The sequence below is a fragment of the Citrobacter sp. VF227 genome (genome assembly GCF_052950715.1).
Map to the genome: position 1 here is coordinate 1 of NZ_JBRFVF010000006.1, position 57671 is coordinate 57671.

The 57671-nt window shown below is 49.6% G+C and carries 40 protein-coding genes and 7 pseudogenes (1 of these 47 running past the window's edge); 19 read left to right on the plus strand and 28 right to left on the minus strand.

Annotation, left to right across the window (positions count from 1 at the left end):
* Positions 1-653: 653 nt before the first annotated feature.
* Positions 654-833: pseudogene (locus ACU8YC_RS17770) on the plus strand (transposase); the annotation flags it as partial.
* Positions 834-922: 89 nt separating this feature from the next.
* Here ACU8YC_RS17770 and ACU8YC_RS17775 read toward each other — a convergent pair.
* From ACU8YC_RS17775 to ACU8YC_RS17800, 6 genes and pseudogenes are all read right to left on the minus strand, one after another.
* On the minus strand, positions 923-1549 hold the full coding sequence (locus ACU8YC_RS17775) for an inovirus Gp2 family protein (protein ID WP_446895601.1): 627 nt from the start codon (positions 1547-1549) through the stop codon (positions 923-925).
* Between the two features lie 316 nt (positions 1550-1865).
* On the minus strand, positions 1866-3278 hold the full coding sequence (locus tag ACU8YC_RS17780; protein ID WP_446895602.1) for a YfjI family protein: 1413 nt from the start codon (positions 3276-3278) through the stop codon (positions 1866-1868).
* Positions 3279-3416: 138 nt separating this feature from the next.
* Entirely contained in the window at positions 3417-3647 is a 231-nt protein-coding gene (locus ACU8YC_RS17785) for a helix-turn-helix transcriptional regulator (RefSeq protein ID WP_080950027.1), read from the minus strand.
* A 330-nt stretch (positions 3648-3977) separates the two neighbouring features.
* The gene (locus ACU8YC_RS17790; RefSeq protein ID WP_446895603.1) at positions 3978-4415 is read right to left on the minus strand and encodes a hypothetical protein; all 438 of its coding nucleotides are present in this window, start codon (positions 4413-4415) and stop codon (positions 3978-3980) included.
* 124 nt (positions 4416-4539) lie between these two features.
* Positions 4540-5571, minus strand: a pseudogene (locus tag ACU8YC_RS17795) (IS630 family transposase).
* Between the two features lie 276 nt (positions 5572-5847).
* Positions 5848-6402 (minus strand): annotated as a pseudogene (locus tag ACU8YC_RS17800) (Fic/DOC family protein).
* A gap of 205 nt (positions 6403-6607) precedes the next feature.
* Here ACU8YC_RS17800 and yjjJ point away from each other — a divergent pair.
* Positions 6608-7912 (plus strand): type II toxin-antitoxin system HipA family toxin YjjJ, encoded by a 1305-nt coding sequence (gene yjjJ / locus ACU8YC_RS17805; protein ID WP_446895604.1) that lies wholly within the window; start codon positions 6608-6610, stop codon positions 7910-7912.
* 312 nt (positions 7913-8224) lie between these two features.
* Here the strand turns inward: yjjJ and ACU8YC_RS17810 are convergent, their stop codons facing one another.
* Entirely contained in the window at positions 8225-9541 is a 1317-nt protein-coding gene (locus ACU8YC_RS17810) for a tyrosine-type recombinase/integrase (protein ID WP_446895605.1), read from the minus strand.
* Positions 9542-9900: 359 nt separating this feature from the next.
* A pseudogene (locus tag ACU8YC_RS17815) lies at positions 9901-10107 on the minus strand (TA system toxin CbtA family protein); the annotation flags it as partial.
* Positions 10108-10866: 759 nt separating this feature from the next.
* On the opposite strand from ACU8YC_RS17815, the gene ACU8YC_RS17820 reads away from it, so the two are divergent.
* Entirely contained in the window at positions 10867-12318 is a 1452-nt protein-coding gene (locus tag ACU8YC_RS17820; RefSeq protein WP_446895606.1) for an amidohydrolase family protein, read from the plus strand.
* A 334-nt stretch (positions 12319-12652) separates the two neighbouring features.
* Here the strand turns inward: ACU8YC_RS17820 and ACU8YC_RS17825 are convergent, their stop codons facing one another.
* The 8 genes from ACU8YC_RS17825 to evgA all read right to left on the minus strand — a co-directional run bounded on the left by ACU8YC_RS17825 (position 12653) and on the right by evgA (position 24058).
* The gene (locus ACU8YC_RS17825; protein ID WP_446895607.1) at positions 12653-14173 is read right to left on the minus strand and encodes an EAL domain-containing protein; all 1521 of its coding nucleotides are present in this window, start codon (positions 14171-14173) and stop codon (positions 12653-12655) included.
* Positions 14174-14377: 204 nt separating this feature from the next.
* The gene (locus ACU8YC_RS17830) at positions 14378-15391 is read right to left on the minus strand and encodes a fimbrial protein (protein WP_210905408.1); all 1014 of its coding nucleotides are present in this window, start codon (positions 15389-15391) and stop codon (positions 14378-14380) included.
* Between the two features lie 17 nt (positions 15392-15408).
* On the minus strand, positions 15409-17823 hold the full coding sequence (locus ACU8YC_RS17835; RefSeq protein ID WP_446895608.1) for a fimbria/pilus outer membrane usher protein: 2415 nt from the start codon (positions 17821-17823) through the stop codon (positions 15409-15411).
* 98 nt (positions 17824-17921) lie between these two features.
* Positions 17922-18599, minus strand: a complete 678-nt coding sequence (locus ACU8YC_RS17840) for a fimbrial biogenesis chaperone (protein WP_446895609.1) — start codon at positions 18597-18599, stop codon at positions 17922-17924.
* A gap of 45 nt (positions 18600-18644) precedes the next feature.
* On the minus strand, positions 18645-19163 hold the full coding sequence (locus tag ACU8YC_RS17845; protein WP_151217786.1) for a fimbrial protein: 519 nt from the start codon (positions 19161-19163) through the stop codon (positions 18645-18647).
* Positions 19164-19267: 104 nt separating this feature from the next.
* Positions 19268-19786 carry a response regulator transcription factor gene (locus tag ACU8YC_RS17850; protein WP_151217787.1) on the minus strand — a complete coding sequence of 173 codons (519 nt, stop codon included), beginning with the start codon at positions 19784-19786 and terminating at the stop codon, positions 19268-19270.
* A 457-nt stretch (positions 19787-20243) separates the two neighbouring features.
* Positions 20244-23426 carry a response regulator gene (locus ACU8YC_RS17855; protein WP_278238298.1) on the minus strand — a complete coding sequence of 1061 codons (3183 nt, stop codon included), beginning with the start codon at positions 23424-23426 and terminating at the stop codon, positions 20244-20246.
* Positions 23427-23428: 2 nt separating this feature from the next.
* Positions 23429-24058, minus strand: a complete 630-nt coding sequence (evgA, locus tag ACU8YC_RS17860) for an acid-sensing system DNA-binding response regulator EvgA (RefSeq protein WP_151217788.1) — start codon at positions 24056-24058, stop codon at positions 23429-23431.
* A gap of 389 nt (positions 24059-24447) precedes the next feature.
* Between evgA and ACU8YC_RS17865 the strand changes: the two are divergent.
* A pseudogene (locus ACU8YC_RS17865) lies at positions 24448-24592 on the plus strand (IS3 family transposase); the annotation flags it as partial.
* 2 nt (positions 24593-24594) lie between these two features.
* On the opposite strand, the pseudogene ACU8YC_RS17870 reads toward ACU8YC_RS17865, so the two are convergent.
* From ACU8YC_RS17870 to ACU8YC_RS17895, 6 genes and pseudogenes are all read right to left on the minus strand, one after another.
* A pseudogene (locus ACU8YC_RS17870) lies at positions 24595-24925 on the minus strand (phage tail sheath subtilisin-like domain-containing protein); the annotation flags it as partial.
* Positions 24926-25034: 109 nt separating this feature from the next.
* Complete coding sequence (locus ACU8YC_RS17875; RefSeq protein WP_001573898.1) at positions 25035-25358, minus strand: DUF1889 family protein; 324 nt, start codon at positions 25356-25358, stop codon at positions 25035-25037.
* Positions 25359-25470: 112 nt separating this feature from the next.
* Entirely contained in the window at positions 25471-27282 is a 1812-nt protein-coding gene (locus ACU8YC_RS17880; protein ID WP_446895610.1) for a diol dehydratase reactivase subunit alpha, read from the minus strand.
* A 10-nt stretch (positions 27283-27292) separates the two neighbouring features.
* Complete coding sequence (locus tag ACU8YC_RS17885) at positions 27293-27721, minus strand: diol dehydratase small subunit (RefSeq protein WP_151217790.1); 429 nt, start codon at positions 27719-27721, stop codon at positions 27293-27295.
* Between the two features lie 2 nt (positions 27722-27723).
* Positions 27724-28308, minus strand: a complete 585-nt coding sequence (locus ACU8YC_RS17890; RefSeq protein WP_151217791.1) for a propanediol/glycerol family dehydratase medium subunit — start codon at positions 28306-28308, stop codon at positions 27724-27726.
* An 11-nt stretch (positions 28309-28319) separates the two neighbouring features.
* Positions 28320-29987 (minus strand): annotated as a pseudogene (locus ACU8YC_RS17895) (propanediol/glycerol family dehydratase large subunit).
* Positions 29988-30379: 392 nt separating this feature from the next.
* Between ACU8YC_RS17895 and ACU8YC_RS17900 the strand changes: the two are divergent.
* From ACU8YC_RS17900 to ACU8YC_RS17915, 4 genes are read left to right on the plus strand one after another with little or no spacing between them, the layout of a single operon-like run.
* A complete protein-coding gene (locus ACU8YC_RS17900) occupies positions 30380-30808 on the plus strand; it encodes a GlcG/HbpS family heme-binding protein (protein WP_446895611.1) in 429 nt (142 codons plus the stop codon).
* A 22-nt stretch (positions 30809-30830) separates the two neighbouring features.
* Positions 30831-31994, plus strand: a complete 1164-nt coding sequence (gene dhaT, locus ACU8YC_RS17905) for a 1,3-propanediol dehydrogenase (RefSeq protein WP_446895612.1) — start codon at positions 30831-30833, stop codon at positions 31992-31994.
* A gap of 16 nt (positions 31995-32010) precedes the next feature.
* The gene (locus ACU8YC_RS17910; protein WP_151217795.1) at positions 32011-32364 is read left to right on the plus strand and encodes a glycerol dehydratase reactivase beta/small subunit family protein; all 354 of its coding nucleotides are present in this window, start codon (positions 32011-32013) and stop codon (positions 32362-32364) included.
* Positions 32365-32895: a cob(I)yrinic acid a,c-diamide adenosyltransferase gene (locus tag ACU8YC_RS17915; protein WP_151217796.1), complete on the plus strand. Its 531-nt coding sequence runs from the start codon at positions 32365-32367 to the stop codon at positions 32893-32895.
* On the opposite strand, the gene dhaR is transcribed toward ACU8YC_RS17915, so the two are convergent.
* Positions 32873-34798, minus strand: a complete 1926-nt coding sequence (gene dhaR / locus ACU8YC_RS17920; protein ID WP_151217797.1) for a dihydroxyacetone kinase operon transcriptional regulator DhaR — start codon at positions 34796-34798, stop codon at positions 32873-32875. The genes ACU8YC_RS17915 and dhaR overlap by 23 nt on opposite strands.
* A gap of 91 nt (positions 34799-34889) precedes the next feature.
* The gene (locus tag ACU8YC_RS17925) at positions 34890-35987 is read right to left on the minus strand and encodes a glycerol dehydrogenase (RefSeq protein WP_032940746.1); all 1098 of its coding nucleotides are present in this window, start codon (positions 35985-35987) and stop codon (positions 34890-34892) included.
* A 562-nt stretch (positions 35988-36549) separates the two neighbouring features.
* Between ACU8YC_RS17925 and ACU8YC_RS17930 the strand changes: the two genes are divergently transcribed.
* Positions 36550-38208: a glycerone kinase gene (locus tag ACU8YC_RS17930; protein WP_446895613.1), complete on the plus strand. Its 1659-nt coding sequence runs from the start codon at positions 36550-36552 to the stop codon at positions 38206-38208.
* Between the two features lie 44 nt (positions 38209-38252).
* Here ACU8YC_RS17930 and cfa read toward each other — a convergent pair whose 3' ends face one another.
* A complete protein-coding gene (gene cfa, locus ACU8YC_RS17935) occupies positions 38253-39407 on the minus strand; it encodes a cyclopropane fatty acyl phospholipid synthase (RefSeq protein ID WP_187259049.1) in 1155 nt (384 codons plus the stop codon).
* Positions 39408-39474: 67 nt separating this feature from the next.
* Between cfa and ACU8YC_RS17940 the strand changes: the two genes are divergently transcribed.
* Positions 39475-40323, plus strand: a complete 849-nt coding sequence (locus ACU8YC_RS17940) for a helix-turn-helix domain-containing protein (protein ID WP_187253288.1) — start codon at positions 39475-39477, stop codon at positions 40321-40323.
* Here the strand turns inward: ACU8YC_RS17940 and ACU8YC_RS17945 are convergent.
* Positions 40320-41102: a siderophore-interacting protein gene (locus ACU8YC_RS17945; protein WP_446895614.1), complete on the minus strand. Its 783-nt coding sequence runs from the start codon at positions 41100-41102 to the stop codon at positions 40320-40322. The two genes, ACU8YC_RS17940 and ACU8YC_RS17945, sit on opposite strands and share 4 nt — an antisense overlap.
* 236 nt (positions 41103-41338) lie before the next feature.
* Here ACU8YC_RS17945 and ACU8YC_RS17950 point away from each other — a divergent pair, with 236 nt between their 5' ends.
* Positions 41339-42013, plus strand: coding sequence for a helix-turn-helix transcriptional regulator (locus tag ACU8YC_RS17950; RefSeq protein WP_446895615.1), 675 nt, complete (start codon positions 41339-41341; stop codon positions 42011-42013).
* Between the two features lie 52 nt (positions 42014-42065).
* Here ACU8YC_RS17950 and ACU8YC_RS17955 read toward each other — a convergent pair whose 3' ends face one another.
* Positions 42066-43586, minus strand: coding sequence for a methyl-accepting chemotaxis protein (locus ACU8YC_RS17955; RefSeq protein ID WP_446895616.1), 1521 nt, complete (start codon positions 43584-43586; stop codon positions 42066-42068).
* 430 nt (positions 43587-44016) lie between these two features.
* Here ACU8YC_RS17955 and ygjG point away from each other — a divergent pair, with 430 nt between their 5' ends.
* Entirely contained in the window at positions 44017-45396 is a 1380-nt protein-coding gene (gene ygjG / locus ACU8YC_RS17960) for a putrescine aminotransferase (protein ID WP_187253292.1), read from the plus strand.
* Between the two features lie 54 nt (positions 45397-45450).
* On the opposite strand, the gene ACU8YC_RS17965 is transcribed toward ygjG, so the two are convergent.
* Positions 45451-45783 carry a tRNA-binding protein gene (locus tag ACU8YC_RS17965; RefSeq protein ID WP_187253293.1) on the minus strand — a complete coding sequence of 111 codons (333 nt, stop codon included), beginning with the start codon at positions 45781-45783 and terminating at the stop codon, positions 45451-45453.
* A gap of 209 nt (positions 45784-45992) precedes the next feature.
* Here ACU8YC_RS17965 and ebgR point away from each other — a divergent pair, with 209 nt between their 5' ends.
* From ebgR to ACU8YC_RS18000, 7 genes are all read left to right on the plus strand, one after another.
* A complete protein-coding gene (gene ebgR / locus ACU8YC_RS17970; RefSeq protein WP_151217803.1) occupies positions 45993-46976 on the plus strand; it encodes a transcriptional regulator EbgR in 984 nt (327 codons plus the stop codon).
* A gap of 207 nt (positions 46977-47183) precedes the next feature.
* The gene (gene ebgA, locus ACU8YC_RS17975) at positions 47184-50276 is read left to right on the plus strand and encodes a beta-galactosidase subunit alpha (RefSeq protein WP_446895617.1); all 3093 of its coding nucleotides are present in this window, start codon (positions 47184-47186) and stop codon (positions 50274-50276) included.
* Positions 50273-50722, plus strand: a complete 450-nt coding sequence (locus ACU8YC_RS17980; RefSeq protein ID WP_151217805.1) for a beta-galactosidase subunit beta — start codon at positions 50273-50275, stop codon at positions 50720-50722. Before ebgA ends, ACU8YC_RS17980 begins: the two co-directional genes overlap by 4 nt.
* A 66-nt stretch (positions 50723-50788) precedes the next feature.
* Positions 50789-52222 carry an amino acid permease gene (locus ACU8YC_RS17985; RefSeq protein WP_187253295.1) on the plus strand — a complete coding sequence of 478 codons (1434 nt, stop codon included), beginning with the start codon at positions 50789-50791 and terminating at the stop codon, positions 52220-52222.
* A gap of 79 nt (positions 52223-52301) precedes the next feature.
* Positions 52302-53363, plus strand: a complete 1062-nt coding sequence (ygjJ, locus tag ACU8YC_RS17990) for a protein YgjJ (RefSeq protein ID WP_446895618.1) — start codon at positions 52302-52304, stop codon at positions 53361-53363.
* A 15-nt stretch (positions 53364-53378) separates the two neighbouring features.
* A complete protein-coding gene (ygjK, locus tag ACU8YC_RS17995; RefSeq protein ID WP_446895619.1) occupies positions 53379-55724 on the plus strand; it encodes an alpha-glucosidase in 2346 nt (781 codons plus the stop codon).
* A 150-nt stretch (positions 55725-55874) separates the two neighbouring features.
* Positions 55875-57671, plus strand: partial view of an oxidoreductase gene (locus ACU8YC_RS18000; RefSeq protein ID WP_446895620.1) — the 5' portion only. 222 nt of this gene lie beyond the right edge of the window; only the first 1797 of its 2019 coding nucleotides appear in the window; its start codon is at positions 55875-55877; its stop codon lies beyond the right edge, outside the window.

Here is a 57671-nt window from a genome sequence, read left to right on the forward strand (position 1 = left end):
ACAAGATCTTGTTTTTAAATTAACAGGCGAATAAAACGGAGATTAATGATGGTTTAATATGAAAATATTAGCAGAACACCCAATTTATAACATTATTGTAATTCATTGCAAATTCATATTGTTAGACTACCCATTTTTCGGTATGTGAAAATGTCGAAAATGTCGTAAAAGCAAATAATTACATTGTGTTACAGCAAGCCCTCCGCCACCGAAGGCAAAAAATCTCACCCCGGACTTACAAAATGAAAGCTCTGAAATAACGAATTTAATGAAATGAAAGAATTATAAATTTTTTGATAAACATCAAAAAACAGTGAATATGGATAAAAAAACATAATTAACGAACAAAACAGAACATGTTAAGAACGGGTCTGGTCCCCGGTCTGAGTCCCCCTGATGCAGCAACCGGTGACCGGGCTTCACTGAAACAGCGACATCTGGCTGATATTTGCCGTTCGCCACTGCCACTGCCGAAACCCATCCTGTTCACGCAAAATCTTTGCCGGATCTTCAGAGCCTTTTGCTGGTCCACGACAACAGACTCCGCAGTCGCTACAAAAATTACAGCACCAACCTGGGTTGATTTACGGTGGAGAGGCAGGACGACAGCTGCAACGGCAGCAGATTTGCGGACCAGCGCGGCTCCCCTGCTTCGGCGCCAGGCGACCGGGATGAAAGCCGGTGCAGCTGCTGTATGTGAAGCAATTACCAGCCGATGGAGTAACGGTGTTGTCGAAGGGCATGTAAATCGCCTGAAAATGCTGAAGCGGCAGATGTATGGCCGGGCCGGGTACGAATTGCTGAGGCGGCGGGTGATAAGTCCTCTGGCATGAAAATTCCCCCCCCAATGTTGCGGAAGACCCACTTTCGCACCTTTGGTAACATAAAAAAGCCTTCTCACACAGAGAAGGCTCAAATCAAATCACAATTCGATTTGGCTACAGCCGAAGTTACGATCTCCTTCACCAAACACTTTGCTTTCAACTTTGGTCAGGTAGTCCAGCCGGGTTAGCAACGCCTGGTAGTTTTGCTGGAAGTCAGTACAATTGGTGTCCAGCACGTACCTACAGTTATCAGGAAAATGGACCAGACCAGGGTGATCGTCTTTCTCCAATCTCAAAGCGCTGTACCATGCCTCTGTAATCATCCCTCTCAGATTATCATCCTGAGCGTAATCCCCGAGGTGGTAGTAAGCGTCTTTGTTGAACAGCAGACAAATATGATAGTGGCATTTACCCGATTCGGAATACTCTTTAGCCCACATAATAAATAATGGACAACGGTAAATACGCTTACCTTCACGCTTCTTTCGGATGCGATCAGCATCCAGTTTAGCTTTAAGGGACTCACGCATTCGGGATATCACTCCTGGATCAAGATTAGGGAAACAGCAAATATTATCTCCGTTATCAACTATTTTAGGATAATGGAGATCGACACGTACCGCCATTAACCTGGGGTAACGGTTAGTCAAATAACATAATAATTTATTAATTTTTATTCTATATTCGAGGACATGTACTCCATGTGTACCTTGATATATTTTCATAATATATTCCTGTAGTTGGTCCTGCGATCTATAGCAGACCGTATAGGGATGCCATACAGGCAGGGCTATTCCTAGTCACTGTTGTAGGTATATATTGGTATCAGATCTTAGTACGTACATACTGATCTGATTACTACTCTTACTGGCTAATACAGGTAGTAATGGTATACAATGCCATTATAATACCTATCCAACATCTAAATTTGAGAAGAAGGTAACCCCAGCCTGCTATGACTGAATAAAAGTTACTCTGTAATTAGTTACAGTAATGGCTCTTTAATAAAGTGATTATTCCATCTTGACTTTTCTCTGTTCGTTATATAAAACCATCGACAGGTTGTATGAAAATGGTTTTCCCTCTTTTCTCTGCCCGTATTTTGTTTTGCGAATAAAGTGTACTGAGCAGTTCATTCACTTTACTCCGGTTCCTGAACCGGTTCGGACCATATTGCAGGATGGTTGTCTTCCTGATATACGGCACCACACACCTGTAGCAATAATCTTTTATCCACGAGTAAAGCTCGTCTGCTTCTGAACTTACCAGCAGTAACGTCTGGGGTTTAGAGAAAATTCTCACATACTCATCCACATACCAGGCGATTATATCTACTGCGGCTTCCACGGCAGTAAGGGATATATCTCCTTCATCGCCGTTAAAGTAATGCAGCAGTGCAGCGATCCTCGCCATATTCTCCGCCATTTTAGAAGCATAATCCTTAAAATCAGACAGGAGGCCAATCAGCCCCATTTCTGACTCGACTTTGTTATAAAATTCGAGCCAGCGTTTTTCTGCTTCGGGAGAGAAACGCATACACTGACGCTCATTTTCCTCATTTCTGGCAATGCTCTCGTTAACAATGTCTATAAGTCGTTGATGAAATACCGGCAGATACTCACTTGAGACAACCGGGCTGGTAATTTGCCTGTAGCCCTGTGTTGAACTAGGTTGACATATCAGACATCGGGCGAAGAATCCGATCCCTTTCGCAGCATCACCTTTTCGTTCCAAATACCCTTTTTTAAACACATCAGGCTGAATCATCAGCCCCAGCGTCATTCTGGCATCTTTGATTAATTTATCTGGCTCGCTTTTTCTTTCCACGGGAAACATTGCACCATCCCACATTTTATTGATGAAAGGCAGTTCATTTAGCGCGTAGCCGTTAAAAATGATGCCAGCTTCATCAGACATAAGCCCGATGGACCGCCAGTGTCCACAGAGAGAGTCTTTCATCGCCGCAGGTGTGGCATCGTTGTATATCTGCCTGAACCTGACCGGTGCTTTCGGGGACGCCGCCAGTAGCGCTTTCAGACGTTCGTTCGTTGCAGAGTGATCTTTATTACGACGAATATCTGATTTCAGTTTCGACATCAGGGCTTTCTTTTCAACATTAAAAGCCATCTCCTCATTCCGCCAGATAATCAGGTCTTGTGTATATTTTTCAAACCATTCTTCTTCCAGTTGATATAATGGTTTCATCAGCAGTTTGTCCACCGTGCTTTTGCGTTCTCCAGATTCCGCCAGTGTCAGTAAAAAAAGTGATACCGGGCTGCGAAGATTATTCAGTCGGCACACATCAATCCGGTTCTGGCAGGCTAGCGAAATAACCCCCAATACCGATGCAGCAATCAAAGCCTGGGGAGCCTGCGTATGCTGTTCCACTTCATAAACCGCATTTCTGATGATCTGCGGGAACACATGTACAGGGAAAGGACGACCACACAGCATAGATACCTCTTATTCAGTTAACATTTAAAATGATTCCCCTCACATCGCTATGTCGCTATTAATGGCAGAAATAGCAGGATGAACACGGGGCACTCAAAAAAAAACACAAAAAAAATAAATGTAAAAAACACATCGATACTAACGCTCATTGATCCAATAGAGCAGGTCACTTAGCAACCACCCACAGGATTTCAGACCAATGGACTTACGCGGTGGAAACTTACCAGACTGTTCTAACTTCCACGCTGTTGAGCGAGAAATAGAGGTAATATATTGCCGCTCTTTTTCTCGTACTAATCGATCGCAAGTTTCACCATAATCTCTTAAAACTTTGATACGTTGTTCATTAGTTAACTTAAAAGGCATCATTTGAGTTTCCTTGTTGATAGCGTGAAATTATCATGCTCGTACCAAAAAGCATGCGCAATATCCACGGTACTCATTAAGGCTTATGTTCAAAAAACAATAATTATCATACACTTAACAAACAACTTCTTTTCCCTTATTAAGGGATATCTCGCTATGACTGAGCAATGTGTACTCAGAAAGCCATATATTACAGAAGGGATATTTGGAGGATTTATGCTGGAGAAGAGTTGAATGATGATTACAAAAACGACTCTCCATAAATTTAAATCTTTTGTATTATCTGAGAATTACAAACGTATTAATAAGTAACTCTCATATTTAAAGAGGTTATTATTTAGCATCCATTTTTTTGAATTCTGTACACCAGGACTCAACAGTCCTTAACTCGAAGGTGTAGTCAATTTTATATAACACTACGAGGGCATCTAATTTTTTAAGTAAATCTTTTGCAACAAACTTATCCATCTGATAATGGGCTTTGCTGAGAAGATAAATTGCATTTACTGCTGGCGGTCTTATTTTTGTATTACCACGATTAACTTTTGATTTTTTTCCATCGCTTGATAATTCTTTTTTTAGTTGGTTATTTTCGGTTCTAAACATTTCAATATCTTTGATAAAATTTTCTTTATCAACAAGGAAATTTTCCTTATCTTTATGATGATTTTTTATCTCACCTAAAAGATTATTATTTTCCCTTCTTAAAGCATTATTTATTCTCAGTAGATTTTCAAAATTTTCTCTTGTAAAATCAGGCTTATCACACATTTTTTATCCTTATAAAATCAATAAATAGCTTGCTACCAAAATAAATTACGATACACATTGTGAAATTAACTGGACTAACCTATCCCTAAACACCTACAATCCTAAATAACTGATCCTAATACCGCTACACTTTAGCCAGCCCATGTTTGCCACCGGGGAATAGGCTGACGGTATCCATAAAGTGACGAACCTTTTTCATCAGTTGCCGCATTGAGCGACACTGGTGATTTCGGGTTATTGTCTCATGAAGCGCTTGCCACAACCGTTCGACATGATTGACCCACTGCGAGTAAACCGGCTGATAAATCCCCCTGAACTTCAGGTTTGCTTTCAGCCACCGCAACGTTTCGCGGCTTTTGTGGATGATGTAGTTATTAACAATGAGTGTGATCGTTTTTGCCCGCCGGTACGTCGCCTTCAGATGGTTTAAAAGGCTGATAAATAATGATGAACATTTACTATTTCCACCCACATAGCTCACTTTTCCCGTACCACTGTGCAGCGCACCGGCAAGAGAGTACTTTTCATTCTGGCCCGGTGTGACAATGCGCTTTTGCTGTCTGCGTAACTGCCAGTCAGCACCGATTTTGGGATTGAGGTGGATATCCACTTCATCTTCGTAAAACACCGGGTGTTCTGCGCTAAAACTGGCTAACGCCCCATTAATAGCTGCCATTTTATCTTCCTTATTCGGCTCCCGGATATGCAGTGTTGGTGCTGCCCTGCGCCATACCAGTCCGGCAGCAGGTAATCATCGCCGGATGGTTGAAGCATGTAGCGGACAACCGGTGACATCACGGATTTTTATCGCCAGCAGTTCGGTACTCCAGCGGGAACGCTGATAACCAAAATCGCCGGGAGAATGCTTAACAAGCTCACGTAGCAATGCGCAAATATGTTCGAACGGCCAGCGCCTCCCGCGTCCTGACGGTAATGACTTCAGGCCTTCAGCACCAGACAGCGTGAACCAGTTAATCCAGCGACCAACCGATGAGCGGGCACAGCAGAGCGTTCTGGCAACATAACTGACTGTGTCACCACGATACAGCATCAGCATGGCGGTGAGCCGCCGGGCGTGGTTTTTGTCCTTTGTTTTATGGATTGTTTTCTGCATCAGGCGTCGTTCTGTTCTGGATATTGGTGCTATGCTCGGCATTGCTCAGTCCGGCTGGTGATTTGGGATATTCAGCGATTAATCAGGTCGCATAAATCGGACTGAGTTCCCCGAAGTGGTCCACTATTCCGAGCAGTTATTTAGCAGCAGCTATAAGGAAATTTTTCATGAGAAAATATACATCATCTCAAGTGACCAAAGCAAAAATCTTCCGCGCCGTTGCCAGCTCGACCGCGATAGAAACCGGTGTTTCTGTACAAAAAATTGAGCAGCAACTCAAAAAAATCAGGCACAGGCGAAAGCCGTTGGCCTCGCCTGCTAGTCTGGTAAGATATCGCTCACCAGCTGCATCATAGGGCTGTAGTTCCCTGAGACACCTGCCTGTATTGCCTTGAAGTAAAATGCCTTGTGTTCATCCCACAGGCTGTAATCCAGTAAGCCCTTCCCCGCCAGAACCGACAACACATCGCAAAGCAATCTCGACAGACGCCCGTTACCTTCTCTGAATGGGTGGGTCAAAATAAACTCCACGTGGCATTCAGCCAGATAACTAACCAGCTACGGACGAGAAAGATCCTTTAACTCACCGGACCGAGCGAGAAACTGTTTCTCGAAACCATCAAGAAGAAGCGGAATCCTGTCGGCAGCTGCAAACTGAAAGCCGTCTTTAGTCAGGTTAGCGTTACGCAGCCTCCCTGCCCAGTCATACACATTCCCCAACCATTGGCGATGCCACGTGCTGATGAGATCAAAAGCTAGCACCTCAGGCGGCTGGCCCTCGATAAATAGCTGCTCATACAGCATCAGCAGCAAGCCAGACTCCAGCGCCTCCATTTCCTGCTCATCAATGATCCCCAGCTTATTGGCAAGCACTAGGTCGTTAGAGCCTGGCTGATACGACTCTGCTGCTGTAATTGATATAGCTGAATTTAACTATCCGGTTTGCACTAATAACATCACGACAAACTCCGACCAAGGTGTTAGGGCTATTCCCTCCGGGGTGACTAGTTGTAAATTAAGTGATAGGGTATGCATTCACTATCTATTCACAAATCTATTCAAAAAGAGATTCAACATTATGCCTACTCGCTCTGACAGGATACGTCGGTTGCTCAGCCAAGGCCCGATGCAAGCTCGGCAACTCATTGAGATAATGGGCATTAGCCAGCCAACGCTGTCCCGCGCATTGAGAGATATTGGCGATGACATTGTTCGAATAGGAGCTGGTCCATCTATTCAATACGCTCTACGTGATGTTTATCGCGGATTCAGGTCTGCCCCCATCTACCGCATCACTGATGAAGGACGCGTTAGCCCCCTTGGCGAGCTCATCCCGGTTCATCCTGAGGGATTTGTCATGGTGCAGACCAATAACGTAAGCCTCCATAGCGACGGACTACCGTGGTGGCTGTTTGACATGCGACCACAAGGGTATCTCGGGCGAGCCTACGCATCAACGTATGCGGCCGATCTCGGCTTGCCAGCGAATCCAGAGCAATGGGCTGACTCGGATGTCGTCAGGGCATTGCTTGCACATGGCCATGATGCTATCGGCAACCTGCTGATAGGGGAACAAGCACGAGAGCGTTTCCTTGAGATGCCTGAACCCACCCCAGTTGAGCGCGCCACAGCCTACCCCGCGTTGGCGTTGGCGGCTGGGGCCGGTGAAGCACCGGGATCATCTGCAGGAGGTGAACAGCCGAAATTTTGCACCTATACAGAGCGCGGTCACGTCTTAGTAAAATTCTCGGCCCCAGACGATAATCCGGTTAGCGAACGTTGGCGCGACCTTCTGTTGGCCGAGCACTTGGCGTTAAGGGTGCTTGGTGTGGAAACTGAGGTATATGATTTTGGTAGTCAGCGCTTCCTCGAGATTCCCCGATTCGACCGCGTTGGCCAACTGGGTCGTATTGGCGTCTTCTCGCTGAGGGCACTTGATGCAGAGTTTGTCGGAAATGCCAGAGCTCCCTGGCCTGTTCTGGTTAACAGCCTTGTTACGGAAGGGCATGTCCATCCGGATGCTGCAACAGGTACCGCCCGGCTTTGGGCATTTGGGATGCTAATTGGCAATACCGACATGCATCACGGGAACTTGTCGTTCATCAGCAGCCACGGTCGCCCGTATCACCTTGCACCGGCCTACGACATTCTGCCTATGGGGTTCGCTCCCAGAACGGGAGGCGCAATCGTGAACGAGCTTCGACCTGCATCACTACCCGAAGTAATTAGCCGGGATATCTGGCAGGAAGCGCTAGGCTTGGCTGAGGACTTCTTTGTTATAGCTAGCAGTTGCGAGCGTTTCTCCGCCAATTTCGTCCCATGCCTTGAGACATTACGCCATCATCTTGATGAGGCCAGATCACGTATCGCCCGTCTAGGATAAAAAGCTAGCTCAACTTTACTGATCCACTCATTTTCTAGCTCAATATAATCCAAAGGGTGCGGGTATATAAACAGTATAGCTACAGGTGATACGTAAACTTCGTCATCAGGAGGATCGCACATCTAAGCTGATGGACTTAGTGATGATGTGCCCGAACTTCACTTTAATGCACTGTTTGCTACTTTGTATTAGTTAACTAACGAGCAAATAGTGAAGTTCTACGTGTTCGTCCGCACATCTTGATTTCGCTATCTTTCATGTCGATGGCACTGGCACTAGAAGCCATATCGATGCTGAATTAAACCAAAACAATTACCTCCGACCAAAAAAGTTCACAACGTTGTTTTCCTGCTGTCGCTGATAGTTGTTGACCCGATCTTCCCAGATCTCAAGCGCCCTACGCTTTTCAGTCAGGTAATCATAACGGTCATAGTGTTTCGAGCTGACGTCATTCAAAGCATGATTCTGAATACGATCCCGGATCTCTTTGCTGATCCCCGCCTCCCCCATCAGAGTCTTACAGGTGCGACGTAAATCTCGCGCTGTGAAAACTTTAAACTCAGGATTAAAAGCCCGGAAATACATGATGGAACGCGCCAGGCTATCAGTGCGTACCGGTCGCTCTCCATTGGTCGAGAGTGGGAAGATATAGGGACTGTTGCTTTCCTTAGTCAGTTCTTTCACTGAGGCTAATTCCTGTAGCGCCGATTCAGTGAGGGGAATCAAGTGTTCACGCTTGTTTTTCGATACACCGGCTATGACCAGCAATGTCTTTTGCTGCCAGTCAATTGCACTCCATTGGCTGGCAATCATTTCAAATGGACGCTGCCCGCCAACATAAACGCAAAAGCGGATTAAATGCTGCATCAGCGGCCCAACATTAGTGGCCTCTGCGAACTGCTCCATGACAACACGCAGCTCTTCCAACGTTAACCATGTATCTCCTACCTTTTCCGCCGAAGACTGCTTCGGTATGGCCGATACCGGGTTAACCTCAAGGCCGAACGTAATACCCACACTGGTATTCATCGGATCGTTATCAGCTTTCAGACCGTAGTTAAATGCCGCCATCAGATAAGAACGAATTCGGTTCGCATGGACCACTGCATCACGCTGGATAATACCCGAGAGGATGGTTTTGATCTGCAGAGGCGTCACGTCCTTAGCTTTAGTATCACGAGGAATAACGGTGTAGCACTCTCGCTCCATGCGCTTCAATACATCAGCCCACGTCCTCTTGTTGTCGAGCTTCATCTTATTGACGTAACCATGCACCAGTTCTTCAAACGATCCTTGAGAACGATGGATCTGCATAATGTGCTGCTCGGCCAGGCGCTGTTGCTCAAGCTCTTGCTGGGGCTCTTTTCCTTCAACAAGCCAGGCACCATATTTTTTCGCTAGCTCATTGGCCGTCACCAGTTTCATCTCAGGCCAGATGCCCAACTGGATGAACTTCTCTTTCTTCCCTTTCTCAACGTAATAACGGAAATAAAAAACTTTGCTGCCTGAAGGCTGAACCTTAACGCCAAGCCTGCCAGTACCACGTTGAGCGCTGTTGCTCCACACGTAGTACGCCGTGCTTTTTGTCTTCAATCCACGTATAGCAGTCTCGGTAAGATTAGCGGCCATGAGTTTACCTTTCTAAGGATAAGCGTTACCTGACCCGATGCCCATTTCGGGTCAGGTAACGGGTCAGGTAAGGATAGTACAATGGGGAAATGAGAGAACCAATCAGAAACAAAAATAACTTCATAACAAATTGATTATAAACAATTAAAAATACAAATAGAGACAATCACGAACAATTAAAAACATGCCAATTTTATGACTCATAATCGCTTGGTCGCTGGTTCAAGTCCAGCAGGGGCCACCAAATATCAAGGACTTAGATAAGTGATTATCTAAGTCCTTTTTCTTTGGGTCGAATTTTGGTCAGGTAATGAATTAGCGTCCCTGCCGTCTTCATCTCTCTGCAACATCCCCAGATATTAATGTAAGCCATTAATTCCGGTCGCAATATTACAATGCAGCGTATCGCGACTTCGTCGCAGCAAGCCCGTTGCTTGTCGTGCCCACAGGATATCGACCGTGCGAAGATAAGGTGATTGCTCCTGCCAACCAGACCCTCTGTGAGCGAAACGAACCAGTTAGTACTTATCGGCCTGGGTAATCCCGGCATCAATATGTGAACTAACTCCGTCCCGCCAGGCGATTCTGGCCATTCGCCACGTCAACAAATGCATGCAGATTAGCGTTAACCTCTGTCACAACAGTATGATATACAAAAACGATGATCTCGTTTATTGCTCTCACCTGCGACAGGTGTACAGAAATACCCAACAACAGGGAACGTATTCTTTTCAACGATGCAGCAAAAAAGACCGACACATAAATATCATCATTTTCACTACTCCCATCAGACGGAACTTTACTGGATATAACCCCTGTCATAAATGGTAATATATTTCCACCATAGCGAAAAAAACATAATTATCAACAATAATATCTAATCTCAAAAATAACAATACAGATATCACAATCATCCACTGAAAAATGTATGGGCATACAAGAAATGTGTCTCCACCTTTAACAATCACCACAAAACCAGGAATAAAGATGCAATTAAAACGCCAGTAATAAAGCACTCATCGACATCTCGCTTTCTTAATACGACAATCATTCTCCCTCATAAGAATTGTCAATGTCATCTTTTAATAACATAGACGCAGCTCAAATAAATCGCATAAAAATTCCATTCAGAATATCCAGCCTGCCGATTAATTAGCAATTAAACCATTTTAATTGTAAAAGCATTATTTTTTTTAAATTTTAAAAGCAAATAAAACACCTTCGTTAGATTTTTATATTGTATTCAATTACACCTACTTGACTGTTTTTTTTAACACGAAGATTATAAAACCATATTCCCCTACCTTTACCGAGAGATTCAGTTCATGGCACTCAAACGCTTGCTTAAGACAGAGCCTATGCATTATGAAGCCTGTCTGTGTCACAGCCCGGCATTCATCCGAATAAATACCATCCTGACACGTGAGGCTCGCCAGGCCCCACCGGTTTCAGCGCAGACAGTTAAAGAAGCACTTTCTATAAACGATGGTTACCTTCATGATGCAGAACCCACCTCACCCGGAGTTGTCGCGTTTACGAACATACGCCTGTTTGATGGTATTTCTGATTCACTGCGTACCGGGCTTAATATCATCGTTGAAGGAAATAAAATCAAAGCGGTCGTCCCGGCAAGATTACCTCTCCCTCCAGGCATAGAAACCATCAACGGAAATAATGGCGTGTTAATGCCAGGCCTTATTGATGCACACTGGCACGCTATTATGGCTCGCCCTTCAATGATGACTGCCATGACGGCAGATTTTAACTATATCCAGGCCCTGGCTATCGCTGAAGCAAAAGCCACGCTGCTACGCGGGTTTACCACAGTGCGCGACATGGGCGGCCCGGTATTTGGACTCAAACGAGCAATTGACGAACAGATTGCAATTGGGCCCCGTATTTATCCTTCTGGGGCATTTATTAGCCAGAGTGGTGGGCATGGTGATTTTCGAATGTTGAGCGATATTCCTCGAGCACCAAATGAAGCATTAAGTTACAGCGAGCGCGTCGGGATTACTGCTATTGCTGATGGTCAGGATCAGGTCCTGCTACGTGCCAGAGAGCAGCTTATGCGCGGCGCCTCGCAGGTAAAATTAATGGCGGGTGGTGGGGTTGCATCACAGTACGATGGTATTGATGTGACTGAAGGGTCTGTCCCGGAAATAGCGGCTGCCGTTACCGCTGCAGAAAACTGGGGTACCTACGTAACCGTTCATGCTTATACGTCCCGGGCAGTCACAATGGCGATAAGTGGTGGAGTGAAATGTATTGAACACGGGCAAATGGTTGATGAAGATACGGTAAAACTGATGGCAGAGAAGCACATCTGGTGGTGTCTGCAACCCTTTCTTGATGATGAAGATGCGGTCACTATGGCGACGCCCTCGTCGCGAGCTAAACAACTGGTTATGTGTGCAGGTACCGACACAGCCTATCAACTGGCAAAGCAATATAAGATAAAAACCGCATGGGGAACTGATACTCTCTTTGATGCTCATCTGGCTACACGTCAGGGGGCGCAACTCGCCAAACTTACACGCTGGTATAAACCCGTTGAAATCCTGAAGATGGCCACCAGTACCAATGCCGAACTGTGCGCAATGTCGGGACCAAGAAATCCATACCCACACAAACTAGGTGTAATTGAAGAAGATGCTCTGGCGGACCTGATCCTTGTTGATGGTGACCCGCTGACCGATATTCAGCTAATTGCCAACCCAGGGGAGGCTTTCAGACTTATTATGAAGGATGGCGTTATTTACAAGAACACCTTGTAAAAAGGTACAAACTACAAAAGATGGCTCTTTTAGTGTTGTCGGCGTTCCCTTCAGGTTGTGTTTCTGTTTGTACGCCGACATTCTTTAATATTGCAACGCGAAATTTTTACGAATCATCTGAATGTGGTTGAGCATTAATTCAAAAAGCAAAGTGGTTTACTATTATCAATATAACTACCATGGTGAAGTGGCATTTCGACTCCAATATCATTTATTGTATCGTTAAGTTCACTTTCATCTATATTTTGATGAATACAGGATATATCATGAAAATGTACAGATAACAATTATAATATCGATTATTGCGAGCACGTATGTTCACACGGAATCTTATTTATTCAACAAAAGCGGTGGAACGCTGCAACCTCTCAAAGAAAACTGCAGCCTCAATAGGCCTCGAAAAGAAGTAACCTTGTAAAAAGCTGACCCCCATCGCGACCAATTTCTCACGCTGCGAGGCGCTTTCCACACCTTCCGCAATGGTCAGGCACCCCCTGTCTTTAGCAATAGCGATAATATTACGGACGATGGCTTCTTTGCCCTCGTCAGTTTCAATTTCTTGGGTAAAATGTTTATCGATTTTGATGTAGCGCGGACGAAGTTGCATCAACAGCTTATAATTGCAGTGGCCAGTACCAAAATCATCTGCTGAGAGTGTAACCCCCAGCATATCAAGTTGCTGACAAACCTCTCTGACAAACGCGGAATCCTCAACGGCGACTCTTTCGGTAATCTCCAACCCAATATGTAATGCCGTGTTCGCCGTTTTATCCCTGAACGACTGACAGGCATTTAACAAGCTATTGTCCCCAAAATCCGCAGCCGAGACGTTGAAAAATAGCGTCGTTAATGGAAGCGATTTCAAATCCAACAATTCAAAGCTTCGGATTACTGATTGGATGCCCAATTCGGTGATGCGGCTTACCAAACCATTTTTCTCAGCCAGAGGAATAAACCGATCCGGCGAAATATTGCCCCATTTCGGGTGCTGCCACCTCATCAAAATCTCACCTGCAACAATATTGCCGCTACGAGCCTCTACAATCGGTTGGATGAAAGGCTCTAGCTGGTTATTATCGATCGCTTCTCGTAACATAAAGAACATCGATTGACGATGAATAAGGTATTTTAAAAATAATATCGAGAGCCCCCCGGAAATTATAAAAATAAGTAAAATCCTGTCATGTTCACTCTGCCAGAAAGTTAGTAAACCAAGCGGTGCCAAAGGTAACGCACTGACACTATATTTAAATTGCGTCGAGGAATACGTGTCCTGTCCATCAGACAACTGATTTTTGAAAATATTCCCAGTGGCATCAAGCGAAATACCATCCACCGTCATGATGTAAGAATAACTCCCGTGATATTTTTTTAATTCATTTTGAATGTAATAATTATCTACGCCTACCATAACACTATTTTCTCCACGAGACACATGATAGACCAGCAGTGATTTAGAAGGATTGACGGAGCTATCGCTCATTAAAAATAATGATTTAGCGGGGAAGAAATGTGCATCTGATGTAAAACTCACACCGCCAAAAACTGAAGAACAATAAAGGTTTTTCCCCTGTAGTAAATTGATAGTTGTTACATCTGGCAGTGTAGCCACCAGCTTACGTATTTCAGTCTGTACTTTATTGCCACATTGACCATTAAGCAGGTCTGTCGCACGATGACCCGCAATGCTTGCATTGCCTATAATACTGTCCAGTTTACTAATAATAGCCTGGAGATAGTTCTGGGTCAGTTTTTTTTGATTTGTTATTAATTGGTGAAAAAGAAAACTTGTGCCTCCGGCACAGAGGAGAAAAAAAAGAGTTATACTAATAATAATGCTATTGCGGTAACGCATATGGCTCCAGATGATTTCATTCAAAATGGAAGTCGTAAATAAATTTATTTAATAAGTAATGAACAACATCCAGCTATCTGTAATTGTCATAGGACAATTAAATCTGTAGGCAAAGACGTAAGTAATAATAAGCCACTGCTTATCTTATGCGAATTTTCGACAGGGTTAGCATGAGGTACCAACTTTCCTCTGGCGTTAATATCGCTATTGATACGTCATGGTAAATGACAGCACGCCGTTAGCGGTGCCTGTAGTGATCGTATCCCCGGTCTGATAATAGCGCGCCTTGAGCGGCACGCTGAAACTGCCGCCAGTTGAGGAAGTTCCAACGGAGATATCGGAACCCAACGCCATCGGCAAATTGTTATAAAGCAGCTGAATCCCCACGCCAGTCGCTGCGTTATTGCCACCGGCAGTATTGATTACTCCTCTGCTAGCATCAAAAATACTCCCTTCCATTTTCACGCTAACTTTTGTTCCGGCATTGCAGGTCATCGGCAGGATGAACGATTGTGTGTAGGTATCGCCGGGCGTGGATCCTTTGCCGCTAAATGCCTTTTTATCTACCTCTTTCATATCAACAGGTATTGATGTCGTGGTTAAATTACAGGCAGGGGTAGTCACCGTGAACGCATTGATACTGACATTCGCTTGAGGTGATTGCCACAGCAACGCGTTATTCAGCAAAACCAGTGCACCTACCGTTCTTGCGGTTATCGTTCCGGACCCCGTTTCCGTTGCCGTTTTATAAAACGTTACTGTCACGGCGCCACTCAATGTCGGGTTGACCATTCCACTGGTGTTCTCACAGAGCTTAGCGGTATTGACATCGCCCCGAATAGTATTACTTCCGGTGACTGAGGCGCTGCCGCCAGCACATATTGTCGTGGAACCCGAGATGGAATAACCAATACCGTCGACATTGGTTTTATACACTCGCCGGCCGTTCACCATCGAATCAAATGTGCCGTTCGCCATGACGCCGAAAACCTGACTAGAGATCAAACCCTGATCCGAATTGAAACAACTAAACGAGTTGATCGTCGGTGTCACAAGCTGTGTCCCGATAACCGCACCTACGGGAAGATTGCGCGAAATCGTAATATTCTGTGGTGAGACAGTAGTTGACGGTGTTGTTGTTGTGCAATCCCAAGCAAGGACCGTACGAGAAAACATCCCCAGCGCAGCGCAAATCAGGATATTTAATATAAGTTTCATTTTTCTTTCACTCCGGTTCAATGACATAGCGCAGTAACGTTGTGCGTTTTGTCAGAGAGCTGTGTTATCTGATAAGTCGCACGGCAGCTTTCGCCAGCCCAGCGAACCTCAACGGTACCTTTTTCTGGTGCGCCGTTTAGCCAGACCCGTTTATGATCATCCACAATGCCGTTCGCCACGTTATTGCGATTTTTAATAATGGCCGTCGCCCCGAACGGGATTTCACTTCCAGTCAATTGCAGCAAAACTTTGTAACCCGTTACAGTAGGATAATCTGCCAGGGCCAAAGCACCTTTTGTTGGTACTACCGTTCGCGTATCATTGAGCACATCGGTATTGTTATTCAGCGTGGCGGTATCAAGCGACAGGCTGTTCTGTCGATATGGTGTAACGTACGGCACCACCGCAAAACCTTTACTGTCGGTGTAAATACCACTATTGTTTGCCACTTTCACTCCGGCAGCGTTATCTGCTTTCACCAGTGCCAGGGTCTCGCCAAGAGGCTGAGTCGCGGCGATGCCGTATGGATGAGCCACTAGCCCGCCCATCGCGCCAACGGAAAACTGGCGGTTATCACGGGAATAGCTGTAGCCCAGCTGATATTCCCCGTGGTTGCCTTTATAATTGGCGGAAGCGCTACCCATCGTGTCGGAACCTTTACTGTTATAGCCTTGCTGCACGTTCCAGCTCAGTTTGTTATCTTCCAGCGCAGTACCGGATAATCCCATCTGTGAAACGCTATCGCCTTTTTTATTGCCGTTAGCAGTAACGGTCATCCAGCTGTTTGGCAAAAAACGTGATAGTGGGATCTGCATCGTAAAAGCGATGATATGATCATTGTCGTTGCGCCATGGCCCCTTTGAGTAGCTGTAGTTCAGGCCGTAATTAATATTGTTAACGCTGGTGTTGTATCCCACGTTAACGCTACGCTCGCTATCGCCTCCCCAGTAATCCTGCTGCCAGGCTGAGAGATTCAGGTTGCCCCAGTCGCTAAGCCGTTGATTCAGTGTTATCTGGGCCTTACTGCGTTTATTTCGCTGATAGCGCCAATTGTCATCAAGCTGCATCTCATCGCTTGTAATACGAAACGGATTCACATCGCCGTTTGCTTCCTGAAAATCGCGAAAGCCCGATGAAGAATAACGATATCCGGTCAAATTCAAAGACGTTCCCGTCGTGGCGAAATCTTTGGCATACTGCGCGCGTAACGACACACCATTTTGTGTCTTTTCAGGTAGCTGCGAACGAGAAAATGTGGTGTCAAAAGAGAACGAACCAATATCCCCAAACCCCTTACCTATACCTAATGCGCCGGACCAGTAATCTTCAGAAACGATCATCCCGCCATACACCGTTGTATCCCAAGGCAAGCCATAGCCTAAGGTGCTTTGCAGGAATATCGGTTCCTTATCCTGGTAGCTTGCCGCGCGATATTTCCCCGCTGCCAGCGCATACTTGAATTGACCTTCGCGCTGCATCACCGGTACCGCAGAAAATGGCTGGATAAACTGATGCACTGAGCCGTCCGCTTCACGAATCGAGACGTCGAGGTCGCCGCTGGCGGCGGTGGGATAAAGATCGTCGATCATAAAAGGTCCCGGGGGAACATATGACTGCCAGATAATATTCCCGCCCTGACGTATGGTCACCTGAGCGTTGCTCTGCGCGATACCGCGAACCACAGGTGCAAAACCGCGGACGCTTTCCGGCAGCATAGAGTCATCTGAATAAAGCTGCACACCACGGAAATTCACGCTGTCGAAGACCCCTGCCTGGGTATAACCATCGCCAGCGCTAAATTGGCTTTTCAGCACCTTAATATCCCGCTCAAGCGAGGTGCTAATTGTGTTCCAGCGGCTTATTCCATTGCTGTTGTTATAAGTTGAATAATTTCGCAGCCGCCAGGGACCTGCATTGATACCGCTACGCAGATTTAAATAACTGTCGTTGTGCGATTCGGCATCGCCACGGTTATTCGCAGCTGAAAAGTTGTAATTTACAAACAGCATATTCAACCCGTCATCCCATTGCTCCGGCGATACGGAACCCTGAGGATCTCGCCGCAGATATTCCTGCGGAACCGAGATTTCAAGCCGCATGCCATCGAACTGAAAATGGATTAGACTCCCCGGCAGGAGCTCGCTGATATTGTTGATCGTCGCCAGTTCATCCATATCCATCCAGCCGGGCTGTGCGTTGGGTTTAACCCCCCAGCGCGAAAAATCCTCCCGTTTCAGAGTCGGTGATAAGGCACTTTCATTCCAGATGAATGAGATATCGCGTGTTTCCACATAGCTACCATTAAGATAAATTTCTACATGGTAGACTCCGGGAACCTGCCCGTTGGTTTTGCTAAAACGGGAGATATCAATGTCTCGTGGGATATTCCCGTGAGTTTCAATAAAGTCTGGTGAAAAATAATCCTCAGCCAACCCTGTTTGAACGCGTAAACATAAAAAAACAAGTAAAGATAACTTGGTTAATTTCGCAAAACCTGACACCACATTGACCTGAGACATGGATGATAAACCTAAAAATTAAATGTATGCTCAGCCGTGATGCCTCCGAAATCATTGATCGCACGCCATGATATTTCACCACCAGTTAACGCCGACTGAGATAGCGATAAGGTTTGAAATGGTAAAACCATTGGAGGTTTAGATAATTCTTTTCCATTCACTTTTACATCATAAAGCGACACACTATAAGGTGACGGATTATGCACATTCAGTTTCCCATCAGCGACTGAAAAAATTAGCTGTTGATATGCCAGTGAAGGATCTCCTTTTAGGCCCGCAGGGCGATAAAAAACCTTCATTTTGCTTTTTACTGCTATCAGCAACTCGTTTTTAGCATCCGCCGATGATGACGGTATTGATTTAATATTTAGCCAATATATGCTTTCCCGATCCTGAGGCACAGAATTACCAATTAACATGACGCGAACCGACTTCTGGGTATTGGGATTTAGTTTAAATAAAGGCGGCGTGGTAATAAATGGACTGTCACCATCGTCACTATTTTCATTGTTACTTACCCATGACTGAATTAGATATGGTGTATTGTCCGGGTTTCTCACGCTGATTGCTGATTGACTATCGCCACTATTATAAACAAGTCGCGTGCCACCTATTTCCACACCACTAATTGCCGCCGTAGAGATAAGTAATAAACTCACGGCGATTTTTTTAAATATTTCCTGTAACATGAAGAAATCCTGAGAGAATAACAAGGGCCACAAATGGCCCTACTTTTACTGGTAAGTCACGGTAAATGATGTCGAAGAGTTTGCGGTTCCAGCACCAACAACTCCCGTTGCCATATATTTAGCAAAGTAAGTCAGTGTGTTATTAACATCTTCCAACAGATTCACCCTTGCTGAGGGAGAACCAACCGGAATCAGCGTCGTACTGTCCTGCTCATAGATGGCTACCCCAACGTTAGTTGCAGTTTGCCCGTTGGTCAGCGCCAGAATGGAAGGATTAGCGGTGTTGGTCGTGCCATCAAAGCGAATGCTGGCGCTCGAAATACTGGCCGGGCAGGATTTCAGCACAATGTTAAAACGTTTCGCCGCTGCCGTAGTGCTATTACCTCCGGCAAAGGCTGCGGTTGAAATTGTGCCGAGCTCAACTGGTTGAGCGATAGATGTTGCATCAACCACGCATGCCGTACCCGTGATATTACCGGTAAAGTTAATTACCCCATCAGCAGCATTTGCAACCTGAGAAATGGATAGAGACACAAGAGCAGAAATCAGTGCAATCTTTTTCATATATAAATTCCATATGGTTAGTTAAATTGAAAAAATAAATGTGAAGCTTTAAAAATTAATGTTAACCTTACATTCATAAAACAACAGTTAATAAAATATACTAGTCACTCATATTCATGAGTATTCTGCGTATAGAGCTCAGTGCGCGCGATATTCTGATACAGCACAACACGATTACCTTGCTGTAGTTTAAAAATCAGACTGCGGCGATGTGCATAAAATGTTTTTCTTGTCATTCCTAGTCGCTGGCTAATCTCTTTAACATCCAGCCCTTTTTGCATACAATAGAGCACTTCTTCCTCACGCTGAGAAAGTGAGTATTTCATTCTGTAATTATATTGTGAACTCTTTACCAACAAACAGGAGAGAATTTCATTCAGCCGGCACTTTTTATCAATAAAAACAAAGTCTGACATATGCTTTAAAGCATAGTAGTCAAGAACGTTACTGATAAAAATAATAACTTTTTTCCCCGGAGTTATGTTCTTACGCACCTCTGATATGCATATTGTTTCAATGTCTATGATACAATAATTTTCATCAATTAACTCTGGAGTTAACAATTCACTCATGCCGACAATAAAAAAATAATCATCAGAAAAAATGGAACCTGACAAATCCATAAATTTACCTTCCAGGCATAATCCTCTTTATTATTTAGCGTCAGTAATCCCTCTCATGTTTCATTGTGAGATTTACAGAAATTATATGTTTATAGCAGCACAAAAGTAATGGATTTCGAGCTGGGAATAAAAAACGATCGTTTCTACTATTTTTTCACCTTTCAAAGATAATTAATCCATTAGAAACCATAGATTACAAATAAAAACACCAGTTAAAAATTAAGTTATAGCATTTAAAACTACCATGAAACATAGGCGCAACTTAATGATCTATAGTTGTTTGATAGCCAGAACTTGTAATAACCATCGAATTGGATTTTTCTTAGGGAATATTCTATTGTCACTTAACAAAAGATACTTCACCGGAACAGGGCTAATTTTACCTGGTTAACAGTGGAGCAACATTGGCGAGAGCTTATTATTCTGTCAGCAAGCGCCTACATACGTAGGAAAAGGGCTATTGTTGAAATTTTTCTATGGATTGTTCCAGATTATTGAGCGAGCTTTCGATTCGGTTCAAAGAGTCGAACAGTTCCGCCGCAGTAATAGCATCAGGCAATCGTTCTTCCAGCATTTGAGCAACAGTGATGACTTCATTAATGCCCAGCAATTGGGCAGTACCGTTAAGGCGATGAATATGATATTTCACCGATGGATAGTCCTCGTCAAATGCGGCTGTTCTGGCTGCTTCTAAATCGTGTCGATTTTCCCGTTGCGCATCATGCAGCGCAGCGAGCATAAGCACCCGATTGTTTTGTGCTAGTACCGCCAACCGCTTCTCATCGAACATTAATTCGTTCGTCTGGCTTACTCCGGCTAACAGACGAGTGAGCTGCGCGAGGGTAATTGGCTTAAATAGACAATCGGTCATTCCTGCCGCAATACAGCGTTCACGCTCATGCTGCTGCGCTGTAGCGGTCAGACCCCAGATAGGAAGATCACTATCAAATCGTCTCACCTCGCGAGTAAGTGCAATACCATCCATCACGGGCATGTTAAGGTCGGTAATCAATAAATCGTAACGATCCTGCTGAAGATAACGTAATGCCTCTTCGCCGTTTTCCGCTTCATCCGCAGCAATTTCCAGGGAGGCTAGCTGACGTTTTAACAGTAGACGACTGGAAGGGTGATCGTCGGCAATTAATACCCGCAGTGTCTTGCCAATAACAGGAGGTGGTGGTGACTCGGTTTCAACGACGTCAGTGAGTGCATCATACGAAATTTGTACTGGCAAATTCAGCGTCACTCTGGTCCCCTGATTAACTTCACTTTGCAAATCTATCGTGCCCCCCATCTGGTTCATCAATGCCTTTGCAATAGCCAATCCTAGCCCTGACCCGTGATGAATCTCCCCCATTTTCCCCTGACTGAACGGCATAAAAAGCGACTTTTGTTCTTCGCTACTGATACCGGGCCCCGTGTCATTCACGGAAATTACCAGCGCGTGATTCAGTCTCTTCGCTGAGACCTGAACTTCTCCATGACGTGTAAATTTCACCGCATTGCCGATAAGATTCATCAGCACCTGTTCCAACATCTGTGGATCTAGCTGCATGGCTTCTTTTGGCTCCAGATGCGAGTCATAGCCCAGTGCTATCCCTTTCTGCGCGGCAAGCGCGGTAAAAAGTAATACTTTTTCTTTGATCATCGCATCAACATGCACCCACTTCGGCATCACCTCCTGCAAACCGGATTCTATCTTCTCCAGATCGAGGATCTCGCCAATCAGTTTCAACAGCGATCGCGAAGCTGTAACTGCATGATCGATAGAAGTTTTATCTTCATGACTGAAGTTTGTCGTTGAGTTTTGTAACAGTTCCAGAAATCCCACAATGGCACTTACTGGGGTGCGAATCTCATGGCTCATATGAGAGAGGAAGGCTCGTTTCTCTTCATTAGCTTTCTGTGCTTTGGTCTTTTCCTTCTCCAGTAAACGCTGCGACTCTTTTCTTCTACGCACCTGCCGTGCCAGGTAGAGCACCCAGAGGAAGGTACTCACGACAAGAAGGGTCGCGAGAGTTGCTACCAGATAGAAGGGTCGGTTATACAACTCCCAGGTATCTATTTGGACGTCCGGCAGACGTATCCATTTACCGACAATCTGTAAAATTTCCTTCTGGGGGATATCATCCAAGGCCTTATCAAGGATCTGCCTTAATTCAGGTTCTGAGCGCGGTACAGCAAAACTGATTGCTGCCGGTTGCACCTCTGGCAACGGGAGCCATGTCAGCCGATCGGGATAATAATGTTCAGTGAGATAACGAGCGGTCAGCTGATTAGAAATCGCCGCGTCAACTTTTCCCGTTGCAACAAGATTTAATGCTACACTGGAGTTTTCTACTTCTTGCCAATAGATATCCGGATGACGGGCTTTCATCTGCATCAGTAACGGATGATCGATGCTTATCGCCACGTGCGCTCCTGCCTTTAGCGCTATCGCCTGGGCATCCTCTTTTCTGACAACGGTAACAAACTGGGTGGTAATAAAGGGATGAGTGAAAGAGAGGGTGTTTTGGAGGCTCAAATCAAAGGTGGCTGCCTGTACAATATGCCAGTTGCCCTTTTTCATCTCTGAAAGCATATCTTCACGCGAGTTTACGACAACCGTTTCGTACTGCAGGCCAGTTTGCAAACTAATCAGATTAAGAATATCCCCTACAATCCCCCGAACTTCCTGATTATTGTCGGCCATGGTGTAAGGCGCAAACCACGGATTAATAATTACCCGTAGCGTTTTGTTTGTTTTTAGCCACTGTTTTTCACGAGGCGTCAGATTGAGTGGTTGAAGTAAAAAAGAGAGGTTACCTTTGTCAATCATCGACTGCGCTATTTGTCCATGCTGATTTTCATCGATTGCATTGATGGTGCTATTAATGATGCTCAGTAAACGCTCTTGTCCCGGTAAGAATAAAAAATGGCTCATTTTTTGTGGTGAAGGCCAATATTTAACCGCGCTCAAAGCCAGGCTGAACTCTTGGGAAAGCCAAGTGCTAGTAGTTAGCGAATCACCCATAAACCATCGATTCTGCCCGGTAATAATGGAGTTCAGCGCCTCCTGATAGCTGGCGTAATTGGCTATTTCGGCATTCGGAAATACCTCATGAATGAAATCAGCGCCAGGATAGCCCTCAACAACCGCAATACGAGCACTCTGCGGACTATGCAAGGGACCCATAACGTTAGAGAGCGAAGTCACCAGCACGGGCCAGGAATGTACTAGTGTCTCCGAGAGCTGAATGCCCTCCTCAGCGAAAGGAAACGTATCAAGACCAGTCAATACCGTATCAATCTCGCCCGCACGTAGCGCGCGAATTGCATCAGCGCGATTTTTATAGCTCAGTACAGCGATACGGACATTTAGCGAATTATGGATTAGCGTCAGATAGTCAGCGTTCATTCCCCTGTAGCGCCCACTGAGCGTGGTTTGCACCAACGGAGCCTGCTCAGGTTGATAAACTCCAATGCGTAGCGCTCTTTTTTGCAACAGCCAGCGCTTGTTATCCTCACTCAAGTACACAGGCACCGGAGTAATGTAACTATATCCCGACAGCTCTAGCTCAGTGGGGGAGCCATCCTGAGCATAAGCAGCACATCCGCTGAAAACCCAGAGGAGCAGGAGAAGTACAAGACGCAGTTCCATCTTCAGGTCAGCTTATTCTGATGAGCAAAAGAGAGTAGTTCGACTAGTGATTTACAGCCTAATTTTTCCATTAATCTAGTTTTATAGGTACTTACCGTTTTGCTGCTTATATACATCGCTTCGCCAATCTGCGTATTATCAAGGCCGCTTAGCATATAGCTCATTACTTTCATCTCCTGCGCGGAGAGAGATTCAAGACGCTGATTATCCGTTAGTTCTACCGACGGTTCCTCCATGAAAAAGGGAAAGTAGATATAACCATTTTTCGCCGCATTAATCGCTGCGAGAATATTTTCCATATCTTGCTTTTTACTAATAAAAGCATTCGCGCCAGCCTGCGCGCAGCGTTTACTGTAATAGCGATCATTTTTTGCTGATACTACGATTAACACACCAGTAAAACATTGTGCCCTGAGTTTCTCCACCAGCTCAACGCCATTTATGCCAGGAATTTCGACATCCACAACGACGATATCGACAGCTGTTTTCGTCAACTCCTTTAGGGCTTCCGCTCCGTTCTCAAATTCTTTGATAATGGTAATGTGCTGTTTTTCCAACATGCCGCGTATGGCCATGCGAGCCAAGGGATGGTCATCCACAATAACGGCGGTAGGGGACCGAGACTCATTCATAGGCTACCTGAAAGCTGTAATTCGTGGAAGGAAACATACTCAGGATGATAACCTAACAATACTTCAGACTGATTTAAAAATTAAAAGTTTTTTTGTACCAGCTCACATTATAGTGATCAACTAAAACACGTTATTGTTCGAGCATTTTTCCCGTTTTGATTTCTGATTTATTTAGTTGTATCCGACCATTATCATCGTGCGACCTGAGTTTTACGATTTGCCAGAAGATAGTTCTTTATGGCAACCTTTAATCAGGTTTCTGTACCAGTTTAGAGGTATGAATAGCTTCGGATTTAACAAAGATCTTAGCGTCATTTCTGAGGACTTAAAGAGGGTTACCCAGCGGTAAGGGGTATCCCGAAGAGTGTAAAGTTGAAACAGCCAAACAGATTGTTTAGCGTGGCGATTCCGTTTTTAGCGTGAGCAAAACGTCTCAATATTGCCACACAGTCTGTACGCGAGGATAAAGGAGTACGGCCGGACTCATCCACCAATAAAGAACTGTCAGATGCTCAGGCCGAGATCCGCCGACTCTAGAAGAAGTTGAAGCCATCCTTGCTCACCAGTGTCGTGACCCCGACCAGGTAGATCAGGTCGGCATCAGTGCCGGATGCCTGCAAGTCCCGAAAGACTGAGACATTGATGCCGGTGACGCCCTGTACACCGACGTTAGATTGGTTTTGTGCCAACTGGCAGTCTGGTCGATGTAAGCACGCAGCCCTGGTGCAAACGCGGTAGCGTGGCCGTCGAAATAGCGTTCACAGTGGTATCCAATGAAAGTAAATCAGGCCAGATGACCATCTGCTCACACTGACTGAAATTCTCGCGATAAGCCATCGCTTCGGAAATGATCTTACAGCCCCATGCGGGGAATAAGGTTATATCATACGCTGCGCCAGCCTATATCGCTGGCACGCCATTAGGACGCTGCCATCAGAGATGGAAACGTCCGTTAGAGTTTGATCCTATAGTCAGCTCACACCAGTTCTTTGAGCTGCTCCTGCATATAGGTTGAAAAATACTCTGGGTTCTTGATAAGGATGCGGTTACCGGAGGCGACTTTTTCTGCCCATCCGGCTACTTTTTTCGTGAACTCGGGATTCCATCCCTCCTGCTCACCCCGTGCCATCACTACTTCCGGACTCGCTGGCACACCTAAGTCATGCAAATACTTTAAGATTCCCTTAGCGGTACTTTCATCCATTGAATGGGGTACTGACGCCGAAGTGTTCATACCACCAATAAAATCCAATGCTTTCTCAATTGCTGTTGGCATGCTCTTATCCTTAAAATTAACCACGTGAGAGACACATTCATACTATGTACCCAACTCCGCCGGGATATCAAAGAGAACATCACCTTTATTTGATTTACCCCGCAGCTAAACGCTTGCGCGACTGTTTTCTGCGCGATTAATTCGCCATTCCAGCCAAAACCAGCCCGGTCGCCACCGCATTACGCGGCCCTTCAGTACCACGGATGTTGCCCTGTCCGGCGACAACCCCGTAATGCGCCAGCGCGTCGGTTATCATCTGTGGGATTTCGAAATCCAACGAGGAACCGCCTACCAGCACCACGAAAGAGATATCGCGAATGGTTCCACCGGGAGATACCTGGCGTAACGCACGCAGGCAGTTGGTCACAAAAACCTTCTCTTTAGCCTGTCGGCGCACCAGCCGAATTTTTTCCAGCGAGATTTGGTTATCTATCGGGCTCAGCTCCCCGTCTTTCAGATACACCACTTTGGCAAACACCGACGGGCTGAGCGGCTCGCGAAAAAACTCCACCACGCCGTTCTCATGGCGAATGCTGAACAGACTCTCCACTTTTGCCAGCGGGTATTTTTTAATTTCCTCTGCCAAAAACGGATCGCTTAAGCCCAGCTCTGTTTGAATCAACAGGCTAACCATATTTCCCGCACCGGCCAGATGAACCGCTTTCACTGCACCGTCGCTATTGATAATGGCGGCATCGGTAGATCCTGCGCCCAGATCGAGGATCGCCAGCGGTGCAGCACAACCGGGCGTGGTTAACGCTCCGGCTATGGCCATGTTGGCCTCTACGCCACCGACTTCAACCGGGGTATTTAGCCGGGCGCTGAGCTCACTGGCGATGGCCTGCATCTGTAAGCGATCGGATTTCACCATCGCCGCAATGCCAACGGCGTTCTCCATTGAACACTCCCCGGCAATACCGCCCTGAACCTTGCGCGGAATGAATGTATCTACCGCCAACAGATCCTGAATGTGCACCGTGTTCATGTCATGACCGGTCAGTGAGGCCATCACCTTACGCACCCGCTCCAGCATGCCACCTGCGTGCGTACCAGCTTCACCGCGAATATCACACACGGGCGCACAGGCGCTTACCACCTGCATAATGGCCCGCGCGCCATGCGCAACGTCGGCTTCACCGCCGCGCTTTTCGCCACGGATAACGATCTTGCCCGCCGGGATCACTCTTGAACACACATCGCCCTGCGGCGTTTTCAGCACCACGGCAGAACGGTTGCCAATCAGCGCTCTGGCGATGGGGACGATAGCTTGCGTTTCCTCGGGCGTTAGGGCAAAGAAAGTCGCAATGCCGTAAGGGTTCGACAGCACCCGCACCACCTGTCCCGGGGCCGCCACTTCCACCGCCGCCAACACGCCTTCCGGCACCTTCTCAATCAGGGTAACTTCATCTACCACTGGCATGGTCCGGCGCAGACGATTGTTCACCAGTACACCATCATCTTTTTTCAGGATTGCCGCCACCACATTGACACCGCGATCCAGTGCCTCATTGATAAGCCAAACCGCCTCGAGAAAATCCATCTCCTCGCCTACCAGCGGGATCCAACCTTGAGCAAAATGATCTTCACTCACCGCCGCCAGCTTCTCCACTGTGATGGTGGTTCCTATTCCCACACCAATACCGCCGGGCGTTTGCGGGTTATGCCCAATCATCGTTGATTCGGTAATAATGGTTTCAGTGATGGTTTCCATCGCCACATCGCCGATTACCGGTGCCGCCTCGTTGATACAGATTTTCGCCACGTCCTGAAGCGACCACGGCGTGTTATTCAGCGCCTGCTGCAGGGAGGCCACCACCCCTGCAATATTATCCCGCGTCCCTTTCATGCCGGTAGTCGCGACAATCCCGCTGGCGATAAACCGGCCATGCTGCGCCAGCGCCACTTCAGTGGTGGCGTTGCCGATATCAATCCCTGCAATTAGCGGCATACACCCTCCGTCATTGGCTGCCTTTACGCAGCTTATTTCTCTGCTGATACACCTCTGCCGACTCGCGAACAAACCCGGCGTTCACCGTGGCATGCCAGGTATATTCCAGTTCATCGGCAATGGCCTGCAGCTCAGCAAACGAAGAACGAAACGGGCGCAGCGCGTTGTAGATCTCCAGAATGCGGGCATCTGGGATGGTAATCAGCTCTGCCGCACGACGGAAATTACGCGCCACGGCGTGACGCTGCATCTGTTCGGCAATCTGTGCCTGGTACTCCAGCGTTTGCTGAGAAATACGCACATCCTGCGGTCCTACGCGGCCCGCCAGCACATTCTCAAGGGTAATCTCGGTTAGCGGTTTCCCGGTGGGGGTCTGAATTTTCTCCGGGCAGCGGGTCGCTAATGGGTAATCCTGCGCGGTCATGATGTTGTCGTTCATGGTCATTCCCTTACCAGTGCAATATGCAGCGTGACGGGCGCAGCATCCTGCACCACGTGTTTGGTTTCTTTGATATGAAACAGTGCGGCCTTAGCCATAAATTTAGGGCGCACCATCTGGTCATTCACCACCGGCACCGGCGAGGGCGACTCTTTACGTGCATAGCGCGCGGCGTTTTTACCAATCTGGCGATACGTTTCCAGCGTCAGTAGCGGAGCCTGAGAGAACAGCTCCAGGTTGCTCAACGGCAGCAGATCGCGCTGATGAATCACCGTGGTTCCTTTCGACTGGATACCAATCCCGATACCAGAACCACTAAGATTTGCCGCATCCCACGCCATAAAAGAAACATCCGAGGTGCGCAGGATCCTCACTACCCGCGCATGTAACCCCTCTTCTTCGATGCCAGCAACCAGCTCTTTCAAAATCGCTTTGTGCGGCATCTCAATAAGGGTTTTATGCTGATACTTATCAAAGGCCGGGCCGACGCCAATCACTACTTCATCCACGCGTTCGTCCGCTTTAGCCGCCTCGCCTTCGCTCACCTGCAAGGTAAAAACCGGCTTACGCTCAGTTGTGCATTCCACTGTCTACCGCCTTATTCGATCGCGCTGGGCTGAACCACACCCGCTATATTTTTAATTTCCGCCCAGCGTTCGGCAGAAATACGATAGCCGGTGCCGGGTCCCTGATAATCATTGATGTCATTGACGGCACTGACGACGTCGAACTGGCGATCCAGAATGGCCGACGTTTGCAGGTAATCACCGGTGACGCGCTGCCTCAGCATGTTGAGGATATTGCTGGCGATGTCTTCGAAACCGCTACAACTTAACGCGCTGACGATATCCAGTCCGGTGATATTGCGCTTCATCATCTCTTCCACAGCAGCCAGATCCTCCACCACATTGCGTGCGGGCATATCTTTGCTGCCGTGAGCGTAAGTGGCTGCCTCCACCTCTTCATCACTAATTAGCGGCAGGCCCAGTTCGCGGAACACCGCCTGAATGGCACGGGCGGCCTTATTGCGAATAGCGATGGTTTACTCTTCCGTGACCGGTCGCAGGCCCCCGTCAACCATCAGATCGCGTTGCAGAATGTTGTAATCATCGAAGTCTTCAGCGTCGAAGTTCGATCCGGCAAACATGTTGTCGTAGTTGGGTACCGCGCTATAACCGGAGAAGATAAAGTCGGTGCCCGGCAGCATCTGCATCAGGGTACGGGCAGTACGGCGAATATCGGAATGGGAAAAGGTCTGGTCATTGGCGGAGGCCACTTCAAGGTCGAGCATTGAGGCTATCAGGTTTTCCGCCAGCACCGCGCGGATCCCTGACGGTACTGCACCAGTCATGCCGATACAGCTGACCGCGCCGTTTTGCAGCCCCTGTACGCCTGCGCCTTTGGTGATAAAAATGCAGCGCGACTCCAGGTACAGCATCGATTTACTTTCGGAATAGCCCATCAGCGCTTCCGAACCGGTGCCGGAGGTGTAGCGCATCTTCAGGCCACGCGATGCATACGCTGAGGCGAGAAACGCTTTTGACCACGGCGTGTCATCACCATCGGTAAATACCGACTCCGTACCATAGACCGACACCGTTTCGGCGTAGCTGGTCAGCCCGCGCATGCCCAGCTCCAGCTCCGTAGCCTCTTCAACGGAACATTGCGTCAGCACGCCGGGGCGACCGCACTGAGACCCCACCAGCAGCGCCAGGGCGTTAAACGGCGCATAACGGGCGATCCCGACCGTCGTTTCCTGCTCGGAAAAACCACGGATCCCCGCTTCGGCGGCGTCGGCGGCAATCTGTACCGGGTTATCTTTCAGGTTGGTCACGTGACACTGATTGGAGGGGGTGCGTCTGGCGCGCATTTTTTGCAGCGCCATCATCATCTCCACCACGTTCATTTGCGCCATCACTTCCACCGCTTTCGCCGGGGTGATGGCGGTGGTAATGGCAATAATCTCTTCCCGACTGACGTGGATATCCACCAGCATTCTGGCGATCTCCAGCGCGTCGAGCTGCATGGCGCGCTCGGCCTCAGCCACGTTAATGGCGTAGTCGGCAATGAAACGGTCGATCATGTCGAACTCGGCGCGGCTCTTACCGTCCAGCTCAACAATACGACCACATTCTACCTTCACCGATGAAGCAGGATCGTAGGGGCTTTCCATGGCGATCAGCCCCTCTTCAGGCCATTCGCCAATCAGCCCATCCTGATTTACAGGCCGTTTCGCAAGCACTTCGAATCGTTTTGATCTTCTCATGATTTATTGACTCAAAAGATAAAAAATAGGGACGCCGGGCCGCATTGCCGGGGACACAACACCCGGCATTCGCCTTTCATCAGCAATGGTCGAACTCTAAATGAGCAGAACAATAAAAAAATAAAATTAATTTCGTTCCAATTTGGCACCTGATAAAAACGCATCGTTTCATATTGAAACGCAATTCAGGAATATCCACATCAAATTGTGACGAGGTTAAATGATCATTATCAATAAACGCAAATCCGGGAAGTTTAATTTAATATTTTTGGAATTTTCGCCCTATTGACTTAATAACGTGCGGCGAGAAAATAAGGTAAAGCCAATGATAAAAATAGCTGTTGCGCGATATGTTTCGTGACCTCAGCCCTACAACATTTTCAGGAGAGACTGTGAATAAGAGCCAACAAATCGCCACCATTACGCTGGCGGCGGCAAAAAAAATGGCGCAGGCCGTCGAGGCTAAAGCGCTTGAAATTAACGTTCCGGTGGTTTTTTCCGTGGTTGATCGTGGCGGAAACACACTGCTGATGCAACGCATGGACGATGCGTTTATCACCAGCTGTGATATCTCTCTTAATAAAGCGTATACCGCCTGCTGCCTGCGCCAGGGTACCCATGAAATTACCGATGCGGTACAACCTGGTGCTTCGCTATATGGTTTGCAGCTTACCAACCAACAGCGCATTGTTATTTTCGGCGGCGGCTTACCCGTCATATTAAACGGTAAATTAATCGGTGCCGTAGGCGTAAGCGGTGGTACCGTCGAACAAGACAGATTATTAGCAGAAACCGCACTGAACTGTTTCTCTGAATTATAATTTAAATCTAAGAAGGTATATTATGAGCTATCGTATGTTTGATTACCTGGTGCCAAATGTGAACTTTTTTGGCCCGAATGCTATTTCCGTTGTCGGCGAGCGCTGCAAATTGTTGGGTGGTAAAAAAGCGCTGCTGGTTACTGATAAAGGTCTGCGAGCGATTAAAGACGGCGCGGTAGATAAAACTCTCGCCCATCTGCGTGAAGCCGGTATTGAGGTGGTGGTTTTTGACGGCGTTGAACCTAACCCCAAAGATACCAACGTGCGCGACGGTCTGGAAGTCTTTCGCAAAGAGCATTGCGATATCATCGTTACCGTCGGCGGCGGTAGCCCACATGACTGCGGTAAAGGTATCGGTATCGCGGCGACCCACGAAGGCGATCTATACAGCTATGCCGGGATTGAAACCCTGACCAATCCACTGCCGCCGATTGTCGCGGTGAATACCACTGCCGGTACCGCCAGCGAAGTTACCCGCCACTGCGTGCTGACCAATACCAAAACCAAAGTGAAGTTTGTGATTGTCAGCTGGCGCAACCTGCCGTCAGTCTCCATTAACGATCCGTTGCTGATGCTCGGCAAACCCGCACCACTGACCGCGGCGACCGGGATGGACGCCCTGACCCACGCCGTAGAAGCCTATATTTCCAAAGATGCCAACCCGGTCACCGACGCCGCCGCTATCCAGGCGATCCGCCTGATCGCCCGTAATTTACGGCAGGCCGTGGCGCTGGGCAGCAATCTGAAAGCACGTGAGAATATGGCCTACGCTTCGCTGCTGGCGGGCATGGCCTTCAACAACGCCAACCTCGGCTACGTTCATGCGATGGCGCATCAACTTGGCGGTCTGTACGACATGCCGCACGGCGTAGCGAATGCCGTACTGCTGCCGCACGTGGCACGCTATAACCTGATCGCTAACCCGGAAAAATTTGCCGACATCGCAGAGTTTATGGGCGAAAACACTAACGGACTCTCAACCATGGATGCGGCCGAACTGGCGATTCACGCCATCGCTCGCCTCTCTGCTGACATCGGCATTCCGCAGCATCTGCGCGATCTGGACGTCAAAGAAGCCGATTTCCCCTATATGGCGGAAATGGCGCTGAAGGACGGCAATGCCTTCTCCAACCCACGCAAAGGGAACGAGAAAGAAATTGCCGGTATCTTCCGTCAGGCATTCTGATAACGCAGGGGACGCCATGTCACTTTCATCACCGGCCGTACATCTGTTTTATCACTCTCGCTGGCAGGATACTCACGTGCTTGATGAGCTGTGTTGGGGACTGGAAGAGCAAGGCGTTCCTTACCGGGCAATCTGTTGCGACGATCATGACTGCGCGCTGGCGCTGGGCCAACTGGCGGCCAAAAGTTCGACGCTACGCGTGGGGCTCGGCCTCAATAACGCGGGTGATATTGCCTTAACCCATGCCCAGTTGCCCGAGGATCGGGCGCTGGTCTGCGGGCATATCTGCGCCGGGGCTGTCCGGATCCGCGTGCTCGGCGCCAATGCCGGTCAACTGGTTAAAGTGCTTCCTTTCAGCGAGATAACATAAATGTACCGCATCTACACCCGAACCGGCGATAAAGGCACCACTGCGCTATATGGCGGCAGCCGCATCGACAAAGACGACATCCGCGTTGACGCCTACGGCACCGTGGATGAACTGATTTCCCAGCTTGGCGTCTGCTATGCCAGCACGCGCCAGGCCGAGCTACGCCAGGAACTGCACGCCATACAGAAGATGCTGTTTGTACTTGGAGCAGAGCTCGCCAGTGATGAGCAAGGACTTACCCGCTTAAAGCAGCGTATTGGTGAAGAGGATACTCAGGCGCTGGAGCAGCTTATTGACCGTAATATGGCGCAAAGCGGCCCGCTCAAAGCGTTTGTTATTCCGGGGAAAAATCTGGCCTCGGCACAGCTACACGTTGCGCGAACCCTGGTGCGTCGGCTGGAGCGGATCCTGATCGCGATGGACAGAACCCTGACGTTACGCGATGAGGCCAAACGTTACATCAACCGACTGTCGGATGTGTTGTTTTCGATGGCCAGAATCGAAGAAACTACTCCAGATGTTTGCGCTTAAACTGACTGGCATCGATGTCGTACTGCTTCATCTTGCGCCACAGGGTGGTGCGACCAATATTCAGCAGCTGCGACATCTCCTGCACGCGCCCGCTAGTGACGCGGGCGGCGTGGATAATCGCCTCTTTTTCGATGGCGGTAAATGTCAGGCTGGCTGGCAGCAGTGAAGATGCCGTCTCCAGACCAGGGCGTTCGGCAAACAGATAATCCGGTAGATTGCTCAGCCGAATATGACCGTTTTCACTGCTAATGGCGATATTTTCGATAATACTGTTCAGCTCAAAGTCATTACCCGGCCACGAGTAGGACACCAGTTGCGCCAGCGCATCGTCGTCAATCTTCAGGCTGGTTGAAAAGCGTTTTTTCAGGCTATTCAGCCGCGTAAAAATCAGCGAGGGAATACTACTGCGCCGCGCCCGCAGCGGTGGGATGACTATCTCAAAAGAGTGCAGCGCATAATACAGCTGACGGCTAAAGCGGTTTTGTTCCACCAGATTAGCGAGATCGACCGTGGTGGTGGCAATCACTTTCACATCCACCGGAATCAGCCGCCGGGCATCCAGGCGGGTTAAAACCCCCTGCTTAATCACCTGTAGCAGCGCGGATTGCAGCTCCGGCGCTAAATACTCAATTTTTTCCAGAAACAGGGTGCCGCCATTGGCCAGTTCAAGACGACTCAACCGACCGTTCTCATCATCGGTAGGCGCGCTGCCCATAAAATCCTGACCCAGCACGCTGTTGGCATACAGCTGGCAGTTCACGGCGATATACGGCCCGCTGGCGCGTTCGCTTTCATTGTGAATAGCCTGGCTCAACAACTCTTTACCGACCCCCTCTTCCCCACACAGCAGAATCGGGAAGCTCCCCCGCGCCGCCTGACGACCGAAATGGATCAAGCGCCGGGTTTCCGGATCGTCTGTCGACATCTGCTCAAAGGTATGGCTCACCTTGCCGAGCTGGCTGGTCATCAGTTGACGCATTTGTTCAACCGGATGCAGCAACAGAATAAAGCTGTTGCCCTGCTCTTCAACAATCGGCTTCAGGGTAATGACGGCATCAACAAACTGATGCTGACTTTCAAAGGTAACTTCGACGTGATTCAGGCCGCGGGCATGTTTGATCGCCCGGCGCAGCAGCATGGGCAGATTGAGCAGGTCGTTAATATTTTTCCCCTGACTGGCCTGCGCGTCGAGATGCAAAAGCAGCGCCGCGCGCGCATTAAGGAACTGCAACACACCCTGCTCGTTCCACGCCATCACGCCATCATCCATGCTTTCCAGCAGTCCGTACATTTGGTTCAGATGACGATTGGATTCAGCCAGCAGACTGTCGGTCAGTAAAGAGTTACCGACTTCTCTGGCAATCGCCAGCGTCAGGGATAAATCAGAAACGCACTCATGCTCTACCAGACAGCACAGCGAGATGGAGCCAAACAGTCGACCATGGTTATCGAATACCGGCGTCGAGCAGAACGACCACGGATGCAACGCCTGCTTAAAGTGCTGATCGCCAGAGGTTTTTGTCGGCTGCCCCGGCATCGTCGCCAGCGACAGCGCACAGCTGCCAATAATGCTTTCCGCACAGTAACTGCCGTCGCGAAACCCGAGCTCCGCCAGTTGTTCCACCGTCTGCGGATCGCCGCAACGGCTGAGAATACAGGCCGACTCATCCAGAATCAGCAGCGCGCACGGACGGCCGTCCATAAATTCCCAGGCATCTTCCAGCGCGGCCTGGGCAATCGTCAGCAGCGCCGTCTTGCGACGACAAATCGACTCAAAGGTCAGCCCCTGCGCCTGATGCGGTGCCTGCCAGGTTTCCCGCTGCATAAACTTGCTGCAACGATGCCATGACTGGGCAAGAACCGAAGAGACTTCCTTCCCGATGCTATGCGTGTGCGCCGTCATATCCCTTTCCGCTGTTTTACCATAGACACCCCCTCCGGCAGAGACTGTCAGAGGGGGAGAAGATGTCGGATAAAAACTTACCGACGACTGATTAACGCGCCAGCCACTGCTGTCCCAGCAGGTCTGCCGTCAGAATAGCGGCATGAACGCTTTCAGGCGTCACCGGGAACGGCATATTGTGTATGGTTTCACCTTCTGCGCAGGTCGCTTTGGCCACGGCCATAATCTTGCCGTCGATGTCATCTTTCACGCCCATTTCCGCTAACGTTACCGGCAGACCGACTTTCTGACAGAAATTCAGTACGGTTTCGATCTCTTCCATCGGGCTGTTTTGCAGCACCAACTGCGCCAGCGTACCAAAGGCGACTTTCTCACCGTGATACAAATGGTGGCACTCTTCCAGAATTGTAAATCCGTTATGAATAGCATGCGCTCCCGCAAGACCGCTGCTTTCAAAGCCGATGCCGCTGAGGTAAGTGTTCGCTTCGACAATACGTTCCAGCGCGTCGGTCACCACGCCAGCCTGCGCGGCAAAGCGTGCCTTTTCGCCTTCCGCCAGCAGAGTATCATAGCACAGGCGCGCCAGGCTCAGCGCCGCCACAGTGGACTGTCCGCCCGCCATGCTGGTCGCTCTGGCGTCATAACAGGCTTTCGCTTCAAACCAGGTCGACAGCGCATCACCCATCCCGGCCACCAGCAGACGGACCGGCGCTTTGGCAATGATTGCGGTATCCATCACCACCATATCCGGATTTTTCGGGTAGATCAGATACTCTTCAAACTCACCAGCTTCGGTGTAGATAACGGACAGCGCGCTGGTTGGCGCATCGGTAGACGCAATAGTCGGGATCACCACCACCGGCAGCTTCTGGTAGTAACCAATCGCTTTAGCGGTATCCAGCGTTTTTCCACCGCCAATCCCAACCACGCCACGGCAACCGTGCTGTTTCAGAATGGCAATCAGGCGATTAATTTCGACATGGCTGCATTCCCCGTTGAAGCGTTCCGCATGACAGCTAATATCGTGGCTGTGCAGACCGTTGAGTACTTTCTCTCCCGCCAGCTTCATCACGAAGTCATCCGCAATCACGAAAAAGCTGTCCGCCAGATTTTTAGCATATTGACCAAATAAGGTGGAAGCGTCAGGACCCTGGAGATATTTGGCTGGAGATTGAATAACTTTTAGCATTCCTTTCATCCTCAAATAAGTACATGTTTTTACATGGTGAGCCCTGGCGTTAACCTGTTAGGCCGAATGCTGACGGCGAAAACGGGAGGTACCGGAGCGATGCAATAACTGTATGGCGAGGCGTACACAAAAAAATCTTTCGTCTTTTTGTTCTGATATGAAACAGATAAAAACCACGAACGTTCCAGATTGGAACGCTTATCCACAAAAATGATAAGGTTTGCGATCCCGATCCGTTCATTTCCCGCCAAATCTCCGGCAATCACCAATCCCACTTTCCCTTTTACTCACTTCGCTGCATTTAAAACCGACAAAAAAAGGCCGACTACACCGTATGACCTGTACTTTTGGCAGGAAAAAAAAGTCGAGCAAGCTCGCATTGCGATGATTCCCTAACTTTTTAAGTTTCATTTCGAAACAAAAAATAACGATGACGTTCCGTAATGAAACTCATTTTAGCGTTGTTTTTTTCCACGCTGAGTTCGCCAGAATCTCTCCATCGCCTCCGCACCATGGTTACACATTCGGGGGTTTGTCTTTCACTCAACCTCGAGGAGTCGTTATGTCTCAATTCTTTTTTAACCACCGTACCCATCTCGTAAGCGACGTCATCGACGGCACGATTATCGCCAGCCCGTGGAATAACCTTGCGCGTCTGGAAAGCGATCCAGCCATCCGTATCGTGATCCGTCGTGACCTCAACAAAAATAATGTGGCGGTCATTTCTGGTGGCGGTTCAGGACACGAACCCGCGCACGTTGGTTTTATCGGTAAAGGGATGCTCACCGCTGCGGTCTGCGGAGATGTGTTCGCCTCTCCGAGCGTAGATGCGGTACTGACCGCTATTCAGGCGGTGACCGGTGAGGCTGGCTGTCTGTTGATCGTGAAAAACTACACCGGTGACCGCCTTAATTTCGGTCTCGCCGCCGAGAAAGCACGTCGCCTTGGCTATAACGTTGAAATGCTGATTGTCGGCGACGACATCTCTCTGCCGGATAACAAACACCCGCGTGGCATTGCGGGAACCATCCTGGTGCATAAAATCGCAGGCTATTTCGCCGAACGCGGCTACAACCTCGCCACCGTCCTGCGTGAAGCGCAGTACGCAGCCAACAACACTTTCAGCCTGGGCGTCGCCCTTTCCAGCTGCCATCTGCCGCAAGAAACAGACGCTGCACCGCGTCATCATCCTGGTCATGCGGAGCTGGGGATGGGCATTCACGGCGAACCGGGTGCTTCGGTTATCGACACGCAAAACAGTGCGCAAGTGGTGAATTTGATGGTGGATAAACTGCTGGCGGTCCTGCCTGAAACCGGTCGTCTGGCAGTGATGATTAACAATCTTGGCGGCGTGTCCGTGGCCGAAATGGCCATCATTACCCGCGAACTGATCAGCAGCCCACTGCATCCGCGTATCGACTGGTTGATTGGCCCAGCTTCGCTGGTCACCGCGCTGGATATGAAAGGCTTTTCACTTACGGCCATCGTGCTCGAAGAGAGCATCGAAAAAGCGCTACTCACAGAGGTGGAAACCAGTAACTGGCCAACCCCGATCCCACCACGAGAAATCAGTTGCGTACCGTCATCTCAGCGCAGTGCGCGCGTGGAGTTTCAGCCTTCGGAAAACACCCTTGTAGCCGGGATTGTGGAACTTGTCACCGCAACTCTTTCCGGTCTGGAGACACATCTGAATGCGCTGGATGCAAAAGTTGGCGATGGCGATACCGGTTCGACCTTTGCCGCCGGCGCGCGTGAGATTGCCAGCCTGTTGCATCGCCAGCAGCTACCGCTGGATAACCTTGCCACGTTGTTCGCGCTGATTGGCGAACGTCTGACCGTGGTGATGGGCGGTTCCAGCGGTGTGCTGATGTCGATCTTCTTTACCGCCGCCGGACAGAAACTCGAACAGGGTGCTAACGTTGCCGAGGCGCTGAATACGGGTCTGGCGCAGATGAAGTTCTACGGCGGCGCTGATGAAGGCGATCGCACCATGATTGATGCACTGCAGCCGGCCCTGACGTCGCTGCTCGCACAGCCACAAAATATGCAGGCCGCATTCGACGCTGCGCAAGCGGGTGCCGAACGAACCTGTCTGTCGAATAAAGCCAATGCGGGGCGCGCATCTTATCTGAACAGCGAAAGCCTGCTCGGCAATATGGACCCCGGCGCGCACGCCGTAGCGATGGTGTTTAAAGCCCTGGCGGAGGAGATGGTGAGCTAAGTTTTAATCAATGCCTGATGACACAAGCGTCATCAGGCAAAACGTTAACGGTAAACGCGAATCCCACCTTCCACGCCGCGGCTAAACAGCACCTGCCAAAGTTCGATATCTCTGGCGCGAAAAGCACCGGCGCAGGCGCATAAATAGTAATTAAACATTCTTCTGAAGGTGGCGGAATAACGTGCTGACAGCTCCGGCCATGCCTGATTAAAACGCTCGTGCCATGCCATCAGCGTTTTATCATAATCGCTGCCAAAATTATGCCAGTCTTCCATCACAAACCGTGATTCGCTGGCCTCAGCAATATGGGAGATCGCCGGTAAGCAGCCGTTCGGGAAAATGTATTTATTGATCCACGGATCGACGCTCATCCCCTTTTTATTGCTACCAATGGTATGTAACAGGAACAGCCCATCCGGTTTTAAACAACGGTCGGCGATGCTGAAATAGGTGTCGTAATTTTTCGGCCCTACATGTTCAAACATCCCCACGGAAACAATGCGATCGTAGTGTTTATCAAGGTCGCGATAGTCCTGCAGCAGAATATTAACGTCCAGCCCTTCACAGCGCTGCTGGGCCATTTTCTGCTGCTCTTTGGAGATAGTAACGCCTTCTACCACCACACCGTAATGACGCGCCGCATATTCCGCCAGCCCGCCCCAGCCACAACCGATGTCGAGTAAACGCATACCCGGTTTAAGTTGCAACTTCTCACAGATCATTTTTAATTTGGCATTTTGCGCATCGTCTAATGTGGTCGCGTCTTTCCAGTAACCGCAGGAATATTGCATATGCGGATCAAGCATCAACGCAAAGAGATCGTTACCAATATCGTAGTGCTCTTTGCCGACAATCCACGCGCGGCTGCGCGACTGCAAATTAAACAGGCGCGCACTGGCAATACGTAAAATATCTTTCAGATTACCCGGCATCTGCTGGTCAAGTTTTGCTTTGAGGATTTTGCAGAACAGAATATCGAGCCGCTCGCAGTCCCACCAGCCTTCCATATAGCTTTCACCAAGCCCTAACGAGCCTTGCTGCAATACTCGTTTAAAAAAACCAGCATGATGAAGTTGAATGTCCCAGGGACGGGAGCCATTAATCCTGATATCTGCTTGCGAAAGCAGCTCTTTTCCCATTCGGGTCCAGTTATCATTTGTTTCATTGACGATGACAGCATCTGAACAAAGCGAGTTCATGGTATTTACCAAAAGTGGGCTAAAAATTCTTACGCAAGATTATTATGGAAAACAGGGTGTATGTATTATGATCTGCGGACAAGATCTATCGAGCAGCGGCCACACCACCGGGAGCATTGACGATTTATTTATGGAAACTCTCGCGCAAAAACAGTGGAACTTCTTCCCGGATAACTCCATGGCGGAACTGCCGCAGGACGTGTATTTTCGCTCCTATGTATTAGAAGCCAACCACCATGTTCCGCCGCATTCACACTCTTTTATGCAATTCCATTTCGCCCGCAAAGGCAGTATGCGTATTGATGTTGCCGGCAAGTGCTGGATAATCCCGGCGCACTATGGCATCTGGATCCCCAATAATACGGAGCATGCAGTTTGGGCTCTGGATGATGTGTATTTAGAGAACCTGGATATTAAACCGGGCTTTCTTGAAGCGCGCATTAATGAATGTAAAGTGGTCGCTATCAGTGATTTCGCCAGAGAGTTTATTCATTACGCCACGAATTTAGTTTCGGGGCATTATGATAGCCACTCCAAAGAGGGCAGACTGGTGAGCGTGCTGGTCGACATTATTCTGCAACTCCCGGAAGTCGCTTTTGTATTACCCTGGCCGCAGGATCGCGAATTAACCAAAATATGCCGAACCATACAAGAATCCCCCGCTCTGGAGCATTCGGTTGAATACTGGGCACATCATCTGGGTATGTCTGCCCGAACCTTTTCACGCCATTTCAAAAAAGAAACTGGATTGCCTTTCAGCGTCTGGAAACAAAAAATGCGTATTCTGGAATCCGTATTAATGCTGAAAAAAAATAAAAGCGTGACCGCCGTGGCGCTCGACGTAGGGTATTCAAGCACCGCGGCATTTAGTTATGCCTTCCGCCAGGCATTTGGCGTGCCGCCGTCTAGTTATTAATCTGCCGCTTTACGCTGATGCCAGTAGGCTGCCGCACGCACCCGTTGAGGGTCAAACGCCTCGGTTTCAAAGCGAGCACTCAGGTTTTTTACCACCTTGCCTTCACCAGTGATCCAGATGTAATAATCATCTGTGGACACGGCTAGTCGCGATAAGCGTTCATTCACTACCTGCGCGTCATGGCCGATAAACCACTCAATAGTAAATCCGTCGAGATGGGCAAGATAATCCTGGTACGCTGCATCCTGCACGCTGACCAGCGCCGTGACGTTTGGACGTACCGCTAAGCGGCTGAGCGACTCCAGCCGTCGGCGCAGCGCAGGCATTCCCGATTCATCACAGACGTAAACCTGATACGCATAATCTTCTGGCACCACCAACGAACCGCGCGGTCCGCCGATCGTCAGCTTGTCACCCACGCGGGCATTCATCGCCCATGTGCTCGCCACTCCACCGTCATGAATATAAAAATCCAGTGCCAGCTCATGGCGCGCTTCGTCATACAACGGCGTGTAGTCACGGGAGAGCGGACGCACCCCGTCGGCCCAGACGATGCCCTCATCAGTGACTACTGGCGGCACGAAATGGCAGCCCGGTTCCGGGAAAAAGACCTTGGTGTGGTCATCAAAGCCGTGCGAGCTAAAACCGTCCAGAGCGTCACCGCCCAGTACGATGCGCTGAAAGCCCGCGCTAACACGTTCAACGCGCAGGACGGTAAGTTCACGGAAGCGCAATTCATTGCGAACGCGCTGCGGGTAGCGTGAGATATTTTTTGTCATTTTTTCGCCTTCGTGAAGATAATACGATATATCTAAATTAATCTTTAAATGATAATGATTGCTAGTCAACAATATTGCAAGCACTTTTTTGATATAGTCAGCTTGTGATTAAACAGCTATCAGAAATCCATAAAAACCATTAATAATCATAAAATTAAAAAAAAACCATTTTATAGACTTGCAAGAAGATAAATTTTAGATATAAATTAGATATATCTAAACAACATCAGGAGACGATGATGCAAAACCATCATGAAGGTTGCTGCAAACATACAGAGCACCAACACGAAGGCTGCTGCAAGGGTGAAGGACATCACCATGAAGGCCGCCACAACGAGCACCACGCAGGCTGCTGCAAAGGTGAAGAACATCGCCATGAAGGTTGTAACAAAGAACACCACCCTGAACAGGGTTGCGGACACCGCCACGGTCGCGGCGGCGGTCGTCGCCAGCGCTTCTTCGGTCACGGAGAATTACGCCTGGTGATTCTGGATATCCTGACCCGCGACGCCAGCCACGGCTATGAGCTGATAAAAGCGATTGAAACCCTGACTCAAGGTAACTACACCCCGAGCCCGGGCGTTATTTATCCGACGCTGGACTTCTTGCAGGATCAGGAGCTGATCACTATCAGCGATGAGGAAGGTGGGCGTAAACAGATTGCGATCACCGCCCAGGGCCAGCAGTGGCTGGAAGAAAACCGTGAGCATCTGGACCATATCCACGAACGGATTAAAGCCCGCTGCGTGGGTTTTGAATTGCGCAAGAACCCGCAGATGAAACGCGCGCTGGAGAACTTCAAAGCCGTGCTGGACCTACGGGTCAATCATGGTGATACCAGCGATGCGCAAATCAAAAAAATCATCGGTATTATCGATCGCGCAGCGCTGGATATTACCCAACTGGATTAATCTGCTCAGCAGGCGAAACCCATTCCCCTGGATTTCGCCTGCATTGTGATTCTTAGTGCAGAACCGTGACCGCGTCTTCCAGACGCCCCGCGCGATGTTTCACCATCGCAGAAATTTGGGCGCTCTCTTCAACCAGTTCGGCGTTTTTCTGCGTAATGTTGCTCAGTTCATTCACCGCGCGGGTCAGACTGGAAAGACCATCCGACTGTTCCAGCGTTGAGTGGCTGATTTGGGCGATCAGTTGAGTCACGTTTTGCACCTGCGCCACAATATCGTCCATCGTGCGCCCTGCGGCGTGAACCTGGTCGGATCCGGACTGCACCTTATCGGCGCTGGCATCAATCAGCTTGCGGATATCATTGGCTGCACTGGCGCTGCGGCTGGCAAGATGACGCACTTCTCCCGCCACCACGGCGAATCCTTTCCCCTGCTCACCCGCCCGTGCGGCTTCAACGGCGGCGTTCAGGGCCAGAATGTTAGTCTGGAAGGCAATATCGTTAATCAGCGTGGTAATGGTACCAATCCGCTGGGTGCTGTTGGCGATGTCGTCCATGGTTTTGATGACGGTATCCATCGCCTCACCACCGTGTGTCGCCGCGCTGCTGGCGGCGATGGAGAGCTTATCTGCCGCGGCGGCGGTCTGCGAGTTTTGTTTCACCGATGCCGCCATCTGGTTCATGGTCGCCACCGTTTCCTGCACGTTCTCAACGGTCTGCTGCGTATGTTTGTTTAAATCATCGCTACCTTTCGCCAGCGTTTCGCTGTCGCTGCGCACACAACTCACCTGGCTGGAGACATCATGGATGAGCCAGCGGCACATTAGCCCCAGTTGCCCGACCGCTCTAAGCATCAGACCCAGTTCATCACTGCGGTTAAGATGCAACACGCTGTTTCGCTCACCGGTCGCCACTTTCAACGCCTGACGAGCGACATTCTCAATGGGGCGCACAATCTGCCATTCGAAAATCGCCGTTCCCAGCATCATTACCAGCGCACTCATCAGCAGTAACGGCCATTCCGCGCCCATTTGTTGCAACGCAGCCGCCAGTACAATAAACATGAACGCCATTACACTGCGCACCCGCCAGCGAATCGGCAGTGCCGGGAGCTTCCCCAGCCAGCCTTTACGTACCACCAGTCCTTTATGGATACGTCGGTTGCAACGCCCTTCATTCAGCGCCTTATATAAAGGCTCTACCGTCGCAATTTCCTCGTCAGTTGCCCGGGTACGAATCGACATATACCCGGTTACATGTCCTTCCCTCACCATCGGCACCGCATTGGCTCTCACCCAGTAGTGATCGCCATTCTTACGCCGGTTTTTCACAATCCCGCTCCATGGCTCGCCCTGTTTCAGGGTGTACCACATATCCGCAAACGCCGCTTTTGGCATGTCCGGATGACGAACCAGATTGTGCGGCTTATTGAGCAACTCATTCAGTTGATAGCCGCTGACCTGAACGAAAGTGTCGTTCGCATGGGTAATATAGCTTTGTAAATCGGTGGTCGACATGAGGGTGATATCATCATCCAGCGGTGTATTTTGCTGACTAACGTAGGGATGAGAAGACATGATTGCGTCCTGTGCAGGTTATCTGGTTGTTAACTCTTTCGGCTTATGTTATTTCGGCGATAATTTTTTTATCTTTAGTTGTTAAATTTGATTTAGATCGCAATTTGCGATTAAACCTCAAAATCTATACGCATTCTAATCCATTGATTTAAAATACTTTCAATCAGAAACTATTCCATTGCACTTCTACCAATGCACCGTCACAGTGCGAAACTTGCTCATTTTTAGCGCAGAAAAGGGAGTTTCCGATCTGTTTTCGCAGTCTGAACTTGGGCAAAATGCCAGCAAATGTTAAAAAATGGCATTAAATGTTGCACAAATAAGATGTTTCCTGGTGTTTATCCCGATTTTTGCTAAGCGCGCCGGAATGGCGCAATCCCTGCAATACTTAATTCAGTATCATGTGATACGCCAGCTCCGGGAGCATATTTTGAACAGGTTACCTTCCAGCGCATCGGCCCTGGCCTGCAGCGCACACGCACTGAATCTCATCGAAAAGCGCACGCTTGATCATGAGGAAATGAAATCATTAAACCGAGAGGTGATTGAATACTTCAAGGAGCATGTCAATCCGGGGTTCTTAGAGTATCGAAAATCTGTAACTGCAGGCGGGGATTACGGAGCCGTAGAGTGGCAAGCGGGAAGCCTGAATACGCTTGTCGACACCCAGGGACAGGAGTTCGTTGATTGCCTGGGTGGTTTTGGAATTTTCAACGTGGGGCACCGTAATCCAGTCGTGGTTTCCGCCGTACAGAATCAACTCGCGAAACAACCTCTGCATAGCCAGGAGTTACTTGACCCTCTGCGGGCCATGCTGGCAAAGACCCTTGCCGCACTGGCACCCGGTAAACTGAAATACAGTTTTTTCTGTAACAGCGGGACCGAGTCGGTTGAAGCCGCTCTGAAGCTGGCGAAAGCGTATCAATCGCCGCGCGGTAAATTTACGTTTATTGCCACCAGCGGCGCATTTCACGGCAAATCTCTGGGCGCGCTCTCTGCCACAGCGAAATCAACTTTCCGCAAACCCTTTATGCCGCTGCTGCCAGGTTTTCGTCATGTGCCGTTTGGCGATGTTAACGCGCTGCGCACTATGCTCAGTGAGTGTAAAAAAACCGGTGATGACGTTGCAGCTGTGATCCTTGAACCTATCCAGGGTGAAGGAGGCGTGATCCTGCCGCCGCAAGGGTATTTGACCACCGTTCGTAAACTTTGCGATGAGTATGGCGCGCTGATGATCCTTGACGAAGTACAAACCGGCATGGGGCGTACTGGCAAAATGTTCGCCTGCGAGCACGAAAACGTGCAGCCCGACATTATGTGCCTGGCTAAAGCGCTGGGCGGGGGCGTGATGCCGATTGGCGCAACTATTGCCACCGAAGAGGTGTTCTCGGTTCTGTTCGACAATCCTTTCTTGCATACCACCACCTTTGGCGGCAATCCGCTCGCGTGTGCGGCTGCGCTGGCCACCATTAACGTCCTGCTGGAGCAAAATTTACCGGCCCAGGCGGAGCAGAAAGGCGATATGTTGCTGGATGGTTTCCGCCAGCTTGCGCGGGAATATCCGGACCTGGTGCATGATGTACGCGGCAAGGGCATGCTGATGGCAATCGAGTTTGTCGATAATGAAATCGGCTACAACTTTGCCAGTGAGATGTTCCGCCAGCGGGTGCTGGTTGCCGGCACGCTGAATAATGCCAAGACGATCCGCATCGAACCGCCGTTAACGTTAACGATCGAACAATGCGATCTGGTATTACGATCGACGCGCAAAGCCCTGGCAGCATTACGGGTGAGCGTGGAGCAGGTGTAAAAGATGTCTGTCCGGCCTGCGTTTACAAACGTAGGCCGGATAAGGCAGCACAATTTAAACAATCCGTACGCCTGCAGGCATGAGGCGTTCTGGCGTTAACAGCACGCTTTCGCTGCCATCGTCCGTCTCAGCGCACAGCAGCATACACTCTGATGTCTCACCGCGCATTTTGGCCTTTTGCAGATTACACAGTACCACCACCGTTTTCCCCATCAGCTCCTCTTCGCTGTAATAAGGTACCAGGCTGGTCACGGTTTGCAGCGTACGTTCTCCCACATCAACCTGCACGATATACAGCTTATCGGCATTGTCATGGCGCTTTACCTGTGCGATTTTTCCAACACGTATTTCCAAGCGGGCAAAATCAGCAAATGCGACGGTATCCATTGTTTTCTCCTTTGGTAAAATTTTACTAAATACTAGCAAACTATTTTCCGGGCATTGTTCTTAAAAGCGGGAAAATGACGCACTCATCACACTCTGCAAGCCCAGTTTTACCCCGAGCATGTCAATTAAACGTGCTTTTTTTACTGAAAACAGATGAATAGATAAGCGCTTCATTTACAATGCGCAGGTAACTCAGGGAAAAGGCAAACATGGCAACACTTAAAGACATCGCAATCGAAGCTGGCGTGTCCCTGGCGACAGTGTCCCGGGTTTTAAACGATGACCCCACGCTGAATGTAAAAGAAGAGACCAAGCATCGCATTCTGGAGATCGCGGAAAAGCTGGAGTACAAAACCAGCAGCGCCCGTAAGAACCAGACCAGCGCGCTCGGCCTCCAGCATATTCTGGCGCTCTACAGCTATCAGCAGGATTTGGAAATCAACGATCCTTACTATCTCGCGATCCGCCATGGGATTGAAACCCAGTGCGAGAAGCTGGGGATTGAACTGACCAACTGCTATGAGCACAGTGGGCTGCCGGAGAACAAAAACATTACCGGCATTCTTATTGTTGGCAAGCCTTCTCCTGCGCTGCGCGAGGCGGCAACAGCGCTTACCGACAACATCTGCTTTATCGATTTTCATGAACCCGGCAGCGAATATGACGCTGTCGATATCGATCTGGCCCGCATCAGTAAAGAGAGCATCGACTACTTCATCGCCCAGGGCGTCACCCGCATTGGCTTCATCGGTGGCGAAGATCAGCCTGGCAAGGCTGATATCCGCGAAGCCGCGTTTGTCGAATACGGTCGCCTGCAGCAGGTCGTTTCTGAACAGGATATCTATCGCGGCGGCTTCTCCAGTTCATCAGGCTATGAGCTGGCCAAAAAAATGCTAGCGAAAGCCGACTATCCCAGCGCCCTGTTTGTGGCTTCTGACTCGATTGCTATTGGCGTTCTCCGCGCCATTCACGAGCGTGGTCTGAACATTCCGCAGGACATTTCGCTGATTAGCGTTAATGATATCCCGACGGCGCGCTTCACCTTTCCTCCGCTTTCCACCGTGCGCATCCATTCAGAAATGATGGGCAGTCAGGGCGTCAACCTGCTGTTTGAGAAAGCCCGCGATGGACGTGCGCTTCCTCTGCTGGTTTTTGTTCCCAGCAAGCTGAAACTGCGCGGTACTACCCGCTAAAATCCCCCATTTATCCGCCCGGTTTCAGCTGAAGCCGGGCGCGCATTGTCATGCATTCTTTTCTGCGCCCGAATTATTTTCGTGATCCAGTTAAAGTAAATCATCTCACCCGCTATATTTTAGTAAAACTTTTACTAAAATCATCATCAATTATCCTTACTCACCATTACAATGAATGGTTCCGATTTTTCTCCACCGGGAGGCCTTATGAATCGCTGGGAAAACATTCAGCTCACCCACGAAAATCGATTGGCGCCACGCGCATATTTTTTCTCTTACGACTCCGTTGCGCAGGCCCGCTCGTTTGCCCGCGAAACCAGCAGCCTCTTTCAGTTGCTGAGCGGTCAGTGGAATTTCCAGTTCTTTGAGCATCCGCTGCAGGTGCCGGAAGCCTTTACGTCGCAGTTTATGAGCGACTGGGGCAGCATCACCGTCCCCGGCATGTGGCAGATGGAAGGACACGGCAAGCTGCAGTATACCGACGAAGGTTTTCCTTTCCCGATTGATGTCCCCTACGTGCCGACCAATAACCCTACCGGCGCCTACCAGCGTATTTTCTCCCTCAGTGAAGGCTGGCAGGGCAAACAAACGCTGATTAAATTTGATGGCGTAGAAACCTACTTCGAAGTTTACGTGAATGGTCAGTACGTTGGCTTCAGCAAAGGCAGTCGCCTGACGGCCGAGTTTGATATCAGCGCAGTGGTGAAGACCGGTGACAACCTGCTGTGCGTTCGCGTTATGCAATGGGCTGATTCCACTTACATTGAAGACCAGGATATGTGGTGGTCGGCGGGAATTTTCCGCGACGTCTATCTGGTCGGTAAACAGGCGACCCATATCCAGGATTTTACCGTTCGTACCGATTTCGATGATGACTATCGCGATGCCACCCTCTCCTGCGACATCGTGCTGGAAAATATCGCCTCCACGCCAACGATGGCATCGCTCGAATACACTTTGTTTGACGGTGAGCAGACGCTGCATAACGGCGTGATTAACGCTCTGACGGTGGATAAGCTCACCCGCACCGCGTTCAATTTCAAGGTCAGCAAGCCGCACCAGTGGTCTGCGGAATCACCGTATCTCTATCATCTGGTAATGACCCTGAAAGATGCCAGCGGCAACATCCTTGAGGTTGTGCCGCAGCGCGTAGGATTCCGTGATATCAACGTTCGCGACGGTCTGTTTTACATCAATAACCGCTATGTCATGCTGCATGGTGTCAACCGTCATGACAACGATCATCTTAAGGGCCGCGCGGTTGGTATGGATCGCGTGGAAAAAGATCTGTTGTTAATGAAGCAGCACAACATCAACTCCGTACGCACCGCCCATTACCCGAACGATCCACGTTTCTATGAATTGTGCGATATCTACGGTTTGTTCGTCATGGCCGAAACCGACGTTGAATCTCACGGCTTCGCTAATATCGGCGATATCAGCCGGATCACCGACGATCCGCTGTGGGAAAATGTCTATGTTGAGCGCATCGTACGCCACGTCCACGCGCAGAAAAACCACCCGTCGATCGTCATCTGGTCGCTCGGCAATGAATCCGGCTACGGCTGTAATATTCGCGCCATGTACCACGCGGCAAAAGCACTGGATGACACGCGTCTGCTCCATTACGAAGAAGATCGTGACGCCGAAGTGGTGGATATCATTTCCACCATGTACACCCGCGTACCGCTGATGAATGAGTTTGGTGAATACCCACATCCTAAACCGCGCATCATCTGCGAATATGCTCACGCAATGGGCAACGGCCCCGGCGGGCTAACGGAATATCAGAACGTCTTCTATCAGCATGATTGCATTCAGGGACACTATGTCTGGGAGTGGTGCGATCACGGGATTCAGGCCAAAGATGACGACGGTAACCTCTGGTACAAATATGGCGGTGACTACGGCGACTACCCGAACAACTACAACTTCTGCCTTGATGGCCTGATTTATTCCGATCAAACCCCAGGCCCGGGTCTGCAAGAGTACAAGCAGGTCATTGCGCCAGTAAAAGTGCGCGCGCAGGATCTGGCTCGCGGCGAGCTGCGGGTAGAAAACAAACTGTGGTTTACCACGCTTGACGACTACACCCTGCATATTGAGGTCCGCGCTGAAGGCGACACGCTTTCCAGCCAACAAATGAAACTGCGCGAGGTCGCACCCAACAGCGATACGCTGCTGCAATGCGCGCTGCCGGAGCTGGATGCGCGCGAGACGTTCCTCAACGTCACCGTGACGAAAGATTCCCGCACGTTATACAGCGAAGCCGGGCATCACATCGCGACTTATCAGTTCCCGCTGAAGGCCAGAACGGCGACTGCCGTACCGTTCAGTCTGCAAAACGCCACCCCTTTGACGCTGGAAGAGAACCGCCAGAGCTGCACCGTTCGCGGTTATAACTTCCATCTGATCTTCTCAAAGCTGACCGGTAAACCCATTAGCTGGAACGTCAATGGTGAAGAGCTGATTACCCGCGAGCCGAAGATTAATTTCTTCAAACCAACCATAGATAACCACAAGCAAGAGTTCGAAGGCCTCTGGCAGCCAAATCATATACAGATAATGCAGGAGCATTTGCGCGACTTTACTTTTGAGCAAACCGAAGATGCGCTGCTGATAACCAGCCAGACGATTATCGCCCCGCCGGTATTTGATTTCGGTATGCGCTGCACCTACCGCTGGCGGATTGCCGCAGACGGTCAGCTGAACGTGGAGCTTTCCGGCCAGCCTTACGGCGAATACCGGGACATTATTCCGTGCATTGGCTTCACGATGGGCATCAGCGGTGATTTGGGACAGGTGGCCTGGTACGGACGTGGTCCTGGTGAAAACTATGGCGACAGTCAACAAGCCAACATCATCGATATCTGGCGCAGCAGTGTGGATGAGATGTTCGAGAATTATCCGTTCCCGCAAAACAACGGCAATCGTCAGGACGTGCGTTGGGCAACGCTAACCGATCGTCACGGCAACGGTCTGCTGGTGATTCCGCAGTGCCCTGTCAACCTGAGCGCCTGGCGCTATACGCCAGAAAATATCTTTGCTGCACAGCACTGCAATGAGCTGCAGCGCAGCGATGACATCACCCTCAATCTGGACCATCAGCTACTGGGCTTAGGGTCTAACTCGTGGGGAAGTGAGGTACTTGATTCCTGGCGAGTCTGGTTTACGTCATTCAGCTACAGCTTCACGTTGTTGCCGGTTTCCGGCAGTGAGTCTGGCGCTCAAGCCACCGCCAACCGCGCCTTTGGCACCGGGTTCTTTTCCACGAATTTGCACAGCGAGAATACAAAATGAGGATCATCGACAACTTAGAGCAGTTCCAGCAACGCTTTGCTTCGGGTCGGAAATGGCAACGTTGCGTTGAGGCCATTGAAAATATTGACAATATTCAACCTGGTGTCGCTCACTCTATCGGTGATTCTCTGAGCTACCGCGTAGAGACAGACTCTGCAACTGATGCGCTGTTTACCGGTCATCGTCGTTATTTTGAGATCCATTACTACCTGCAAGGACAGCAAAAAATAGAGTATGCCGCCAAAGAAGATCTCCAGGTGGTTGAATATTATCGCGATGAAACCGATCGCGAATATCTGAAAGGCTGCGGAAAAACCGTAGAAGTGCACGAAGGACAAATGGTTATTTGTGACAACCATGAAGCCTATCGTTTTATCTGTAATAGCGTAGTGAAGAAAGTCGTACTCAAAGTCACCATCGAAGATGGTTATTTTCATAATAAATAAAAAACACAGGCGGCGCCGACGTTGCGCCGCCAGTACCCTATAATAATCAGGAATCGGAGATGTGCTATGTCTGATACCAAACGTAATACCATCGGCAAGTTCGGCTTACTTTCACTCACCTTTGCCGCGGTTTATAGTTTTAATAACGTTATCAACAATAATATTGAGCTTGGTCTGGCATCCGCACCGATGTTTTTCCTTGCGACAATTTTCTACTTTATTCCATTCTGCTTAATCATCGCCGAATTTGTTTCGCTGAATAAAAACTCCGAAGCCGGTGTCTACGCATGGGTGAAAAGCTCGCTGGGCGGGCGCTGGGCCTTTATTACCGCCTACACCTACTGGTTCGTTAACCTATTCTTTTTCACCTCGCTTTTGCCCCGCGTTATCGCCTATGCCTCCTACGCATTTTTAGGCTACGAATACATTCTGACACCGTTCGCCACCACCGTGTTAAGTATGGTGCTGTTTGCCTTCTCGACCTGGGTTTCGACCAACGGCGCAAAAATGCTGGGGCCGATTACCTCCGTCACCTCCACGCTGATGCTGCTGCTGACGCTGTCCTACATTTTACTGGCGGGTACTGCGTTGGTGGGCGGCGTGCAGCCTGCTGACCCCATCACCGTTGATGCAATGATCCCGAATTTTAACTGGGCGTTCCTCGGTATTACCACCTGGATATTCATGGCGGCAGGCGGCGCGGAGTCCGTGGCGGTGTATGTCAACGACGTTAAGGGCGGGTCAAAATCGTTCGTGAAGGTCATTATCATTGCCGGGATTTTTATCGGCGTGCTTTATTCCATCTCCTCGGTGCTGATCAACGTCTTCGTCAGCAGCAAAGAACTGAAGTTCACTGGTGGATCGGTGCAGGTATTCCACGGTCTGGCGGCATACTTTGGCCTGCCGGAACTCATCGTTAACCGCTTTGTCGGCCTGGTCTCCTTTACCGCGATGTTCGGCTCTCTGCTGATGTGGACCGCTACGCCGGTGAAGATCTTCTTCTCTGAAATTCCGGCGGGTATTTTCGGTAAAAAAACCGTCGAACTGAATGAAAACGGCGTACCGGCCCGAGCAGCGTGGATCCAGTTTCTGATCGTTATCCCACTGATGATTATACCAACGCTCGGCTCTAATACCGTGCAGGACCTGATGAACACCATCATCAACATGACCGCCGCCGCATCGATGCTGCCGCCGCTGTTTATTATGCTGGCCTACCTGAATCTACGCGCAAAACTGGACCACTTGCCGCGCGACTTCCGTATGGGTTCGCAAAAAACCGGCATTATTGTGGTATCAATGCTGATCGTCCTGTTCACCATCGGCTTTATTGCCTCTACCTTCCCGACCGGCGGGAATATCATAACCATTATTTTTTATAACGTCGGTGGAATTGTTATTTTCCTCGGTTTTGCCTGGTGGAAATACAGTAAATACATTAAAGGGTTAACCAAAGAAGAAAAAGCTATTGAGGCTGCTCCCGCTTCAAATATCAATTAATGATTAAAGCATAATAATAAACAATATTCGCTAAGGCTATAACAATAAAAATTATATTTTATTTGCTTAGGATCGGAGCATGAATAACATTAGCCATTATTGCAGGGCAATTATTGCCCTGCCCTTTTTCTGCGTCTCCTCTCTGGGTGCAGAAGAAGTTCGCCCTGCTGAACACTATGATACGAAAACACCTGCCATAACCTCCCCTTCATTTCGTTTTTATGGTGAATTGGGCATGGGGGGATATATGGATTTAGAAGGAAAAGATAAGCATAAATACAGCGACGGTACCTACATTGAAGGTGGTCTGGAGATAAAACACGGTTCATGGTTTGGTCTGATCTACGGCGAGGGCTGGACCGTGCAGGCCGACCATCAAGGCAATGCCTGGGTTCCTGACCATAGCTGGGGCGGATTCGAAGGCGGGATCAACCGCTTTTACGGTGGTTACCGTACCGATGCTGGAACAGAGATGATGCTCAGTCTGCGCCAGGACTCCTCGCTGGATGACCTGCAATGGTGGGGTGATTTCACGCCAGACCTGGGCTACGTTATTCCGAATACCCGAGACATTATGACCGCCATTAAGGTGCAAAACCTGACCGGCCCTTTGCGCTATAGCGTGACCGCCACCCCCGCCGGACACCACGATGAAAGCAAAGCCTGGCTGCACTTTGGTAAATACGATCGCTACGACGATAAATATACCTATCCGGCCATGATGAACGGTTACATCCAGTACGACCTGACTGAAGGCGTAACCTGGATGAACGGTCTGGAGATAACGGACGGTACCGGACAGCTGTTCCTGACCGGTATCCTCACCCCCAACTTCGCCGCCCGCGCGTGGCACCACACGGGTCGCGCCGACGGGCTGGATGTATCCGGCACCGAGACCGGCTATATGATCAGCGCGATGTATGAAGCGCTAAAAGGGGTTTATCTCTCCACCGCATATAGCTACGCCAAACACCGACCGGATCGCGCCGAGGAAGAAACTACGTCCTTTATGCAGTTCGGTATCTGGTATGAATACGGCGGCGGACGTTTCGCTACCGCCTTCGACAGCCGGTTCTATATGCAGAATGCCTCTGGTGACCCGAGCGACCAAATCTTCCTGATGCAATATTTCTATTGGTAACAAGGATCGGAACCCATGAACATCAAACTTCTTCTTACGCCGCTGGCCTGTCTCCTGCTGATGAGCGTCTCTGAGCATGCCGCCAGCGCTAACGAGTTTAAAAACATCATTAATCGCACCGGTGCACCGGACTACATGCATGACTACGATCACGACGACCACCAGCGCTTTAATCCCTTTTTCGATCTTGGCTCCTGGCACGGTCATTTGTTGCCGGATGGCCCGGATACCATGGGCGGTTTTCCGGGCGTGGCGCTGCTGACGGAAGAGTACATCAATTTTATGGCGACGAACTTCGATCGTCTGACGGTGTACCAGCAGGGTAAAAAGGTCAATTTCACCCTCGAGGCTTACAGCATTCCAGGGGCGCTGGTACAGAAATTGTCATCAAAAGATGTACAGATAGAGATGACGCTACGCTTCGCCAGTCCGCGCACCTCGCTGCTGGAAACCAAAATCATCAGCAACTCGCCGCTGGATCTGGTGTGGGATGGCGAGCTTCTGGAAAAAGTGGAGGCAAAAGACGGGCAGCCGACATCAACCAAAACCGTCGATGAAGAGTATCCTGATTATCAGCGCAAAATCACCGCCACCTACGACGGTCTGAAAGTCACGTTCGGCAAAGTGCGTTCAACCTGGGATTTGCTCACCTCCGGCGAATCAGAATATCAGGTGCATAAGTCGCTGCCGATGAAAACAGCCGTCGACGGTCTTCGCTTCACCAGCAAAGCGCATATCAACAGCTCTACCACGTTCTACACCACCTATTCACACTTATTGACCGCGCGGGAAGTCAGCAAAGAGCAGCCGCAGATCCGCGATATTTTGGCACGTCCTTCTTCCTACATGCTCGCTTCGCAGCAGCGCTGGGACGACTATCTCAAGAAAGGCTTAAATAACCCGGATGCCACGCCAGAACAAACCCGAGTGGCGGTGAAGGCGATCGAGACGCTGAATGGTAACTGGCGCTCGCCGGGCGGCGCGGTAAAACACAATACTGTGACGCCGTCCGTTACCGGCCGCTGGTTCTCCGGCAACCAGACCTGGCCGTGGGACACCTGGAAACAAGCCTTCGCCATGGCGCACTTTAACCCGGAGATCGCTAAAGAGAACATTCGTGCCGTCTTTTCATGGCAGATAAAACCCGGCGATCCCGTTCGCGCGCAGGACGCCGGATTCATTCCCGACCTGATTGCCTGGAACCTCAGCCCCGAGCGCGGCGGCGACGGCGGCAACTGGAACGAACGCAACACCAAGCCAAGCCTGGCGGCCTGGTCGGTGATGGAGGTCTACAACGTCACCAAGGACAAGGCCTGGCTCGAAGAGATGTATCCGAAGCTGGTTGCATATCACGACTGGTGGCTACGAAACCGCGATCATAACGGCAACGGCGTACCTGAATATGGCGCAACGCGCGATAAAGCTCACAATACCGACAGCGGTGAAATGCTGTTCACGGTGAAAAAAGGCGACAAAGAAGAGACCCTCTCCGGGCTGAAAAACTACGCCAATATCATCAGTAAAGGCCAGTATGACAGCCTCGAGATCCCAGCACAGGTTGCCGCCTCCTGGGAATCCGGGCGTGACGATGCGGCAGTCTTCGGTTTTATCGACAAAGAGCAACTGGATAAATACGTCGCTAAGGGTGGGAAACGCAGCGACTGGGTGGTGAAATTTGCCGATAATCGCAGTAACGACGGGAGGTTACTGGGTTACTCGCTGCTGCAGGAATCGGTCGATCAGGCCAGCTACATGTATAGCGATAATCACTATCTGGCAGAAATGGCGACAATTCTCGGCAAAGCCGACGATGCCAAACGCTACCAGGCGCTGGCGAAAAAACTCGCCGATTACATCAATACCTGTATGTTCGACCCGGTAACACACTTCTATTACGACATTCGTATTGAAGATAAACCGCTGGCTAATGGCTGTGCGGGCCAACCAATCGTCGAACGCGGCAAAGGGCCGGAAGGCTGGTCGCCGCTGTTTAACGGGGCGGCAACGCAGCCCCATGCGGACGCGGTGGTTAAGGTGATGCTCGATCCCAAAGAGTTCAACACCTTTGTCCCGCTTGGTACGGCAGCGCTGACCAACCCGGCCTTCGGTGCAGACATTTACTGGCGTGGGCGTGTGTGGGTGGATCAGTTCTGGTTCGGGCTAAAAGGGATGGAGCGTTATGGCTATCGCGATGAAGCGTTAAAACTGGCAGATACCTTCTTCAGCCACGCCAAAGGCCTTACCGCAGACGGTCCGATTCAGGAGAACTATAACCCGCTAACCGGTGCGCAACAGGGCGCGCCGAACTTCTCCTGGAGCGCAGCGCATCTTTATATGCTGTATAACGATTTTCTAAAATAGCAGTAACGTCAATTGGCTCTCCTGTAAAGGAGAGCCTCTTTTTTGAATCCCATCACAATCACGGCATTCCCCTTTTCCCTTTTACGCCACGACGGCTAAATTAGAACTCATCCGACCACATAACAATAATTTTACATACTGGACACCTTTATGAGCTATCCGTCGCTGTTCGCCCCGCTCGGTTTAGGCTTCACTACGCTTAAAAACCGCGTGCTGATGGGGTCAATGCATACCGGGTTGGAAGAGTACCCTGATGGCGCTGAACGGCTGGCCGCGTTCTACGCCGAACGTGCCCGTCACGGGGTCGCGTTAATTGTGAGCGGAGGTATTGCGCCTGCGCTTTCCGGCGTGGGGATGGAAGGCGGCGCGATGTTGAACGACAGCAGCCAGCTCGCACACCATCGCGTCATTACCGATGCCGTGCATGACGAAGGTGGCAAAATCGCCCTGCAAATCCTGCATACCGGGCGTTACAGCTATCAGCCGCATCTGGTGGCGCCTTCCGCTATTCAGGCGCCAATCAACCGTTTTACGCCACATGAACTGACGCATGATGAAGTGCTGCAACTGATTGAAGATTTTGCCCATTGCGCCCAACTGGCGCGGGAAGCAGGCTACGATGGCGTTGAAGTGATGGGATCCGAAGGGTATCTCATCAACGAATTCCTGACTCTGCGCACCAATCAGCGCAATGATCAATGGGGCGGCGAGTATGCCAACCGCATGCGTTTTGCCGTTGAGGTGGTACGGGCAGTACGCCAGCGTGCGGGCCATGACTTCATAATCATCTTCCGTCTGTCGATGCTTGATCTGGTGGAAAACGGTGGAACCTTCGACGAAACCGTCCAGCTGGCACAAGCGATAGAAGCCGCAGGCGCCACCATTATTAACACCGGTATTGGCTGGCATGAGGCGCGTATTCCCACTATTGCGACCCCGGTACCGCGCGGCGCGTTTAGTTGGGTGACGCGTAAGCTGAAAGGCCATGTGACAATCCCACTGGTCACCACCAACCGTATTAACGATCCCCAGGTCGCCGATGACATTCTGGCCCGTGGCGATGCCGATATGGTGTCGATGGCCCGTCCGTTCCTCGCCGATGCCGAACTGCTGTCAAAAGCGCAAACCGGACGAGCGGATGAGATCAACACCTGTATCGGCTGTAACCAGGCCTGCCTGGATCAGATCTTCGTCGGCAAAGTTACCTCTTGCCTGGTGAATCCTCGCGCCTGCCATGAAACCAAAATGCCGATCGTTGCGGCCACTCAGCCGAAAAATCTGGCGGTGGTTGGCGCGGGCCCTGCGGGCCTCGCCTTCGCCATTAATGCCGCTGCGCGCGGGCATCACGTGACGCTGTTTGACGCGCATGGTGAGATTGGCGGGCAGTTTAATATCGCCAAACAGATCCCCGGCAAAGAAGAATTCTATGAAACCCTGCGCTACTACCGCCGGATGATCGACGTGACTGGCGTGACACTGAAGCTGAATCATTTTGTCAGCGCACGCGATCTGCACATCTTCGACGAAGTGATCCTTGCCAGCGGGATCGAGCCTCGCATGCCACCGATCGAGGGGATCGACCACCCTAAAGTACTGAGCTATCTTGACGTCCTGCGCGATAAAACGCCGGTGGGCAAACGCGTGGCGATCGTTGGCTGCGGCGGGATAGGATTCGATACTGCCATGTACCTGAGCCAATCAGGCGATCCCACCAGCCAGAACATTGCGGAGTTCTGCGTGGAATGGGGAATCGACACCAGCCTGCAACAGCCTGGCGGCTTACGCCCGGAAGGTCCGCATTTATCCCGCAGCCCACGCCAGATAGTGATGCTGCAACGCAAAGCCAGCAAACCGGGGCAAGGTTTAGGTAAAACGACAGGCTGGATCCATCGCGCCACCTTACTCTCACGCGGTGTGAAAATGATCCCGGCGGTCAGTTATCAGAAA

Bases quoted from the DNA above. Each gene is read 5' to 3' on its own strand.
- ACU8YC_RS17775 (WP_446895601.1), bottom strand. From the start codon at position 1,549: ATGAAAATATATCAAGGTACACATGGAGTACATGTCCTCGAATATAGA.
- ACU8YC_RS17780 (WP_446895602.1), bottom strand. From the start codon at position 3,278: ATGCTGTGTGGTCGTCCTTTCCCTGTACATGTGTTCCCGCAGATCATC.
- ACU8YC_RS17785 (WP_080950027.1), bottom strand. From the start codon at position 3,647: ATGATGCCTTTTAAGTTAACTAATGAACAACGTATCAAAGTTTTAAGA.
- ACU8YC_RS17790 (WP_446895603.1), bottom strand. From the start codon at position 4,415: ATGTGTGATAAGCCTGATTTTACAAGAGAAAATTTTGAAAATCTACTG.
- yjjJ (WP_446895604.1), top strand. From the start codon at position 6,608: ATGCCTACTCGCTCTGACAGGATACGTCGGTTGCTCAGCCAAGGCCCG.
- ACU8YC_RS17810 (WP_446895605.1), bottom strand. From the start codon at position 9,541: ATGGCCGCTAATCTTACCGAGACTGCTATACGTGGATTGAAGACAAAA.
- ACU8YC_RS17820 (WP_446895606.1), top strand. From the start codon at position 10,867: ATGGCACTCAAACGCTTGCTTAAGACAGAGCCTATGCATTATGAAGCC.
- ACU8YC_RS17825 (WP_446895607.1), bottom strand. From the start codon at position 14,173: ATGCGTTACCGCAATAGCATTATTATTAGTATAACTCTTTTTTTTCTC.
- ACU8YC_RS17830 (WP_210905408.1), bottom strand. From the start codon at position 15,391: ATGAAACTTATATTAAATATCCTGATTTGCGCTGCGCTGGGGATGTTT.
- ACU8YC_RS17840 (WP_446895609.1), bottom strand. From the start codon at position 18,599: ATGTTACAGGAAATATTTAAAAAAATCGCCGTGAGTTTATTACTTATC.
- ACU8YC_RS17845 (WP_151217786.1), bottom strand. From the start codon at position 19,163: ATGAAAAAGATTGCACTGATTTCTGCTCTTGTGTCTCTATCCATTTCT.
- ACU8YC_RS17850 (WP_151217787.1), bottom strand. From the start codon at position 19,786: ATGGATTTGTCAGGTTCCATTTTTTCTGATGATTATTTTTTTATTGTC.
- ACU8YC_RS17855 (WP_278238298.1), bottom strand. From the start codon at position 23,426: ATGGAACTGCGTCTTGTACTTCTCCTGCTCCTCTGGGTTTTCAGCGGA.
- evgA (WP_151217788.1), bottom strand. From the start codon at position 24,058: ATGAATGAGTCTCGGTCCCCTACCGCCGTTATTGTGGATGACCATCCC.
- ACU8YC_RS17880 (WP_446895610.1), bottom strand. From the start codon at position 27,282: ATGCCGCTAATTGCAGGGATTGATATCGGCAACGCCACCACTGAAGTG.
- ACU8YC_RS17885 (WP_151217790.1), bottom strand. From the start codon at position 27,721: ATGAACGACAACATCATGACCGCGCAGGATTACCCATTAGCGACCCGC.
- dhaT (WP_446895612.1), top strand. From the start codon at position 30,831: ATGAGCTATCGTATGTTTGATTACCTGGTGCCAAATGTGAACTTTTTT.
- ACU8YC_RS17910 (WP_151217795.1), top strand. From the start codon at position 32,011: ATGTCACTTTCATCACCGGCCGTACATCTGTTTTATCACTCTCGCTGG.
- ACU8YC_RS17915 (WP_151217796.1), top strand. From the start codon at position 32,365: ATGTACCGCATCTACACCCGAACCGGCGATAAAGGCACCACTGCGCTA.
- dhaR (WP_151217797.1), bottom strand. From the start codon at position 34,798: ATGACGGCGCACACGCATAGCATCGGGAAGGAAGTCTCTTCGGTTCTT.
- ACU8YC_RS17925 (WP_032940746.1), bottom strand. From the start codon at position 35,987: ATGCTAAAAGTTATTCAATCTCCAGCCAAATATCTCCAGGGTCCTGAC.
- ACU8YC_RS17930 (WP_446895613.1), top strand. From the start codon at position 36,550: ATGTCTCAATTCTTTTTTAACCACCGTACCCATCTCGTAAGCGACGTC.
- cfa (WP_187259049.1), bottom strand. From the start codon at position 39,407: ATGAACTCGCTTTGTTCAGATGCTGTCATCGTCAATGAAACAAATGAT.
- ACU8YC_RS17940 (WP_187253288.1), top strand. From the start codon at position 39,475: ATGATCTGCGGACAAGATCTATCGAGCAGCGGCCACACCACCGGGAGC.
- ACU8YC_RS17945 (WP_446895614.1), bottom strand. From the start codon at position 41,102: ATGACAAAAAATATCTCACGCTACCCGCAGCGCGTTCGCAATGAATTG.
- ACU8YC_RS17950 (WP_446895615.1), top strand. From the start codon at position 41,339: ATGATGCAAAACCATCATGAAGGTTGCTGCAAACATACAGAGCACCAA.
- ACU8YC_RS17955 (WP_446895616.1), bottom strand. From the start codon at position 43,586: ATGTCTTCTCATCCCTACGTTAGTCAGCAAAATACACCGCTGGATGAT.
- ACU8YC_RS17965 (WP_187253293.1), bottom strand. From the start codon at position 45,783: ATGGATACCGTCGCATTTGCTGATTTTGCCCGCTTGGAAATACGTGTT.
- ebgR (WP_151217803.1), top strand. From the start codon at position 45,993: ATGGCAACACTTAAAGACATCGCAATCGAAGCTGGCGTGTCCCTGGCG.
- ebgA (WP_446895617.1), top strand. From the start codon at position 47,184: ATGAATCGCTGGGAAAACATTCAGCTCACCCACGAAAATCGATTGGCG.
- ACU8YC_RS17980 (WP_151217805.1), top strand. From the start codon at position 50,273: ATGAGGATCATCGACAACTTAGAGCAGTTCCAGCAACGCTTTGCTTCG.
- ACU8YC_RS17985 (WP_187253295.1), top strand. From the start codon at position 50,789: ATGTCTGATACCAAACGTAATACCATCGGCAAGTTCGGCTTACTTTCA.
- ygjJ (WP_446895618.1), top strand. From the start codon at position 52,302: ATGAATAACATTAGCCATTATTGCAGGGCAATTATTGCCCTGCCCTTT.
- ygjK (WP_446895619.1), top strand. From the start codon at position 53,379: ATGAACATCAAACTTCTTCTTACGCCGCTGGCCTGTCTCCTGCTGATG.